The 57,671-nt window shown below is 50.3% G+C and carries 53 protein-coding genes, 3 tRNA genes and 2 pseudogenes (2 of these 58 cut by a window edge); 17 read left to right on the plus strand and 41 right to left on the minus strand.

Annotated elements, in window-relative coordinates:
• Both cybC and pmbA read right to left on the minus strand, forming a co-directional pair.
• On the minus strand, positions 1-125 hold the 5' portion of the coding sequence (gene cybC, locus J1C60_RS15880; RefSeq protein ID WP_128179138.1) for a cytochrome b562. Its footprint begins 262 nt before the window's first position; the window shows 125 of its 387 coding nt (coding positions 1-125); the start codon lies at positions 123-125; its stop codon lies off the left edge, out of view.
• 373 nt (positions 126-498) lie between these two features.
• On the minus strand, positions 499-1,839 hold the full coding sequence (pmbA, locus tag J1C60_RS15885; protein ID WP_128179139.1) for a metalloprotease PmbA: 1,341 nt from the start codon (positions 1,837-1,839) through the stop codon (positions 499-501).
• Between the two features lie 113 nt (positions 1,840-1,952).
• Between pmbA and yjgA the strand changes: the two genes are divergently transcribed.
• Positions 1,953-2,495: a ribosome biogenesis factor YjgA gene (gene yjgA / locus J1C60_RS15890; protein ID WP_128179140.1), complete on the plus strand. Its 543-nt coding sequence runs from the start codon at positions 1,953-1,955 to the stop codon at positions 2,493-2,495.
• A 67-nt stretch (positions 2,496-2,562) separates the two neighbouring features.
• On the opposite strand, the gene mpl is transcribed toward yjgA, so the two are convergent.
• Positions 2,563-3,918, minus strand: a complete 1,356-nt coding sequence (mpl, locus tag J1C60_RS15895; protein ID WP_128179141.1) for a UDP-N-acetylmuramate:L-alanyl-gamma-D-glutamyl-meso-diaminopimelate ligase — start codon at positions 3,916-3,918, stop codon at positions 2,563-2,565.
• Between the two features lie 167 nt (positions 3,919-4,085).
• Here mpl and fbp point away from each other — a divergent pair, with 167 nt between their 5' ends.
• Complete coding sequence (gene fbp / locus J1C60_RS15900; RefSeq protein WP_128179142.1) at positions 4,086-5,084, plus strand: class 1 fructose-bisphosphatase; 999 nt, start codon at positions 4,086-4,088, stop codon at positions 5,082-5,084.
• A gap of 51 nt (positions 5,085-5,135) precedes the next feature.
• On the opposite strand, the pseudogene J1C60_RS15905 reads toward fbp, so the two are convergent.
• Positions 5,136-6,693: pseudogene (locus J1C60_RS15905) on the minus strand (methyl-accepting chemotaxis protein).
• Between the two features lie 172 nt (positions 6,694-6,865).
• Between J1C60_RS15905 and J1C60_RS15910 the strand changes: the two are divergent.
• The 3 genes from J1C60_RS15910 to ppa all read left to right on the plus strand — a co-directional run bounded on the left by J1C60_RS15910 (position 6,866) and on the right by ppa (position 9,255).
• Positions 6,866-7,297 (plus strand): lysozyme inhibitor LprI family protein, encoded by a 432-nt coding sequence (locus J1C60_RS15910; RefSeq protein ID WP_128179143.1) that lies wholly within the window; start codon positions 6,866-6,868, stop codon positions 7,295-7,297.
• Between the two features lie 798 nt (positions 7,298-8,095).
• The gene (locus tag J1C60_RS15915; protein WP_128176237.1) at positions 8,096-8,545 is read left to right on the plus strand and encodes a DUF441 domain-containing protein; all 450 of its coding nucleotides are present in this window, start codon (positions 8,096-8,098) and stop codon (positions 8,543-8,545) included.
• Positions 8,546-8,724: 179 nt separating this feature from the next.
• A complete protein-coding gene (gene ppa / locus J1C60_RS15920; protein WP_052902138.1) occupies positions 8,725-9,255 on the plus strand; it encodes an inorganic diphosphatase in 531 nt (176 codons plus the stop codon).
• A 59-nt stretch (positions 9,256-9,314) separates the two neighbouring features.
• On the opposite strand, the gene J1C60_RS15925 is transcribed toward ppa, so the two are convergent.
• Genes J1C60_RS15925 through tamA form a run of 3 tightly spaced genes read right to left on the minus strand, consistent with a single transcriptional unit; the run spans position 9,315 to position 15,174 of the window.
• On the minus strand, positions 9,315-9,662 hold the full coding sequence (locus J1C60_RS15925) for a gamma-glutamylcyclotransferase family protein (RefSeq protein WP_128176235.1): 348 nt from the start codon (positions 9,660-9,662) through the stop codon (positions 9,315-9,317).
• Between the two features lie 2 nt (positions 9,663-9,664).
• Entirely contained in the window at positions 9,665-13,435 is a 3,771-nt protein-coding gene (tamB, locus tag J1C60_RS15930) for an autotransporter assembly complex protein TamB (protein ID WP_128176234.1), read from the minus strand.
• The gene (tamA, locus tag J1C60_RS15935; RefSeq protein ID WP_128176232.1) at positions 13,432-15,174 is read right to left on the minus strand and encodes an autotransporter assembly complex protein TamA; all 1,743 of its coding nucleotides are present in this window, start codon (positions 15,172-15,174) and stop codon (positions 13,432-13,434) included. Before tamA ends, tamB begins: the two co-directional genes overlap by 4 nt.
• A gap of 523 nt (positions 15,175-15,697) precedes the next feature.
• On the opposite strand from tamA, the gene paeA reads away from it, so the two are divergent.
• On the plus strand, positions 15,698-17,035 hold the full coding sequence (paeA, locus tag J1C60_RS15940) for a polyamine export protein PaeA (protein WP_128176230.1): 1,338 nt from the start codon (positions 15,698-15,700) through the stop codon (positions 17,033-17,035).
• A 241-nt stretch (positions 17,036-17,276) separates the two neighbouring features.
• Here paeA and J1C60_RS15945 read toward each other — a convergent pair whose 3' ends face one another.
• Positions 17,277-17,483 carry a DUF1107 domain-containing protein gene (locus J1C60_RS15945; protein ID WP_128176228.1) on the minus strand — a complete coding sequence of 69 codons (207 nt, stop codon included), beginning with the start codon at positions 17,481-17,483 and terminating at the stop codon, positions 17,277-17,279.
• A gap of 326 nt (positions 17,484-17,809) precedes the next feature.
• Here J1C60_RS15945 and J1C60_RS15950 point away from each other — a divergent pair, with 326 nt between their 5' ends.
• Positions 17,810-18,367 carry a YtfJ family protein gene (locus J1C60_RS15950; protein WP_128176219.1) on the plus strand — a complete coding sequence of 186 codons (558 nt, stop codon included), beginning with the start codon at positions 17,810-17,812 and terminating at the stop codon, positions 18,365-18,367.
• 192 nt (positions 18,368-18,559) lie between these two features.
• On the opposite strand, the gene cysQ is transcribed toward J1C60_RS15950, so the two are convergent.
• Positions 18,560-19,306 (minus strand): 3'(2'),5'-bisphosphate nucleotidase CysQ, encoded by a 747-nt coding sequence (cysQ, locus tag J1C60_RS15955; protein WP_128176217.1) that lies wholly within the window; start codon positions 19,304-19,306, stop codon positions 18,560-18,562.
• A 369-nt stretch (positions 19,307-19,675) separates the two neighbouring features.
• Between cysQ and J1C60_RS15960 the strand changes: the two genes are divergently transcribed.
• A complete protein-coding gene (locus tag J1C60_RS15960; protein WP_128176215.1) occupies positions 19,676-21,625 on the plus strand; it encodes a bifunctional 2',3'-cyclic-nucleotide 2'-phosphodiesterase/3'-nucleotidase in 1,950 nt (649 codons plus the stop codon).
• 71 nt (positions 21,626-21,696) lie between these two features.
• On the opposite strand, the gene fklB is transcribed toward J1C60_RS15960, so the two are convergent.
• Positions 21,697-22,317: a BamJ family beta-barrel-assembly machinery protein gene (gene fklB, locus J1C60_RS15965; RefSeq protein WP_128176213.1), complete on the minus strand. Its 621-nt coding sequence runs from the start codon at positions 22,315-22,317 to the stop codon at positions 21,697-21,699.
• Positions 22,318-22,581: 264 nt separating this feature from the next.
• Here fklB and J1C60_RS15970 point away from each other — a divergent pair, with 264 nt between their 5' ends.
• A complete protein-coding gene (locus tag J1C60_RS15970; RefSeq protein ID WP_164877273.1) occupies positions 22,582-23,262 on the plus strand; it encodes a LysM-like peptidoglycan-binding domain-containing protein in 681 nt (226 codons plus the stop codon).
• Here J1C60_RS15970 and J1C60_RS15975 read toward each other — a convergent pair.
• From J1C60_RS15975 to rpsF, 5 genes and pseudogenes are all read right to left on the minus strand, one after another.
• Positions 23,246-23,611 carry a DUF488 domain-containing protein gene (locus J1C60_RS15975; RefSeq protein WP_164877272.1) on the minus strand — a complete coding sequence of 122 codons (366 nt, stop codon included), beginning with the start codon at positions 23,609-23,611 and terminating at the stop codon, positions 23,246-23,248. The genes J1C60_RS15970 and J1C60_RS15975 overlap by 17 nt on opposite strands.
• A gap of 194 nt (positions 23,612-23,805) precedes the next feature.
• Positions 23,806-24,258 (minus strand): 50S ribosomal protein L9, encoded by a 453-nt coding sequence (rplI, locus tag J1C60_RS15980; RefSeq protein WP_128176212.1) that lies wholly within the window; start codon positions 24,256-24,258, stop codon positions 23,806-23,808.
• Between the two features lie 38 nt (positions 24,259-24,296).
• Positions 24,297-24,524 (minus strand): 30S ribosomal protein S18, encoded by a 228-nt coding sequence (rpsR, locus tag J1C60_RS15985; RefSeq protein ID WP_000135199.1) that lies wholly within the window; start codon positions 24,522-24,524, stop codon positions 24,297-24,299.
• Positions 24,525-24,531: 7 nt separating this feature from the next.
• Positions 24,532-24,845, minus strand: a pseudogene (gene priB, locus J1C60_RS15990) (primosomal replication protein N); the annotation flags it as partial.
• A 6-nt stretch (positions 24,846-24,851) separates the two neighbouring features.
• The gene (gene rpsF / locus J1C60_RS15995) at positions 24,852-25,247 is read right to left on the minus strand and encodes a 30S ribosomal protein S6 (protein WP_128176208.1); all 396 of its coding nucleotides are present in this window, start codon (positions 25,245-25,247) and stop codon (positions 24,852-24,854) included.
• Between the two features lie 407 nt (positions 25,248-25,654).
• Here rpsF and J1C60_RS16000 point away from each other — a divergent pair, with 407 nt between their 5' ends.
• Complete coding sequence (locus tag J1C60_RS16000) at positions 25,655-25,864, plus strand: hypothetical protein (RefSeq protein ID WP_128176206.1); 210 nt, start codon at positions 25,655-25,657, stop codon at positions 25,862-25,864.
• Between the two features lie 115 nt (positions 25,865-25,979).
• Here J1C60_RS16000 and J1C60_RS16005 read toward each other — a convergent pair whose 3' ends face one another.
• From J1C60_RS16005 to ulaA, 6 genes are read right to left on the minus strand one after another with little or no spacing between them, the layout of a single operon-like run.
• Complete coding sequence (locus J1C60_RS16005; RefSeq protein ID WP_128176204.1) at positions 25,980-26,666, minus strand: L-ribulose-5-phosphate 4-epimerase; 687 nt, start codon at positions 26,664-26,666, stop codon at positions 25,980-25,982.
• Positions 26,653-27,522, minus strand: a complete 870-nt coding sequence (locus J1C60_RS16010) for an L-ribulose-5-phosphate 3-epimerase (protein ID WP_128176203.1) — start codon at positions 27,520-27,522, stop codon at positions 26,653-26,655. Before J1C60_RS16010 ends, J1C60_RS16005 begins: the two co-directional genes overlap by 14 nt.
• A gap of 9 nt (positions 27,523-27,531) precedes the next feature.
• Positions 27,532-28,188: a 3-keto-L-gulonate-6-phosphate decarboxylase UlaD gene (locus J1C60_RS16015; protein WP_128176242.1), complete on the minus strand. Its 657-nt coding sequence runs from the start codon at positions 28,186-28,188 to the stop codon at positions 27,532-27,534.
• An 11-nt stretch (positions 28,189-28,199) separates the two neighbouring features.
• On the minus strand, positions 28,200-28,667 hold the full coding sequence (ulaC, locus tag J1C60_RS16020) for a PTS ascorbate transporter subunit IIA (RefSeq protein ID WP_128176201.1): 468 nt from the start codon (positions 28,665-28,667) through the stop codon (positions 28,200-28,202).
• A gap of 9 nt (positions 28,668-28,676) precedes the next feature.
• Positions 28,677-28,982 (minus strand): PTS ascorbate transporter subunit IIB, encoded by a 306-nt coding sequence (gene ulaB, locus J1C60_RS16025; RefSeq protein WP_128176200.1) that lies wholly within the window; start codon positions 28,980-28,982, stop codon positions 28,677-28,679.
• Between the two features lie 13 nt (positions 28,983-28,995).
• Positions 28,996-30,390, minus strand: a complete 1,395-nt coding sequence (ulaA, locus tag J1C60_RS16030; RefSeq protein ID WP_128176198.1) for a PTS ascorbate transporter subunit IIC — start codon at positions 30,388-30,390, stop codon at positions 28,996-28,998.
• 364 nt (positions 30,391-30,754) lie between these two features.
• Here ulaA and ulaG point away from each other — a divergent pair, with 364 nt between their 5' ends.
• Together ulaG and ulaR are read left to right on the plus strand one after the other, a co-directional pair.
• Entirely contained in the window at positions 30,755-31,819 is a 1,065-nt protein-coding gene (ulaG, locus tag J1C60_RS16035) for an L-ascorbate 6-phosphate lactonase (protein ID WP_128176196.1), read from the plus strand.
• A gap of 102 nt (positions 31,820-31,921) precedes the next feature.
• A complete protein-coding gene (ulaR, locus tag J1C60_RS16040) occupies positions 31,922-32,677 on the plus strand; it encodes an HTH-type transcriptional regulator UlaR (RefSeq protein WP_128176194.1) in 756 nt (251 codons plus the stop codon).
• 3 nt (positions 32,678-32,680) lie between these two features.
• Here ulaR and yjfP read toward each other — a convergent pair whose 3' ends face one another.
• Positions 32,681-33,430, minus strand: coding sequence for an esterase (yjfP, locus tag J1C60_RS16045; protein ID WP_128176192.1), 750 nt, complete (start codon positions 33,428-33,430; stop codon positions 32,681-32,683).
• Between the two features lie 92 nt (positions 33,431-33,522).
• On the opposite strand from yjfP, the gene bsmA reads away from it, so the two are divergent.
• A complete protein-coding gene (gene bsmA / locus J1C60_RS16050; RefSeq protein ID WP_128176191.1) occupies positions 33,523-33,846 on the plus strand; it encodes a biofilm peroxide resistance protein BsmA in 324 nt (107 codons plus the stop codon).
• On the opposite strand, the gene J1C60_RS16055 is transcribed toward bsmA, so the two are convergent.
• The 15 genes from J1C60_RS16055 to nnr form a co-directional block, all read right to left on the minus strand.
• Positions 33,823-35,451, minus strand: a complete 1,629-nt coding sequence (locus J1C60_RS16055) for an isovaleryl-CoA dehydrogenase (protein ID WP_128176189.1) — start codon at positions 35,449-35,451, stop codon at positions 33,823-33,825. The two genes, bsmA and J1C60_RS16055, sit on opposite strands and share 24 nt — an antisense overlap.
• Positions 35,452-35,593: 142 nt before the next feature.
• Positions 35,594-36,331 carry a 23S rRNA (guanosine(2251)-2'-O)-methyltransferase RlmB gene (gene rlmB / locus J1C60_RS16060; RefSeq protein WP_128176187.1) on the minus strand — a complete coding sequence of 246 codons (738 nt, stop codon included), beginning with the start codon at positions 36,329-36,331 and terminating at the stop codon, positions 35,594-35,596.
• A gap of 108 nt (positions 36,332-36,439) precedes the next feature.
• Positions 36,440-38,899 (minus strand): ribonuclease R, encoded by a 2,460-nt coding sequence (gene rnr, locus J1C60_RS16065; RefSeq protein ID WP_128176185.1) that lies wholly within the window; start codon positions 38,897-38,899, stop codon positions 36,440-36,442.
• A 19-nt stretch (positions 38,900-38,918) separates the two neighbouring features.
• Positions 38,919-39,362 carry a nitric oxide-sensing transcriptional repressor NsrR gene (gene nsrR, locus J1C60_RS16070; RefSeq protein WP_128176183.1) on the minus strand — a complete coding sequence of 148 codons (444 nt, stop codon included), beginning with the start codon at positions 39,360-39,362 and terminating at the stop codon, positions 38,919-38,921.
• Between the two features lie 585 nt (positions 39,363-39,947).
• Positions 39,948-41,246 (minus strand): adenylosuccinate synthase, encoded by a 1,299-nt coding sequence (locus J1C60_RS16075; protein ID WP_128176181.1) that lies wholly within the window; start codon positions 41,244-41,246, stop codon positions 39,948-39,950.
• Between the two features lie 190 nt (positions 41,247-41,436).
• A complete protein-coding gene (locus J1C60_RS16080; RefSeq protein ID WP_128176179.1) occupies positions 41,437-41,637 on the minus strand; it encodes a DUF2065 domain-containing protein in 201 nt (66 codons plus the stop codon).
• A 102-nt stretch (positions 41,638-41,739) separates the two neighbouring features.
• Positions 41,740-42,744 carry a protease modulator HflC gene (gene hflC / locus J1C60_RS16085; protein ID WP_128176177.1) on the minus strand — a complete coding sequence of 335 codons (1,005 nt, stop codon included), beginning with the start codon at positions 42,742-42,744 and terminating at the stop codon, positions 41,740-41,742.
• Between the two features lie 3 nt (positions 42,745-42,747).
• Positions 42,748-44,004, minus strand: coding sequence for an FtsH protease activity modulator HflK (hflK, locus tag J1C60_RS16090; protein ID WP_128176175.1), 1,257 nt, complete (start codon positions 44,002-44,004; stop codon positions 42,748-42,750).
• A 68-nt stretch (positions 44,005-44,072) separates the two neighbouring features.
• Positions 44,073-45,353, minus strand: a complete 1,281-nt coding sequence (gene hflX, locus J1C60_RS16095) for a ribosome rescue GTPase HflX (RefSeq protein ID WP_128176174.1) — start codon at positions 45,351-45,353, stop codon at positions 44,073-44,075.
• 161 nt (positions 45,354-45,514) lie between these two features.
• The gene (gene hfq, locus J1C60_RS16100; RefSeq protein ID WP_128176172.1) at positions 45,515-45,826 is read right to left on the minus strand and encodes an RNA chaperone Hfq; all 312 of its coding nucleotides are present in this window, start codon (positions 45,824-45,826) and stop codon (positions 45,515-45,517) included.
• Positions 45,827-45,928: 102 nt separating this feature from the next.
• On the minus strand, positions 45,929-46,879 hold the full coding sequence (miaA, locus tag J1C60_RS16105; protein ID WP_128176170.1) for a tRNA (adenosine(37)-N6)-dimethylallyltransferase MiaA: 951 nt from the start codon (positions 46,877-46,879) through the stop codon (positions 45,929-45,931).
• Positions 46,872-48,722, minus strand: a complete 1,851-nt coding sequence (mutL, locus tag J1C60_RS16110) for a DNA mismatch repair endonuclease MutL (RefSeq protein ID WP_128176168.1) — start codon at positions 48,720-48,722, stop codon at positions 46,872-46,874. Before mutL ends, miaA begins: the two co-directional genes overlap by 8 nt.
• A gap of 79 nt (positions 48,723-48,801) precedes the next feature.
• A complete protein-coding gene (amiB, locus tag J1C60_RS16115) occupies positions 48,802-50,478 on the minus strand; it encodes an N-acetylmuramoyl-L-alanine amidase AmiB (RefSeq protein ID WP_128176166.1) in 1,677 nt (558 codons plus the stop codon).
• Entirely contained in the window at positions 50,475-50,951 is a 477-nt protein-coding gene (gene tsaE, locus J1C60_RS16120; protein WP_128176164.1) for a tRNA (adenosine(37)-N6)-threonylcarbamoyltransferase complex ATPase subunit type 1 TsaE, read from the minus strand. Before tsaE ends, amiB begins: the two co-directional genes overlap by 4 nt.
• The gene (gene nnr, locus J1C60_RS16125) at positions 50,948-52,468 is read right to left on the minus strand and encodes a bifunctional ADP-dependent NAD(P)H-hydrate dehydratase/NAD(P)H-hydrate epimerase (protein ID WP_128176162.1); all 1,521 of its coding nucleotides are present in this window, start codon (positions 52,466-52,468) and stop codon (positions 50,948-50,950) included. The genes tsaE and nnr overlap by 4 nt, the downstream gene beginning before the upstream one ends.
• Here nnr and queG point away from each other — a divergent pair.
• Positions 52,467-53,606 carry a tRNA epoxyqueuosine(34) reductase QueG gene (gene queG, locus J1C60_RS16130; RefSeq protein WP_128176161.1) on the plus strand — a complete coding sequence of 380 codons (1,140 nt, stop codon included), beginning with the start codon at positions 52,467-52,469 and terminating at the stop codon, positions 53,604-53,606. The two genes, nnr and queG, sit on opposite strands and share 2 nt — an antisense overlap.
• A gap of 309 nt (positions 53,607-53,915) precedes the next feature.
• On the opposite strand, the gene J1C60_RS16135 is transcribed toward queG, so the two are convergent.
• From J1C60_RS16135 to orn, 4 genes are all read right to left on the minus strand, one after another.
• Positions 53,916-53,991 (minus strand) — tRNA-Gly (locus J1C60_RS16135).
• Positions 53,992-54,025: 34 nt separating this feature from the next.
• Positions 54,026-54,101, minus strand: a tRNA-Gly gene (locus tag J1C60_RS16140).
• Positions 54,102-54,135: 34 nt separating this feature from the next.
• A tRNA-Gly gene (locus tag J1C60_RS16145) sits at positions 54,136-54,211 on the minus strand.
• 205 nt (positions 54,212-54,416) lie between these two features.
• On the minus strand, positions 54,417-54,962 hold the full coding sequence (gene orn, locus J1C60_RS16150) for an oligoribonuclease (RefSeq protein ID WP_128176159.1): 546 nt from the start codon (positions 54,960-54,962) through the stop codon (positions 54,417-54,419).
• A gap of 94 nt (positions 54,963-55,056) precedes the next feature.
• Between orn and rsgA the strand changes: the two genes are divergently transcribed.
• The 3 genes from rsgA to mscM form a co-directional block, all read left to right on the plus strand.
• On the plus strand, positions 55,057-56,109 hold the full coding sequence (gene rsgA, locus J1C60_RS16155; RefSeq protein WP_128176157.1) for a small ribosomal subunit biogenesis GTPase RsgA: 1,053 nt from the start codon (positions 55,057-55,059) through the stop codon (positions 56,107-56,109).
• Positions 56,110-56,267: 158 nt separating this feature from the next.
• Positions 56,268-57,167, plus strand: a complete 900-nt coding sequence (gene asd / locus J1C60_RS16160; protein ID WP_128176155.1) for an archaetidylserine decarboxylase — start codon at positions 56,268-56,270, stop codon at positions 57,165-57,167.
• Positions 57,139-57,671 carry the beginning of a miniconductance mechanosensitive channel MscM gene (mscM, locus tag J1C60_RS16165; protein ID WP_182611454.1) on the plus strand. 2,836 nt of this gene lie beyond the right edge of the window, so the window shows 533 of its 3,369 coding nt (coding positions 1-533); its start codon is at positions 57,139-57,141; its stop codon lies beyond the right edge, outside the window. The genes asd and mscM overlap by 29 nt, the downstream gene beginning before the upstream one ends.

Consider the following 57,671-nt stretch of genomic DNA (forward strand, 5'->3'; position numbering starts at 1 on the left):
GTGTTCATGACCGTCCGATAGCCGCCGCTAAGCGCATCCATATCGTCTGACAGATCTTTCGCCAGTGCCGATGCACTGCCACATAGTAGAGAAACAGCTAACATTGCAATCACATGCTTACGCATAAGTTTCATTCCTTATTGTTATGACAAATGAGTACCCGGCATTATTTGCTTTAAAACAACCGTATCTACCCTAAATCATTCAAGTTGCAGAGGGTAGCGGCAAGCTCCGGAGTCCCCCCGTTCGCTGACTCGGATAAACGATCGGGGTGATTGAGTGCAGCGAACAAACCCGCGATTTAAAATCATAACGGGTATATTTGCTTCATACTCTACACTGCTAACGTTACAGCTTAAATCAGGATATATAAACGCTCCACTTTTCCCGTTATCACGTTGCTTGTCTGATTACAGCATCCATCGCGATAGTCGGGCTGCCGGGATCCGACACCCCGTAAAGGTTTTTTTGTACGAGTAAAAAGGAGCGCCGCCCTGTTTATTGACCTGCGATTTTCATTTCAGGCAGCAATACTGAACCACACTGAATGTTGCTACGTGTTTCAATGTCGTTGCCGACGGTAACAAGATTACGCCACATGTCCTTCAGATTGCCAGCAATCGTAATCTCACTGACCGGATACTGAATCTCACCGTTTTCGACCCAGAAACCTGCCGCTCCGCGGGAATAATCGCCGGTAATGCCGCTCACACCTTGCCCCATCAGCTCCGTCACCACTAAACCGGTTCCCATCTGCTTCAGTAAGTCCGCAAAACTGGCCCCCTGTCCGTTAATACGCCAGTTATGGATGCCACCCGCATGTCCGGTGCTCTGTAGACCCAGCTTGCGTGCTGAATAACTGGTGAGTAGCCAGCTTTGCAGTATCCCTTCTTTTACGATGTCACGTTGCTGTGTGCGCACCCCTTCACTGTCAAAAGGCGAAGATGCCAACCCTTTTAACAGATGCGGCTGTTCTTCAATCGTGAGCCACTCTGGTAGGATCTGCTTGCCAAGTGCATCAAGCAGGAAGGTCGATTTACGATAAACACTCCCGCCACTGATAGCACCAACCAGATGTCCAAACAGGCCGGTAGCCACTTCAGCAGCAAAAATAACCGGCGCTTTCATTGTCGAAAGTTTACGCGGTGAGAGGCGTGACAGCGTACGTCGGGCGCACTCTTCACCCACCCACTCTGGCGACTGAAGATCGCTCATAGCCCGGCCGATTGAGTAGGCATAATCGCGCTCCATATCACCTTTTTCTTCAGCAATAACGCAGCTGGAAAGCGAATGGCGGCTGGAACAGTACCCCTGCATCATGCCATGGCTGTTGCCGAATACTTTAATGCCAACATGGCTGTTAAAGCTGCCACCTTCAGTATTCGTGATGCGTTTATCGACATTCAGCGAGGCCTGCTCAGCGCGAGCGGCCAGTTCAATCGCTTTATCAGCATCCAGATCTGACGGGTGAAACAGATCAAGATCCGGCGCTTCAAAAGCCAGCAGTTCGCGATCGGCAACGCCTGCATAGGGATCCGGTGAGGTGAAACGGGCAATATCAATTGCCGCCTGAACCGTGCGCTTGATGGCATCAGGGCTCAAATCGGTAGAAGAGGCGCTGCCTTTACGATTCTGGTGATAGACAGTAATGCCCAATGCACCATCGCTGTTAAATTCAACATTTTCCACTTCGCCATAGCGCGTACTGACGCTGATACCCGTCGATTTACTGACGGCGACTTCCGCGCCATCGGTACTGGCTTTCGCCAGTTCGAGTGCCTGCGCGACGGCCTGTTCCAATACCTTCCGTTGTTCTGCAACCTGAGTGAGTACTTTCATCGACCTGCCATATATAATTGATGGTGAATGATTTGAGTCTATCAGACTCAGAGAACAATTTCGCAGTAGCCACGTAACCTGATAGCATTAGCCTCTTTTTTAGGAGCCTAACAATGACCAAGCAGCCCGAAGACTGGCTCGATGACGTACCCGATAACGAAGAAGAAGAAGATGACGAGATTATCTGGGTCAGCAAAAGTGAAATTAAACGCGATGCAGAAGAGTTAAAACGCCTCGGCGCCGAGATGGTAGAGCTGAGCAAGAACTCACTCGATAAAATTCCGCTGGATGACGATCTGCGAGCAGCGATTGAGCTGGCACAGAAAATCAAGAAAGAGGGCCGTCGCCGCCAGTTGCAGCTTATCGGTAAGATGCTGCGTTCGCGCGACGAAGAACCGATTCGCCAGGCGCTGGATAAACTGAAGAATCGCCATAATCAGCAGGTCGCGTTATTTCATAAACTGGAAATGATGCGCGATCGCCTGTTGGAACAAGGTGACGATGCGATCCCGGATGTACTGAATCTTTATCCGCATGCCGATCGCCAGCAGCTTCGCTCGATGATCCGCAACGCGCAAAAAGAGAAAGCCGCGAATAAACCACCGAAAGCTTCCCGCCAGATTTTTCAGTATTTACGCGAACTGGCCGAAGCCTGAAACCACGGCAGGGACAACCCGCGCTAAGGACAGCATACTAAAGAGGGGCATCGCGCCCCTCTTGCGTTTAGCGTCCTAGTCTGTCCAGCAGTTTTTGATGGATCCCACCAAAGCCACCGTTACTCATGACCAGCACAGAATCACCAGGCTGGGCGGTTTTGGCAATCATCTCAACCAGCGTGTCCACATCAGCGCTCCAGTGCGCTGGCTGGATACAGGCATCCGCAACATCTGACACCTGCCACGGAATATGGTGGGGCTGGAAGAGGAAGACTTCATCGGCACGGCCCAACGCAGGCGCAAGGTCGCTTTTGCTGATCCCCATCTTCATCGTGTTGGAGCGAGGTTCCAGAACGGCCAGAATACGCGCAGTACCACCGACTTTGCCCCGCAGCGCGGCAAGCGTCGCCAGAATCGCGGTTGGATGATGGGCAAAATCATCGTAAACCTTGATTCGATTCACTTCACCCCGTAATTCAAGACGACGTCGGGCATTAATAAAGTCGTTTAGCGCACGTCCTGCCTCTTCGGGTTTCACGCCAACATGACGTGCCGCCGCGATCGCCATCAGGCCATTATGCATATTGTGCTCGCCCACCAGCGACCATTTTACTTCTGCGACGCGTTTACCCTCAAGCAGCACTTCCCAGTGTGATGCATCTGGGGAGAGCTTTTTCGCCTGCCACTGGCCGCCGTCTCCCATCCGCTCCTGCTCGCTCCAGCATCCCATCGATATCACCTGCTTCAGGTTAGTATCGTGTTCCGGCCAGAGAATTTTACCCTGACCTGGCACGATACGTATCAGATGATGGAACTGCTTCTGAATCGCACGCAGATCGTCAAAAATATCGGCATGATCGAACTCCAGATTATTCAAAATCAGGGTTCGCGGACAATAGTGGACAAATTTTGAACGCTTATCGAAGAAAGCACAGTCATATTCATCGGCTTCAATAACGAAGAATGGGCTTTTTCCTAAATGTGCCGATACCTCAAAATTTCCCGGTACGCCCCCAATAACAAAACCCGGTTCGAGACCGCAAGCCTGCAAAATCCACGCAGCCATCCCCGCGGTTGTTGTCTTTCCGTGCGTTCCGGCAACCGCGATCACCCAGCGGTCGCGCAGTACAAAATCGTGTAGCCATTGCGGTCCGGAGAGGTAGGGAATATTGCGTTCCAGCACCGCTTCAACACAGGGGTTTCCACGTGTCATCGCATTTCCGATAATCACCAAATCGGGGGCTGGGTCAAGCTGTGAAGCGTCATAACCTTGAATTAAATCAATACCTTGTTTTTCCAGAAGCGTGCTCATCGGCGGATAAACGTTAGCGTCAGAGCCCGTTACCTCATGCCCAAGAGAACGTGCCAGCATAGCCAGTCCTCCCATGAAGGTACCGCAGATACCGAGAATATGAATGCGCATAAAAAGTCCATTACTTAAAAGTTCGGGGCACAGTTTAGCGCCGAGTCTCGCGGGAAGAAACGGATTTGGGCTATGGTCTTTACTATTCAATCAGCTAAACTGCGTACGTATATATTGGCAGTTTGTAAAAACCTTTGCTACTCAACCACAGATTCAGGGATTGTGTTATGAAAACGTTAGGCGAATTTATCGTCGAGAAACAGCAAGACTTTCCTCATGCGACTGGTGAACTGACAGCCCTTCTCTCCGCTATTAAACTCGGCGCCAAGATCATCCACCGCGATATCAATAAAGCCGGGTTGGTTGATATCCTTGGCGCCAGCGGTGTAGAGAATGTTCAGGGCGAGCAGCAAATGAAGCTCGACCTGTTTGCCAATGAAAAATTGAAAGCTGCACTGAAAGCACGCGGTATTGTGGCCGGTATCGCTTCTGAAGAAGAAGATGAGATTGTCATTTTCGAAGGTGTTGAAAATGGCAAGTATGTCGTGTTGATGGATCCGTTAGACGGTTCTTCAAACATTGACGTTAACGTCTCTGTCGGTACCATTTTCTCCATCTATCGCCGTATTACACCACCAGGTACACCAGTAACAGAGGAAGATTTCCTCCAGCCAGGTAGCCAACAAGTTGCGGCTGGCTACGTGGTTTACGGCTCTTCCACCATGCTGGTTTATACGACCGGCTATGGCGTGCATGCCTTTACCTACGATCCTTCCCTCGGTGTATTTTGCCTGAGCCAGGAGCACATGATGTTCCCGGCGAAAGGCTATACCTACTCGATTAACGAAGGGAACTATATACGCTTCCCGCAGGGTGTAAAAAAATACCTGAAGTTCTGCCAGGAAGAGGATAACAGCACCAACCGGCCTTATACGTCACGCTATATCGGTTCGCTGGTGGCTGATTTCCATCGTAACCTGCTGAAAGGCGGTATTTATCTCTATCCAAGCACTGCCAGCTATCCAAAAGGAAAATTGCGTCTGCTGTATGAATGCAATCCAATGGCGTTCCTTGCCGAGCAGGCGGGCGGTAAAGCCAGCGACGGTAAAAACCGGATTCTTGATATTCAACCGCAGTCGCTGCATGAACGCTCGCCGTTTTTTGTCGGGAATAATGAAATGGTCGATGATACGGAACGCTTTATCCGCGAATTCCCCGACGACTAATCACCCGATTCAAAATACCAGGATAAAGGCCGGGAGAGATATCCCGGCCGATTATTGTCTGCTGATTTTAAACAGTGACATGCTCTGCACCAGTTGCTGTGCCTGTTCTTCAAGTGACTGCGTAGCTACCGTTGCCTGCTCTACCAACGCGGCATTATGCTGCGCGACTTCATCCATCTGCGTTACCGCCTGATTCACCTGCTCAATTCCACGACTCTGTTCCTGGGATGCACTGGAAATCTCTTTCATCAATGCGGTTACCCGCATCACTTCGCTGGATATTTCATCCATGGTTTCACCGGCCCGGGTCGCCATCATGGTCCCTTCCCCGACCCGGCTTTGTGAATCGCTAATCAGGACGCGGATCTCTTTCGCTGCATTGGCGCTGCGCCAGATTGCGCACTTCATTGGCAACCACCGCAAATCCTCGCCCTTGCTCACCCGCGCGCGCAGCCTCCACTGAGGCATTAAGCGCTAATATATTGGTTTGAAATGCAATGCCATCAATGGCGCCCAGGATATCAGCGATGCGTGCTGAACTGCTGGAAATCTCTCGCATCTTTTCCATCACGTAACACACAACTTCAGCCCCACGATCGGCCGTTTCGGAGACGCTACGCGCCAACTGATGCGCCTGGTGCGCATTATCCGCGTTAAGCCTTACCGTTGCGGTAAGCTGTTCCATGCTGGCGGCGGTTTGCTCAAGTGAGGCTGCCGACTCTTCAGTACGCTGAGCAAGATTCTGGTTACCCGCAGAAAGCTCCCGGCTGCCGATATCAATTTGCAGACTGGCATCACGTACACGACTGACAGACTGCCGCAATGCCTGCTGCATACGCCCTAAAGCGCCATTAAGCCTTCCTGGCTCGTTATAGCCGCCTTGCGGCATCGCCTGGGTCAAATCGCCTGCAGCAATATGCTCTAAATGCCGAATAGCATTATTCAGCGGCTTAAGTAGCATGATGTTCAGAATAAACCAGGCGGATGCCGTCAGCATAAGTGTTAACAGGAAACAGATGGCTATCAGGGCTTTCATTCGCATTTCGTTTTGCGCAGCCTGCCTTAACTGCATGGCGCTAACCTGATTAGCGTAGAGGCTAAAATCATCCACGGCACGACCAAAACTGGCCGCGAGTTGAGAAATATTACCTTCGAGGATGTCATAATAATCATCCGGGCTTTGCCTGGAGAGCGCCCTCATCATCGGTGCGATTGCCCCCTCAAAATAACGTTGATAGCTGACACTAACCGCACGTGATAATTTTTTTCCCTGTGCGGTCACCGTATTCGCATCTATAAATTGTTTGAGCTGTAGCTGCGACCGAGCGGCATATTCCGCCGCACGCTTTGCATTTTCTGCGCCATCATCAATTAACCCTACCTCCATTTTTCGTACTGCCAATGCAGAAGTCGCCCGCATCCGTAGCAGGTTACTGCTGCTCAAATAAAGGTTATTTAATTCAATACCCTGTATCCGATTAATCGCCTCCAGGGATTTATTCCCTTTGTTGATCGCGATAATCCCCATAATACTGACAATCAGTAATAGCAACGTCATTAGTGCTAATAAAACCAACAATCCGGAACGTAGCGTTATTCGGTTATGCATGAAAACCCCGGGAAGCCATAGGTAAAGGGTCCTGAAACCAGGAAAACGCAGAATTTATCGGCAACGCGATGCGAAACTTTAATGAATGGCACAACATGGATTGACGAACATAAACGCATAAGCGAATCTTGTGGCCGCTAATAAACTCGTTATCGTTATCCTGAGGAAGTTCATGAAAAACACCCTGCTCGCGATTTGTTTGTTACTGCCCTTTGGTGCTATGGCTCAGAAAGCTCCGGCTGCCAGCACTCAAATTGATACTGCACTGCAAAGCTGCCTGAACAAGGAAACAACCACTAAAGACATGTCCCAGTGTTATGCCACAGCAACTCAGGCATGGGATAAAGAGATGAACACCCAGTACAATGCGTTAATAGCCAAACTGGATAGTAATCAACAGAAACTGATGCGCAATGCGCAACGCGACTGGCTTAAATATCGGGATAGCATGGCAAATGCGTCCACCACATGGCTTTCCCAGTCACAGGGTACGATTTCGTCAGTGACTGCGGCTTCACAGCAGTTAGTTGTTGTGAAAAGTCAGGCGTTGGTATTGAAGTCCCTGAAAGATGCAGGTTGCGTTGATCCCGATGGCTGTAAATAACAGTAAGTCCCAATAATTCTTCGCCTGACGTCGTCCCACCTTTTATATTTGTGGTGGGGTGATCAATGCAGACCTGGCGAGCCGGTTATATTCCGCCTCAATGCGTATTATCACGCGTTAATGGCTCGCTTATTTACAGCCGCCTGCAGATGATTTGACAGAATTGATGCTTATCCCATCCTTTATTTGTCCTGTTCAGTGATAATCAGGAGCCTGTTCAAGTAAGTGACCGGGGTGACTAAACGCAGCCAACAAACCTGCGGCTTGAAGTATGACGCGGCTATACCCTAAATAATTCGAGTTGCAGGGCGGCGGCAAGCGCAGGGATCCCCGGGAGCTTACTCAAGTAAGTGACCGGGGTGACTAAACGCAGCCAACAAACCTGCGGCTTGAAGTATGACGCGGCCATACCCTAAATAATTCGAGTTGCAGGGCGGCGGCAAGCGCAGGAATCCCCGGGAGCTTACTCAAGTAAGTGACCGGGGTGACTAAACGCAGCCAACAAACCTGCGGCTTGAAGTATGACGCGGCCATACCCTAAATAATTCGAGTTGCAGGGCGGCGGCAAGCGCAGGAATCCCCGGGAGCTTACTCAAGTAAGTGACCGGGGTGACTAAACGCAGCCAACAAACCTGCGGCTTGAAGTATGACGCGGCCATACCCTAAATAATTCGAGTTGCAGGGCGGCGGCAAGCGCAGGAATCCCCGGGAGCTTACTCAAGTAAGTGACCGGGGTGACTAAACGCAGCCAACAAGCCTGCGGCTTGAAGTATGACGGGTATCTATCAGGAGCTGTAAATGACCGCATATTCCTCATTAATTATTCTGGTTTTTCTGGGAGTGCTCAGTTTTTTCGTCCATAACACGGCGGTAACGATCTCTATCCTGATCCTCATTTTTATTAAAATAACGCCTCTCTCTCAGTTTTTCCCGGTGGTCGAAAAACAGGGCATTACCGTTGGCATTATCATTCTGACTATTGCGGTGATGGCCCCGCTGGCCAGTGGTTCATTACCTCCAAGTACACTGCTTAAATCTTTTTTTGACTGGAAATCCCTGCTGGCGATTGCGGTGGGTATTTTGGTTTCCTGGCTGGGCGGTCGTGGCGTCGCATTAATGAGCAGCCAGCCTACAATTGTTGGTGGCCTGCTGATTGGCACGATTATCGGTGTATCACTGTTTCGTGGTGTGCCGGTGGGACCTCTTATTGCAGCCGGTATCGTGTCGATGTTTATTATTAATAAATAACCGACGGGCCATCGGTTTGCCTGGCCTGTTTATCGACTATGAAGCCGGAAGGTACCTATTTCACTTAAGATCAGAGCACCACACTGGAGCATTCCGAAAGCCCAAAAAGAGGGAATACTTTCAGAGCCAGTTGGCTATAATAGCCGTCACTCGATTTAAGACAATTGAAGGAATGCGAGATGAGTTTGAACCATGTTCCTGCGGGTAAAGACCTGCCAGAAGATATCTATGTGATCATTGAGATCCCAGCAAATGCCGATCCCATCAAATATGAAGTAGATAAAGAGTCTGGCGCCCTGTTCGTTGACCGCTTTATGTCTACCGCAATGTTCTATCCATGCAACTATGGTTATATCAACCATACGCTGTCACTGGATGGCGACCCGGTTGATGTGTTGGTCCCTACGCCTTATCCGCTTCAGCCTGGTTCCGTGATCCGCTGCCGTCCGGTTGGCGTACTGAAAATGACTGATGAGTCAGGCGAAGACGCAAAACTGGTTGCAGTTCCACATACCAAGCTCTCTAAAGAGTACGATCACATTAAAGATGTGAACGACCTGCCAGAACTGCTGCGTGCGCAAATCACTCACTTCTTCGAGCAATACAAAGCGCTGGAGAAAGGTAAGTGGGTCAAAGTTGAAGGATGGGATAACGCTGAAGCTGCAAAAGCTGAGATCGTGACATCTTTCGAACGTGCGAAAAACAAATAAGCCACGTCATTCGTAGTAAAAACGCCGTCCACTGGACGGCGTTTTTTTATCTCTGAAACTTAAGTGTCACTGTCGCGCTGTAGCCAGTCGCCGCTATCAATGCGCTGTCGTCCATCGATGGAGCGTTGATAAACATAAATCCATGCTGTGCCGTAAGGCGTCTGCAGCAGTTCACGTTTATACTCTCCGCCTTTAGTTCGTAACGCATCCAATTCGGCCATCGTACTGGCATCCACACGGTACACTTCGCAGTATACCTGACCTTCACCTCTCACAATGCCGGGATAATGGCCAAGGCTATAAAGTTCATAGCCCTCGATCTGATGATCGCCCAACCATTGCGCATTAGTCATCCAGTGACTGTTACCCTGCTTGCGCCGTAGACTGCCATAGACAATTATTCGCATTGCTAAAACTCAAACTGATAAAGCAAATCCAGTGCCTGATCGAGACCTGACACCGCTTCCAAATAGAGTTTGGGCATAAGGCGATAACGCAAGGTTAAGGTCGCCAGTGAATCAAATATGCCAACACCGTATTTTACTTGTAGACCCGGCAGTACGTAACCACTGACCTGCACCTGCTGGCTGTCGCCCACGCCGGTGGTATCAAGGGCAAGATTGCTGACGCCGAACGTCTCGCCGATTTTACCCACAACCTGACCGCTTTGTGCAACACCTAAACCGACTAACGCCGAGGTTACCGCATTACTGTCGCCGTCACTACCCAAACCTTGTCCACGCAGTAAATAAGAGAGGGCCTCCTGCTGAGACATAGCCGGGTCGGAGAATACTTCGACCTTTGGCTCATCCGCCAGCCCCGTTACGCGCAGCCCGGCGGTCACGTCATCTTCGGTTGCTTCCGGGTTACGAATCGCTTCAAGGTTCAGATAAGGCTGGTCAGGTGGACCAGCGAACTGTAGTTCGCCTTTACGCACAATCAAATCCTGGCCATAAGCATGGAAACGCCCCGAAGGGATATTGATTTGACCGTTCAGCCCCAGTCCACGCTTATCCTGAGCCAGCTTCAGATCGCCATTTAGCCTCGCTTTCAAACCAAAAGCGCTAAGCCGCACGTTATCACCAATATGAATCACCAGGTTACTGTTAATCGGAATCGCCGTGGATTTAGGTGCAATCGGCTGCAGATTCTGATCTAACATCACTTCGTCAGACGACACGCCCGTGGCACTCTCAGGAACATCCTGCACCGTAATCCGCGCCCAAGGGATATCAACCCGCCCATCAAGATTAAACAGACTCGGTGTTGCAACAAACTCCAGATCCGGAGACACGTCCATTCTCACCATCGGAGGGACGGTGATACGCACGCGATCGCCCTTCGCCGCCACACGAGCGCGCCAGTTATCCAGCTCGCTCCAGTCAGCATCGCCGTTCAGATTGAGTTGCCCCTGCGAGGTTTGAATTAAACCTTCCAGCGTCGAACTCATGCCGTTAAACACCATATTGAGATTCGCCGCGGTGAGATCGACCGGCATAAAGTCCGCATCAACATCAACATTACGTAAGCCAAGCTGGCCAAATACCTGCGGCTTCTGCAGATTGCCCCCCAGCCGTAAGTTACTGTTCAATTCTCCGGTAATTTTCTCTCCCTGCATTAATACAGGATTGAACATATTGAGGGAAAGCCGGGTAATATTCACGTTTCCGGATAGGTTACGCCGCCCTTGTGGATCGGCAATCTGTATGTTGCCGTCAAGTTGGCCGTTATTGGCAATACGAATGAGCCAGTCAAGTTGTGCACGTCCATTACGCATCGCCGCGTTAAGATTCAAAGTGTCAAAGGCCACCGGTAGACGGTTACCCTGCACATCCTGCACAACCTTAACACCGTTCCCTTTCAGTGAAACTCGTCCCTGCGGTAAACCACCGTCGGCGGTCCAGCTCACATCAGCATCGCCGTTAAATACGCCGGAAAGCTGAGTTTCATCGCCCAGGAACGGTTTGATCATCGCCAGATCGAAGCGATTTAATACGACTTGCGCATGACCACTCGGCCCAACCTCAATATTTTTCGGCACACACAGCTGCGCATTGGGGTTTTGCCAACAGTGCGGTCCAATGGTGGCCATCTGCTTCGCATTAAGATAGTCGATGCTCATTGCCCGAGACAGCCGCCATTCCCCAACAGGCGTGTCGAAGCGCGTATTATTAAGAGCGCCTTTCCAACGCTGTTCTTTGCGATCAAAGCTACCACTGAGTTGAAGCTGACCGGATACCGGTTCGCCCTGCACGTTGAGCGTCAACTGATGCTGTTGTTCGTCCCCACCCGCATTCAGCGTCAGCAACTTAATATCCAACGCATCCTGTTTGAGTTGCTCAACACGCAAGGCCAGCTTGCCCTGGATCCGATCGCTGGATCGCACATCGCCATCCAGTTTCACGCGCCCAATAAGCAGTTCCTGCCAGCGTAAACCACTGGCTGACAAATCGGCCAGTAACTGGGGAGCCTGCAAGTTACCCCGCGCTTTAAGCGTTCCTTTGACAATACCACCCAGCCCAGGTAATGCGTTGTCGAGGTGCTGCGCATCAATATCTGCATCAAGATTCAGCGTCTCGCCCAGCGATCCTTTGACATTAACATTGTTACGCCCCAGCACCAGTTTGATACCCGGAGTATCCCACTGGTTATAGCTATTGCCATACAGTGTCCCCTCTGCTGATACCGCATTCTGCTTCACATTCCCCTTCAGCCGTAGTTCTGGCACTCGGACCTGCCAGCTACCTCCGTACAGGCTGCCACGCGTGGTAATTTTGCCATCTAACTTTGCAGGCCAGTCCGGATACTGCTGCGCCGTATTGATACCGGAAAGCAGCAGTTCACTATGCCAGCTGATCGCTTTGCTCCAGTCCACTACGGCGGTAAGGTCAGTATTCCCCTGGAGGGTGGCGAGGCGCAGTTTATCAAGATGGAACTGTTCAATATTACCTTTACCATCCAGTAACAGATTCGCAGGGGGGATCGCTTCCCCTTTCAGCGCGGTACGCATAGACAAGGCATAATCTGTTGCTTTGCCATGGAATTTAAAATCAATGTTATCGGCCTGATACTGCACCGGACCGGTAAGTGGCCATCGTAGCTGAGGGCTGGTTAATGATATCGCGAGTGGCAGACCAATCTCTGCCAACTCGGTTTGCGCATTGAGCTGAACCTTAACAGGACCAGAAAGGTTTAGCGCCAGCTTCAGCTGTTCACGCATGCCACCGGAGAGATTCAGTTTGATCTTTTCGCCTTTGAGCGGGTCAATATTGAGCGCGCCGTTAACGTTGAAATCGACCGGCCAGCTGTCAGCCAGCGTTGCCTGTCCTCCCGCATTTAGCTGTCCCTGAGGAGAATCGACATCCAATGTCTCCAGATGCAGCAACTGATCCTGGGTTTTGGCTTTCAACAACAGGCGATTAACCGAAATATCGGTATCCCCGCTAATCCGCAGCTGCTCTCCGAGTATTTCCTGCACATCAATATCAATCGGCAGGCGGAAATCGGGCAGGTCAGGCAACAGCGGTTTTGCAAATATGTCCTGCAGCGTCTCGCCTAACGGTTTCTCTTCAGGCTGCGGCGGTTTGCTATCGGGACTGGCAATCTCTCCTTCCGCACTTTCAGCCGCTTTCGGCAAGGCCACCAGCACGTTCTGGATGCGTGTTGGCGTTAGCGTTAATGCACGCTCCTGCCAGTGCATCCCGGTGGAAAAATCCATCAGCGAAATGCGCGTATCGTCGACTTTTACGTTGACGTTATGCAACGCGAGCCGGCTTAGCGTGATCGGATACGGCGTTGAGATATCCCCTGTAGAGGTTTCCGCCTCCGGTGATGGTTCGCTGGCTGGCAGCATTTTTTTGCTGTCGACGACAATATCAACGTCTTTCAGTGATAAATCGTCGACACAAAGCGCCGAGTTTTTCAGGCAGCCCAGTTTAACGGCCAAATGAAACTCACCCGCATTTACCGTAACGCCCGGCATTTGATAGGCGATACCTTTTAGCGTCAGGTTACGCCACCCACCCTCGACCTGCTTAATTTCCAGTCCCGGTACCCAGCGCGATGCACCATTCAATACCAGGTGCAAGCCAGTGGTGGTGCCAATCAAAAATAGCGCGCTGCCGAGCAGCAACAGAATAAAAATCAGGATACCAATAAGGACCTTTTTCCAGAGACTCATAGTTCAGGCCCCAATCCAATGTAGAACTGCAATCCATGTTCCTCTTTATCACCCACAGGGCGGGCGAGGTCGAACTTGATCGGCCCGACAGGCGATTGCCACCGCACGCCAAAACCCGCACCGGTTTTCACGTTACTCTGTTTGATATCATTCACTGCTTCCCCGGAGTCCACAAATACCGCTCCCCACCATTTCCCTGTGACGTTGTATTGATACTCCAGCGAACCCGTTGCCAATTTTGAAGCACCGGTTAACTTACCCTCTTCGTCACGCGGCGAAATATCCTTATATTTGTAACCACGAATACTGCGGTCACCACCGGCAAAAAATCGCAGGTCCGGCGGGACACTTTTAAAATCATTGGTTTCAATCCACCCCAGGTTGCCACGCACGACAAAACGGTGTTTCTCTGCCAGTGTTCGGATCCAGACGTTTTGTGCCTGCAATACCAGGAAATCAACATCCGATCCCCACGTTGTATCCGAGATATCGGCCGAATAACGCTGCGAATCCCCCCATGTCGGCATCAACCCGCCACGTGAACGCGTACGATTAACGCTAACGCCAGGGTAGATCAGCATGGTGGTTTGGGTGGGATCGTTACCTTGGGTAAAGTGGTCCAGACTCCAGCGCAGATTAATCGCTTTCTGCCAACCGCTGCTGCTATCCCAGTAGCGCGAGGCTGCCAGCGTCGTGGTGTCCGCTTTTGTATCATTGAGATCGGTACGTTTCAGCCCCCCCTGCAGCAGATAATATTGTTCTAGTGGGCTCTTTAGTAACGGAATTTTATAGCTGAAATCAAGCTGCTGTTCAGGTGCTGAAATGTTGGCACTGGTGGACAAGCTTTGACCACGTGAATTGACCCATGGCTTTTTCCAGGTGGCTTTGACTCGCGGTCCCACATCTGTTGAATAACCTACACCGGTTTCAATCGTGTTTTCAGTTCGGGGGGAAACAACGCCGTGTAACGGCAAAACTTTACTTTTGCGCCCTTTATCAAACTCAGGAGCGACAACTACGGAGTTAAACCAGCCAGTTGCCGACAGACGGCGGTTTAATTCCGCAAGATCACGTGAGCTGTAATGGTCGCCCTTTTTAAACGGCACCAGGTTTTGCAGGTAGGCTTCGCGTATTTGAGAACCTTCAAAACTGACATCGCCAAAGCGATAGCGCACGCCGCTATCATAGTCGATGTCCCAGAACGCTTCGTGGCGCTCGGCAGAGACACCGAGCTGACTTTTGGTAAAATCACCATCGAAGTAGCCATTGCGCAGGGCAAGATTAGTAAAGTTGCTCTTGAAGCTGTCATACTGACCGTGATTAAGGATAGTCCCCTTGGCGGGCTGCCCCTCACGCAGCAAATGCTGATAATCTTTATCGTCACGCGCTTCACCACGCACCACTACCGTGGTCGCGGCAATTTTAACCGGCTCACCGGCTGATACTTTGGCAATCAGTACCGGCCGGCCACCAGCAGGCGGGGCCGGACGTGACTCGAAATCGATCTCCGGGTCATAATACCCCAGCGCGCGTAACCCTTCTTTTATTGCATTCGCAACACGCGCCCGAAAACGACCATCGGCAGTAACTTCATCAGTACTGATTGTGGAAAGACGCGCCCTGACGTTTTTTTGGAGATCTCCTGATAACCCTTCAACCTGTAAGCGAACATTCGCAGCCTCAACAGCAGGCGCGGCAATTAGCAGACAATAAATGCAATAAACATGAATTCGTGGCACGCTTACTCCTGTTAATCTTGCCAGCCCTTATTCCAGATGGGGCAATCTCGTGTTCTAAACCCGTAATGCCTGGCGCTACAACGTTATTGAAGGATAGCCAATACTCCGACATCCTGAATGACCTGGGATACAAAGCCAAATTTTGTCGGTTATTGTCGACAAAGACGCGCTCCGATACAACCCGCGATAGCTATCGCGCAGCAAGAGGATTGTAACGTGGTGTCACCATTAGACAAATTTCCATGCGAAGCTAAGCGCTAGCTGACTGATGGAGGCTGCTGCTATACTGCTCGTCGAAGGTCACTTTTAGGCCTTTTCGATGATTTCTGCCCCGCTATTACCACGTTGTTTATATCGAACGGGTGCAGACATTTTTGGCACGGATAGCTTTACCTCTGGATAGGTGTGCTTATGTTACCCTTGAGATGCAATACGCACCTTCAACGGTGGATGAAAATAGTATGCGAATGTCGCTCGCTGCCCAGGCCAAAAATGACAAGTGAAATAAAACTACGGAAAATCTATGCTAGATAGCCTGCTTGTCATATTACTGCTGATTGCGATCAGCTCCTTTTTTTCTCTTTCGGAAATTTCGCTGGCGGCCGCCCGCAAAATTAAGCTCAAATTGCTGGCTGATGAAGGTAATATCAATGCACAGCGCGTGTTGAAAATGCAGGAAACACCGGGCATGTTCTTCACCGTGGTGCAGATTGGTCTGAACGCCGTCGCCATTCTTGGCGGTATCGTGGGTGACTCGGCTTTTTCCCCCGCTTTTCGCAGCCTGTTTGAGCGTTTTACCGCGCCCGAATTGGCCGAGCAACTCAGTTTCATCTGTTCTTTTACCCTGGTAACCAGCTTCTTTATTTTATTTGCCGATTTAACGCCTAAACGTATCGGTATGATCGCCCCCGAAGCCATCGCTCTGCGCATTATCAATCCCATGCGCTTCTGCCTGTTCGTGTTACGACCAATGGTATGGTTTTTCAATGGCATGGCGAATATGATTTTCCGGTTATTCAAAATCCCCATGGTCCGCAAGGACGATATCACCTCCGATGATATTTATGCGGTTGTTGAGGCTGGTGCTCTGGCAGGTGTGTTGCGTAAACAAGAGCATGAGCTGATCGAGAATGTCTTCGAACTGGAATCGCGTACCGTACCGTCATCGATGACGTCCCGCGAGAATGTCGTTTGGTTTGATTTGCATGAGGATGAAACCAAACTGAAGGAGAAAATCGCCCGCCACCCGCACTCCAAGTTTTTAGTCTGTAACGAGGATATCGATCATATCGTCGGCTATGTCGACTCCAAGGAGCTGCTACTCCGCGTGTTGGGTAACCAAAGTATGGCACTGAGCAGCGGCGTGCAAATTCGCTCCGCACTGATTGTGCCGGATACGCTGACGTTGTCTGAAGCCTTAGAGAGTTTTAAAACTGCAGGTGAAGATTTCGCGGTGATCATGAACGAATATGCACTGGTCGTAGGAATTATTACTCTAAACGACGTGATGACCACCCTTATGGGAGATTTGGTCGGCCAGGGTATGGAGGAGCAGATTGTCGCTCGTGATGAGAACTCATGGCTGGTAGAAGGCGGCACGCCAATTGATGATGTTATGCGCGTACTGGATATTGATGATTTTCCCCAGTCCGGCAACTATGAAACCATCGGCGGGTTTATGATGTATATGCTGCGCAAGATCCCGAAACGCACCGATTTCGTGAAGTTTGCGGGCTATAAATTTGAAGTGGTGGATATCGACAGTTACCGTATTGATCAGTTGCTGGTCACGCGTATTGTCGAACGTCCAGCGGTTGCGCTAAATCTACCGAAAAGCAAAGAGAAAGAAACGGAAGAATAACCTTTCTTTCCTCGTCCCACAGAAATCACAAGGGCGCAATGCATGCGCCCTATCTTAAACATCGTTCGATTCTGATAACGCAGCCAGCAAACCTGCGGCTTGAAGTATGACGGGCTTACTCTAAATAATTCGAGTTGCAGGGCGGCGGCAAGTGCAGGGATCCCCGGGAGCTTACTCTGGTAAGTGACCGGGGTGACTAAACGCAGCCAACAAACCTGCGGCTTGAAGTATGACGAGTATACTAATTGAATTCAGTTTGAAGGCGTAACACCTGTCGGTTCACTTCCGACATTACGCTCAAATGCTGCTTATCTTTAACGCGCGGGATAAGAATTTTCCCCTTATCAAACTCAAACGCACCAACATCCTTGATATACAACCTTCCTCTAAACAGGGTCTTAACGTACTTTGCGACCTGCAGCGGGTTATAACGCTGGAAGATTTTCATTCTTTTCTTCGCTCCTGAAAGTTAACGACCTAACTACGCTTCGTCGTTACCAAAATCGGTACGAACCACTGAAGCGCAAATTGCTAATACACTATAGAACAACATTTTGATTACAAGTTCCAACAATTGAATTTTTTTACTGAGCTGACATATCCTTACAGAATAGTCTGTTACCACTCTCATTTTTCACAGTATAAACATTCAATATTCGTGGTTTTGTGCGGTTTGCCGCAAAGCCGATAGTTCCCGGCGACAGGCGCATCTTCCACGCTTATTATTGCAGAAACATGACCAGCTGGTCTGATCACTACAGATACGGAGTCACTATGACAACAGCACGCCAGCTAGCCCTCATTTTGTTCCTTACCACGCCCCTAACGGCTATGGCTCATAATTTTATTGTGGGGCAGCGCGTTGCGCCTGTAGGGATTGTCGATAACGGTGAGCTCATTTATGTGCAGGGTAAGTTTAGCTATGCACCCTGGAATAGTGCGCAACTGGTGGGAAAAGTCAGGGTCATCCAACATATTGCGGGCCGTTCTTCTGCAAAAGAGCAGAATGCGGCATTGATTGAGGCGATTAAAAAAGCACAGTTCCCTGGCGATCGCTATCAAACCACAACGCTGGTCAATACTGACGATGCCATCCCGGGAACCGGGATGTTTGTTCGCAGCAGTATTGAGAATAATAAAAAACAGTATCCATGGTCACAATTTATTGTGGACAGTAATGGAACCGCAAAAAAAACCTGGCAGCTAACAGAAGGTGGCTCGGCGATTGTAATTCTGGACAAGAAGGGGGATGTGCGCTTTGCTAAAGACGGTGCACTCACGCAGGAGGAGGTTAAGCAGGCGATTGCGTTATTACACACTCTGCTGGAGTAAGGTTTTACGCTATCGATATAAGGCGGTAACGCGCCCTGGTACCAGCAATAAAACTCATACCGAACATAGGGTAAGGCCGTAAGAAAAAGTTTAGGATGCTTTACTGCTCCCCGGAACCTATCAGGTACCGGGGCATGTTTCGTGATGCCATAAATTAAATATGTACACTGAAAAGGTCACTGCCGATTCGAATTAAAAGATCGAAACGCGGAAGCCTGGATTCAGAAAAGATTCTTTTGGTGCATAATCCAGCGAGTGTCCTTGCCAGTCATGGACATGTGCTCCCGCCGCTATCGCAACTGCATGGCCAGCTCCCGTGTCCCAGATATTCGTCGGCCCAAATCGAGGATAAAGCTGCGCTTTACCTTCGGCGACCAGGCAGAACTTGAGCGATGATCCTACCGCCACTGTCTGATGCTCCCCCATCTGATTCAAATATTCTTTTAATTCTTCATCAGAATCCGCATGGGAACGGCTGACTACCACCAGTGGAGGATGCGCATTCTGCACGGTTATTTGGCTTTTATGTCCGCCCTCTTCTTTCCAGGCCTTTCCGTCTGCAGCAGAATACATAACGTCAATTACCGGTGCATAGACTACGCCAAGTACCGGCTTACCCCGTTCAATCAAGGCGATATTAACCGTAAACTCACCGTTTCGCTTAATAAACTCTTTGGTTCCATCCAGTGGGTCAACCAGCCAGTAACGCTGCCAGTGTTGGCGAATTTCCCAGCTTTGTGGCGCTTCTTCAGAGAGGATCGGCGTATTTTCGTCAAGTGCGCTAAGTCCTATAATAATCACGTTATGCGCAGCAATATCGGCAGCTGTAACCGGAGAATCATCGGATTTGTGAGAAACGTTAAGCGGAGCCTCGCCCTCATAAATTTTCATGATGGCATCGCCCGCTTCGCGAGCTAGCTGGCAAATGTGCTCTAACATGCTTCACCTCGTTGTTGAGTTAGCCTGACGCTAAGAAACCACACTCTGTAAACATGCTCAGGCTTACTATGATCATAGCAGCTTGTAACCTGATAACCGATAAGACTGGGCAATGTCCGAACGGAGTAAGCTAACATATTTATTCATTATCAATAGCATAACCGAATATACTCCGCGGTATTCACTCTTTTTGATGTACTTTTTAGTGTTTCGATTTTCCCGGTAAGTAAAAACACCGCCTGACGATTTATCCGGCTAATTTCCTATTACAGATCACAATTTTGTGAGAATAAACATAACCTTTTCATAATATTTTGAGATGTTAATAAGCACAAAAGCGATTCCTTACATCATTCACAGGAGAGAATAATGATTAAGCCTTGTATCACGCTGCTGGCAATGCTGATAGCCAGTACGGTACATGCCGCAACGGTCGATTTGCGCATCATGGAAACCACCGATCTGCATAGTAATATGATGGATTTTGATTATTACAAGGATGTCCCTACCGAAAAATATGGTCTTGTCCGTACCGCCACGCTGATTGAGGCCGCGCGTAAAGAAGCGACAAACAGCGTACTTGTTGATAACGGCGATATAATTCAAGGTAGCCCGCTCGGTGATTATATGGCGGCCAGAGGGTTAAATGGCAAAGACATTCATCCCGTATATAAGGCAATGAATACGTTGGATTATACCGTCGGCAACTTCGGGAATCATGAATTTAACTACGGGCTTGATTATCTGAAGAAGGCGATCGGCGGCGCTCGTTTCCCCTACATAAATGCCAATATTATTGACGTAAAGAGCGGTAAGCCATTGTTTACGCCCTATCTGATTAAAGCAACAGATGTTAAAGATAGTGAGGGGAAAACACATCACCTGAAAATTGGTTATATTGGCTTTGTACCACCGCAAATTATGGTGTGGGACAAGAAGAATTTGCAGGGAAAAGTCACGGTTAACGACATTACTGAAACCGCCCGGAAATGGGTACCGGAAATGCGTAAGGACGGTGCCGATGTGGTTATCGCTATTGCTCACTCGGGCCTCTCCAGCGAGCCCTACCACGCGCTGGCGGAAAACTCCGTTTACTATCTTAGCCAGGTGAAAGGCATTGATGCCATCATGTTCGGCCATGCTCATGCAGTTTTCCCCAGCGAGGATTTTGCCGCAATTAAAGGCGCTGATATCAGCGCGGGTACGCTGAACGGTATTCCCGCGGTGATGCCTGGTATGTGGGGCGATCATCTCGGTATTGTTGATCTGCAACTGGAACAGCAGAATAATAAATGGCTGGTTATCCATGCCAAAGCGGAAGCACGCCCTATTTATGATGCTGCAGCGAAAAAACCACTGGCGGCCGAGGATCCGTCGCTGGTGAAGGTGCTGGCCGACGACCATCGCGCTACGCGTGAGTTTGTCAGTAAACCGATCGGTAAATCCGCTGATGTGATGTACAGCTATTTGTCACTGGTTCAGGACGATCCGACGGTGCAAATCGTCAATAATGCCCAACGCGATTACGTTGAACACTTTATCCAGGGCGATCCCGATCTGGCGAAGCTGCCGGTGCTTTCTGCCGCAGCTCCGTTTAAGGCTGGCGGGCGTAAAAATGATCCGGCAAGTTATGTGGAAGTTGAAAAAGGACAGTTAACGTTCCGCAATGCCGCCGATCTCTATCTGTATCCCAATACGCTGGTGGTGATGAAAGTGACCGGCAAAGAGGTAAAAGAGTGGTTAGAATGCTCCGCCGGGCAATTTAATCAGATCGATAAAAACAGCCGTAAACCACAAGCGCTGATTAACTGGGATTTTCGCACTTATAATTTTGACGTTATCGATGGTGTTAATTACCAAATCGATGTGACTCAGCCTGCACGGTATGACGCAGAATGTCAGTTAATTAACGATAAAGCATCGCGTATTACACAGTTAACATTTAACGGGAAAGCGATTGATGGGAATGCCACCTTCTTAATCGCGACCAACAACTATCGCGCCTACGGCGGTAAATTCGCCGGTACCGGAGATAAGCATATTGCTTTTGCCTCACCGGATGAAAATCGCTCTGTTGTCGCCGCTTATATTAGCGCACAAACCAGGACATATGGGGAAGTGAAACCGCAGGTAGATAATAACTGGCGACTGGCAACCATTAACAGCAGTACACCACTGGATATACGTTTTGAGACATCGCCGTCGGACAAGGCTGCTGCATTTATCCAGCAATATGCCCAATATCCGCTGAATAAATCAGGAACCGACAATATCGGTTTCCAGCTTTACCGGCTCAACCTTCAGCAAAACAAAGAGTAATCATGACGAAGGGCTGGTGCGAGATACACCCCAGCCCTGATGTCGATGCTTGTTAGCGTTACCGCATCAGATTATAAAATCTCTAACAGCTCAACTTCGAACACAAGTGTACTCATTGGTGGAATAGATGCGCCAGCACCACGCTCGCCATATGCCAGCTCATGTGGGATCACCAGTTCCCATTTAGAGCCTACCGGCATCAATGTCAACGCTTCGATCCAGCCAGCAATAACGCCGCTCACCGGAAATTCAGCCGGTTCACCACGTGCCACTGAACTATCAAATACCGTGCCGTCGATCAGCTTGCCAGTATAGTGAACGCGCACACGATCCTGCCGAGATGGGATCGCTCCGTCGCCCTGATTGATAACCCGGAACTGTAAGCCTGACTCGGTGCTGCTAACACCGTCTTGCTTAAGGTTCTCTTCAAGGAACGTCTGACCTTCTACAGCCATTTCCTGCTGGCGCTCACGACGTACGGTATCAGCACGTTCATGAACTTCACGTAGTGCACGATGAACAACGTCTACAGGAACAGCTGGTGCATTCCCTTCCAGCGCATCACGCAGGCCCGCCAACAATGCTTCTGGCTGCAGCCCCTGCAATCCAGACTCCAGCAATTGCTGGCCTACCTGTAAACCAATACCGTAACTTGCTTGCGCTTCGACACTGTCAAAAGAAGGGGTTGTCATGGGTTTTCCTTTCATCATTGATAAATTAAAGGCGAAGCATAACAGCGCAAGCCCTGAGCGTAAAATCTGGTGTAATGGTGGATGACTTTTCGTTCAGAAACAGAAACAATGAGCACTCCAATTATAAATAACCATGAAAGCACTACGTCGCAGACTTGTAGGCGTCCGCCAGAGGTAACACGAGTAAAGCGGACTACACTTAAAGCCTGTTAATTTTTGCTGACCAGACACAAGCGAAAGACGTGAGTTAATGAGGTGAGTAACATGGGGAAAATTACCCCGCGGCGAAGGAAACGCCTGCCGTTTTATCATCCGGTGGTAAAAATGTGGATGACAAATCGCAACCCATTCGTACGTGACGTGCAACAAGAGGAAGCCCCTATGCCAGAGGGAATATCATCTCATATCAAGGCAATACCGGGAAAAATTTGGCATTTACCAGATAGTATTCGCTGGATGGATCCCCTTCCCTATACACACCGACGCGGTATTATTCTGGCGCTGATTGTCATACTGCTGGCATTTTTGTGGCCCTCTCCTGCACCACGAGCTCCTGTATCGCCCCCTGTTTTACAGAGCGGTGCCAATAATGTACCTCTACAGGCTGAGCTGAACAATAATCGCCCCTCACCAGGCGATACAGTGGAAACGCGTCCACAGGATAACGCCTCATCCCCCGCTCAAGGGGAATGGCGCAGTTACCAAATTGCTGCAGGTCAGACGCTGGCCCAGCTATTTCGGGATAATAACCTGCAGGTCAATGATGTCTTTGCGATGGCCCGCGTTGAGGGCGATGATAAGCCATTAAGCAATCTGCATGCCGGACAAGACGTGAAAGTGCGCCAGGATGCGCAGGGGATGGTAAACGGACTCACAATTGAAACAGATAATGGTGAAATACTGTTTACCCGTCAGGCTGACGGATCTTTTATTCGCGCGCAATAAGCTCTAACAGGAAATCACGCAGAACGACAGCCTGATTGTGATGGATATCCTTACTGGCGAAGAGCAGGGTGACGGCATCCTGCTGTCGCATCGCGTCAAGAATAGGTTGCCAGGCGTCACTATTGGCCAGCTCGGCACGATAATGGGCCACAAACGTTTCCCAGCACATGTTTTGATGGAAGCTTTTACGCAGTACAGCCGTCGGCGCAACGTCTTTCAGCCAGATTACCTGCGCCAACTGCGCTTTCGCAATCCCCCGAGGCCAAAGGCGGTCGACTAAAAAAGTCGTGTGTAAGAAAGGGGGACTGGCCTCATAGACGCGTTGCAGATTAATAGTATGGTCCATCATGACCTCTTATCCATTAGCTCGATAACAATATACGCTAAATGGTACGAGGATAGCGGCGGGGATGTGTCTCAAAGAACGTGGCGGAGTTAACGCAGAGACACAACATGAGTCACTGTTCAGGGCAGGATGAAAAAATTAAACTTTAAAAACAAAAACGCCGACACAAGGTCGGCGTTTTTGCATTACTGAAACAATTAAGCTTCAGCAACAATGCTCACGATCAGTTTCGCGAACACTTCACTGTGTACCTGGAACTCAACTTCGTGTTCACCGGTAGTGCGCAGAACGCCGTTCGGCAGGCGAACTTCGCTCTTCGCAACGTCAACGCCAGCTGCAGAAACAGCGTCAGCGATATCACGGGTACCGATGGAACCGAACAATTTACCTTCGTCGCCTGCTTTAGACGCGATGGTAACGGTGCCCAGTGCATTGATTTTCTCAGCGCGAGCATTAGATGCTGCCAGAACGTCAGCCAGTTTAGCTTCCAGCTCTGCACGGCGTGCTTCGAAGAATTCAACGTTTTTCTTGGTAGCAGGAACAGCTTTACCCTGTGGAACCAGGAAGTTACGAGCATAGCCCGCTTTAACATTGACCTGATCACCCAGGCTGCCCAGGTTTGCTACTTTATCAAGCAGAATAACTTGCATTACCTTATCCTCTTAAAGTCGTTAATGGACAGTTGCCGTTACTGATGACGATCAGTGTACGGCAGCAGGGACAGGTAACGCGCGCGCTTGATTGCACGAGCCAGCTGACGCTGGTATTTTGCGCGAGTACCGGTGATACGGCTCGGTACAATCTTACCGCTTTCAGTGATGTAGTTTTTCAGCGTTGCGATATCTTTATAATCGATCTCTTGAACGCCTTCCGCGGTGAAACGGCAGAACTTGCGACGACGGAAATAACGTGCCATTTGGCTTGTCTCCAGAATCTATAATTCAATCTGCTCGGCATGTAACACAATCTTGCTGAGGCCATTGCGCCCTTGATGGCAACTAATGAAACCTTCAACTGTGAGTTGCGTGCCGACCGTTATACTTTGAGTAATCACCTGATGTGCTGCGCCACTAATAATGATGGGCATACGGCACCAGGCCTGCCGGTTAAATCCGGCCTCTTCCTGCTGCGAGCGGTGCTCTAGCACAAACTGGCAGTGTGGAATACCTGACGGGCTCACTTTTCGAACTGGTGCCTTGCACACAGTGCCAGACAAGCGCAGTCGGTTAGCCGTCACGGTTGATTACTCTTCAGAATCCCCAGCATCTGCATCATCAGAGGTTTCATTAGCAAAATCTTCACGACGCTCGCGGCGCTCGTCTTTCGCTTTAACCATCGGAGATGCTTCGGTAACCGCGTGCTTAACGCGCATAACCATGCTACGGATAACGGCGTCGTTGAAGCGGAAGTTAGTTTCCAGCTCGTCGATCACTTCTTGCGGTGCTTCAACGTTCAGCAGAACGTAGTGAGCTTTGTGCAGTTTGTTGATCGGGTAAGCCAGCTGACGGCGGCCCCAGTCTTCCAGACGGTGAATCGTGCCTGCTGCACCAGTGATAGCACCAGTGTAACGCTCGATCATGCCCGGAACCTGTTCGCTTTGGTCAGGATGAACCATAAAAACGATTTCGTAATGACGCATCGAATTTGCTCCTTACGGATTATTCAGCCTCCTGTCGGGGTCAACCGCGGCCCATGGAAGCAAGGAACGTTGTAGGCTGTGTCTCAAAATGGTCCTGCATACGAACAACTTTGAGACACAGCCTGTAAATGCGGCTGAAAAATTGACGCGTAATCATACTGGTGCGCCCCCTGAAACTCAAGGCTCAAAGAGAATTAAATCGTCAGCACAGTGCCAACACACTGAGCATTTTGTGCTATCACAGTGAAATCATTATATTAGCGCAAAGATTATTCAAAATTACTGATGACAGTAATCAGAAATGATTACTATTTAACCTTGATTAATGGCGTAAGCTAGGTCATGTGGTAAAAGGTTCTGGCTTTATTAGCCAGATTGTTTATCAGCGTTGTATTGTGGAGACGATTATGAGAACCATCGCAATCGCCACTTTACCTGCACTCTTCCTGCTCGTTCCCGCGTTTGCCAGCACCACCGACGACGCCCGACAAACAAGAAGTAGTCTCGCCAGCAAAGCGGCACCGGATTACACCTATATAAATCGGCTTACCACGCCAACGGGCGATCATACCCAGCGCACTATTACGGCGGCGCAAAACTTATCGCAACAGTTGTAGTGGGTTAATCAATTCGGGAAGAACCTTACCTACCCGAATTGATTAACGGGGGCATGACACCAAAAATATAACGATCGTCTCTGTCCCGGTTGTTTAAACCCCATCGGCTCGGTGGTTAACATTGCCCGTAATAGGCAGCAGGCCCATGTTTACGCAGAAAATGCTTATTTAACAGGCAGCGATCGATACGCTTAAGCTGCGGATTGATATTACGTGCGATCCAAGCCATATGGGCAACCTCTTCCATCACCACTGCATTGTGTACCGCATCACCCGCATCTTTTCCCCAGGCAAAGGGGCCATGCTGATACACCACGATACCTGGTATGTGCATAGGATTGGTCTCTCCCAGCGTTTCGATAATGACATTACCGGTATTTAACTCATAATCCCCTTCCACTTCTTCTACAGACAGCGGGCGGGTACAGAGAATATCCCCGGAAAAATAGTCCGCATGCGTTGTCCCCAGTGCAGGTATGGCTAACCCCGCCTGTGCCCACGCGGTAGCATGGGTGGAATGGGTATGTACTACACCGCCAATTTGCGGATAACGCCGATATAATGCCAGATGCGTTGCCGTATCAGAGGAGGGTTTATAGCGTCCATCGACCACCTCGCCCCGGAGATCCACCGTGACCATATCATCGGCAGTCATGTGCTCATAAGCCACCCCGCTGGGCTTAATTACGATAACCCCACGTTCACGATCTACTGCACTCACGTTCCCCCAGGTAAAGGTCACCAGTCCGTAGTGCGGCAGGGCCATATTTGCCTCAAATACCTGTTGTTTAAGCTGCTGCATGATTCCCTCCTACCTCCAGACCCGCGATAGCCATACGCTGCAGGACCCATTCGCGTGCAGCCTTTACCTCTGCAAGCGGATCTGCCGATGTTTCACTCCACATTTCAATCAGATATGGTCCGCTATATCCTCCTTGTTTCAAGGTCCGAAAGCAGGCTTCAAACTCAACGATCCCCGTGCCGAAAGGCACATCTTTAAAAACGCCAGGACGAGTATCTTTTACATGTACCGCAACAATATGCCCACGACCTGCCTGCAGCTCCATCTGCACATCATTCTCCCATGCAGACAGGTTGCCAATATCCGGATAGAGCTGGAACCAGGGGTTGTTCAGAAAATGGGCATAACCCATCGCTTTGCTGATTGAGTTCATCAACGGGTAATCCATAATTTCCATTGCCAGCATAACCTGTGCGCGACTGGCCATTTCAACAGCCTGCTGCAAGCCCTGACGGAAGCGACGGCGCGTTTTGTCATTCGCTTGTTGATAGTAAACATCATACCCCGCCAATTGGATAACCCGGATCCCCACGTCCTGTGCGAGCGCTATCGCCTTACGCATAATATCCAATCCGCGTTCACGTACTTCATCATCCTCACTGCCGAGGGGATATCGCCGATGAGCACTCAGACACATGGAGGGAACACGGACTCCAGTGTCGGCCACTGCAGCCACCAAAGCCATACGCTGCTCCCGGCTCCAATCCAGCCGGGACAACCGGGCATCCGTTTCATCAATGGACATCTCAACAAAATCAAAGTTAAGTTTGGCAGCAAGTGTCAGGCGCTCCCGCCAGCACTCCCCTGGAGGGAGTGCTTTTTCATAAATACCCAGTGGAACCTGCTTATTTATCATGCCAATTCCTTAGCCCCAGATCTGAGCAATGCTGCGTTTGAACTGTCGAGCGGCTTCAGCCGGGTTTTCGGCATCACGAATACTGCGCCCGGCAATGAAAACGTGAATCGGAATAGCTTTAAATAATGGCAGGTCCTCCAACACCAACCCACCGGTTACCGTCACTTTAAATCCCATTTCCGTCAGGCGCTTAATGGCGTTAATATCTTCCTCACGCCAGGTTACGCCCGCCGCTTGTGCATCGCGGCTCCGGTGGTAGACAACCTGACCGATCCCCGCAGTACGCCATGCCTCAGCTTGCTCCCACGTCCAGAATCCGGTGAGCTCAATCTGTACATCACCATCGAATTCCCGAGCTACATCCAGTGCCCCTTTAGCGGTATTAATATCTGCGCAACAAATAACCGTGACCCAGTCTGCGTGAGCCTCAAAGCACATACGTGAAAGAATTTTTCCGGCATCGGCAATTTTGGCATCGGCCAGAACGATTTTGTGAGGATAGAGCGCTTTCAGGTCACGTACAGCACGAACGCCTTCCCCCACGCAGAGAATGGTACCAACTTCAATAATATCGACCTCTTCAGCGATCTGCCTGGTCGTCAGGTAAGCATCGGCAAGGGTTTGATTATCCAGTGCAACCTGTAACATCGGTAATGAACACGCCATCATGATATTCCTTATGCTGCCGCGCCCGTTGCGCGGTCAATTAAATCCAGAACTTCCTGCTCTGAACGGCAGGCGCGTAGACGGTCAAAGTTAGCGTCATCCTCAAACAGATTAACGATCTGCATAATGCCCACTTGCTGGTGCGTATCTGCATCTACGGCTGCAAGCGTGATCAAAATATCGACCGGATCGTTGTCTTCGTGATGGAAAACTAACGGCGTTTTCAGCGTCACCAGCGCAAAGCCCGTTCTCTTTACACCTTCTTCTGGCCGTCCATGCGGCATTGCCAGGCCCGGCGCGATGACAAAATAGGGGCCAAATTGCGCAACGCCATCAAGAATCGCCTGGTAATAACGCGGTTCAACCACATCGGCTTCCACTAGCAGATCGACGCCTATTTTCACCGCATCTTGCCAGTTCAATGCATCTACCTGCAGCCGTACAGAGTGGTTCTGTGCCAGAGAATCACGTAATTTCACGATCGCTCCTTACGCCATATCCTGCGGAAAGTGTTCGCCAATTACCGCCATGAGCTTCGGGCCAAAATCATCAGCCGAAAGCATATTGCGCACACCGACTACATATTTATTGCCCGAAACGGTGATTTCACTGGCAACGTGAGTTGAGGCGATGATGATATCTGCCCCGCTTAACTCACTTTTATATTCCCCTACCGCGCAACTGTTCACAGTATGGCTAACTCCCTGCTGGGTAAGGAATTGATCCACCTTCATTTTCATAATCATTGAACTACCCTGTCCACAGCCACATACAGCAAGAATGCGTACGGTCATAATTTCTACTCCTTTAGTTAACTGATGTTTCGCCACACGGTTGCACATCTTCTTCCTTACGTAAGGTTCGTCCCGCAAAGAACATGTAAACCAGCGCGATCACGACAACGACACCCATAAACCCTATTCCCAGCGTCAACCCCTGCATCAACGGAGGCGCGAGAATCGACCAATCGGCCATCCCCATCCAGGCATTGAGGCCCGTCAGATGTACTGCCCAGACGCAACCGAAAATTTCAATCATGCCCATTACCAGGCAAATTTTGAGTGCGGCACGCCAGCCGCCAAAATGGTTAGCGAAGACACCAATGGTGGCATTGGAGAAAAACATCGGGATAAAACCAGGGATGATCATGATGGCAGAGCCGCAGGCGATCAGAATACCGACGGCGATCAGTTGACCAATGGTCCCCCACATAAAGCCCCAGACCACCGCATTCGGTGCGAAACTGTAAATTGCCGCGCAGTCGATAGCCAACACCGCCCCGGGAATCAGGCGTTGAGATATGCCGTTAAACGCCTCCGACAATTCGGCGACAAACATGCGAACGCCCTGTACGATAATAAAAATCGCCACCGCGAACTGAAAACCGGTTTGTAGGATATAAATCGTCCAGTGCGTTTTACCGGCCATTGCCTGAACGGTATCCAACCCGAATGAACAGAGGATAATGCCAAAGAAAAGAGTCATGACGATCGCAGTCGACACGATGTTGTCATGAAAGATATTTAACCAGCCTGGTAGTTTAAGGTCTTCAACGCTTTCTTCTTTTTTCCCGAGCCGGGGCGCAATTTTACAAGCGAGCCAGGAGGCGAACTGCTGTTGATGCCCAATGGAAAAGCCGCAATTATCGGTAACCGCCTGCGTCGGCTTATACATCATGTTGGACGTGATGCCCCAGTAAAGTGATACCAATACCGCGGTACAGATAATGGTGGTCCACATCGGGTAATGGAGGATGTAAAAAAAGACGGCGATCAGTCCGGCTTGTTGAAACATGATGTGCCCCGTCAGCATGATGGTACGAATGCCCGTCAGACGCCGCATAAGCACATAGACAATATTTAATGCCAGCGCGAGTAATACCGCGTAACCCACCCAGCTGTATGCCTCTCCCATTGTTTCAATGGTCGCCATCATTGACGCATAGGTGTCGGATATTGCCCCATTAATGCCATACACCTCCGACATTTTCTCCACCACGGGCTTAAAGGTATTGGTCAAAATACCCGCACCAGCCTGTAATAACATAAAACCAATAATCGTTTTGATCGTACCTTTTATAATGATGCTGGCACTTTTACGCAGCAGCAGGTAACCCAAACACGTCACAATCCCCAGTAACAATGGGGCATTGGTCATAACTTGATTAAAAAAAATAGTAAAGACGTAATAAAGTGTCTCCATAACGCTCTCCGTAGGGCTGTCGCTCCCTGATTGGCTCACAAACAGACGAGGGGAAATTTCACACTCACACTATGTTTTCAAAATAAATCATAACAAGATTAATTATGATTATTTGTGAAGTATGCCTCAATTTATTTCCCTCCGTCAGATAAATGTTCTCCCCATGCCTGAAAATTAACAAAAACAAATCAAAATCAATTATTTAAAATTATTTTAAATTTTACTTACCCGCAGCAGCGGTCAACGCTAACGCCTTAGCCTCATTTAAAAAAAGGAAAAATGTTTTTACATGATGATTTTTTGATGACAGTATAAATCAATAGTAATCACATAATGATTTAATACGACTAAATGGAGATATTTAATGAGTAAAGTTACCTCTATTACCCGCGAATCGTGGATTCTGAGCACTTTCCCTGAATGGGGAAGCTGGCTTAATGAAGAGATTGAACAAGAAAAGGTGGCAGCAGATACTTTCACTATGTGGTGGCTGGGTTGTACCGGGATCTGGTTAAAGTCTGAGGGCGGTGCCAATCTTTGTGTCGATTTCTGGTGCGGTACTGGCAAACAAAGCCACAGTAACCCGCTGATGAAAACAGGGCATCAAATGCAACGTATGGCGGGTGTAGAGAAACTTCAGCCGAATTTACGCACTACACCGTTCGTACTCGATCCTTTTGCCATCCGTCATATTGATGCCGTTTTAGCCACCCACGATCATAATGATCACATTGACGTTAACGTTGCCGCTGCCGTAATGCAGAATTGCACGAATGACGTGCCATTTATTGGCCCTCAAAGCTGCGTTGATATCTGGGTTGGCTGGGGGGTACCACGCGAGCGTTGCATCGTAGTGAAACCCGGTGATGTGGTGAAAATCAGAGATATCGAAATCCATGCGCTGGATGCTTTCGACCGTACCGCACTAATTACGCTGCCTGAAGGGCAAAAAGCCGCGGGTAAACTGCCAGACGATATGGACAGCCGCGCAGTAAATTATCTGTTTAAAACACCAGGCGGCAATCTTTATCACAGCGGTGATTCCCATTACTCTAATTACTATGCAAAACACGGTAACGATCATCGGATCGATGTTGCGCTGGGTTCCTATGGTGAGAACCCCCGCGGTATTACCGATAAAATGACCAGCGCCGATATTTTACGCATGGCTGAATCGCTGAACACCAAAGTGGTAATCCCTTTCCATCACGATATCTGGTCCAATTTTCAGGCCGATCCGCAGGAGATCCGCGTCCTGTGGGAAATGAAAAAAGACAGGTTGGCCTATGATTTTAAACCCTTTATCTGGCAGGTTGGGGGGAAATTTACCTGGCCGACAGATAAGGACCGGTTCGAATATCACTATCCTCGCGGATTTGAGGACTGTTTTACCCGCGAACCCGATTTACCTTTCAAATCTTTTCTGTGAAAGCCAGCCGGGCACTCGCCCGGCTTTGATCGCTATCCACCATAGTTATTTCAAACATTTTCAAATATCATCTTTCTCTATCATCTTGCACCGGAAATACGCATGACAGAAGCACAGCGCCATCAGATTCTGCTCGAACTCCTGCAACAATCGGGATTTATTACCGTCGAACAAGCAATCGCTCACTTGGGTATCTCTCCGGCTACTGCCCGGCGGGATATTAATAAACTCGATGAAAACGGGAAACTGAAAAAAATCCGTAATGGTGCCGAAGCGATAACACAGCAGCGTCTGCGCTGGACGCCAATGAATATTCATTTGGCGCAACACCACGATGAAAAGAGCCGCATCGCCGCCGCCGCTTCGCAGCTCGTCAGTCCAGGCCAAAGTGTGGTGATTAATTGTGGTTCAACGGCTTTCTTACTTGGCCAGCAGGTTTGCGGAAAACCCGTACAGATTATTACTAACTATCTACCTCTGGCGAATTATCTTATCGATCAAGATCATGAAAGCGTAGTGATCATGGGAGGTCAGTATAATAAAAGTCACGCAATCACTCTCGGCGCTCAGGAAAATGAAACCTCGCTGTACGCAGGGCACTGGATGTTTACCAGCGGAAAAGGGCTCACGCCTGAAGGACTGTATAAGACGGATATGCTAACCGCGATGGCAGAACAGAAAATGATGAGCGTTGTAGGTAAGCTCGTAGTACTGGTCGACAGCAGTAAAATTGGGCAACGTGCCGGAATGCTGTTCAGCCGTGCTGAGCAGATCGATATACTGATTACCGGCAAACAGGCCGCTCCACATGTCATAAAGGAACTTCAGGATCGGGGGGTGGAAGTCATGTTAGTTTAGGTGCTAAAGGTGGCACGCAAAAAAATCACTTGTCGCCTCTATCGCTAACGGCGTAATTCGATGTTTAACTCCGGACTCCCACAGACAAGTAAGTTGTCCGTCCAGCTTGTTAGCTATCAACGCCTGTTGCAAACGCCGCGTTTCAGTGGCAGGAACGACATCATCGTCTTCACCATGCCACAGCAGCAGCGGTCGATCGCCAAGTTGCTCAAGACGGTGGCTAATATCATACGGTGCCAGTGGAGCCATCAGCTTGTCAAATTCCACCTTACTGACTTCGCCGTTCATCACCAACGGTGGGAATAACGTTTGTGCCAGCGTCATGAAATAACCCGATCCCATTAAGCAGGCCACACTACGAACTTGTGGGTAACGCGCCATAATCCCCAACGCCGTCATTCCCCCCATTGATGCGCCACCCACGCCCACTTTCCCATCCGCAATAAGGCAGTGCGCTATCAGCGCGTGATAGAGGCCGGCGAACTCATCAATACTGGTTTTTACAATAGGCCATAACCGACGTAAGCGAGCCCCCGTATCGCCGCCAAAACGCGCACCATGATCGTCCGCATCCGGCATAATAACTCGCATACCTGACTGCGCCAGCGCCACGGCAAAATAGCTGTAAACCAATTTTGACGAAGTAAATCCATGGTAAAAAATGACCGTGGGCAGCGGTTTATTTCGCTGGCCTGATGGCGTGGCGTGCAGGCATTCAATACCGTTAAAAAATTCCGTCGCGATCTCAATCATTGTGACTCCATACTCAGTCAGGAGAATTCTTACATAAAAAAGACACTATAATCGCGTAAATTACCTTCACCCCTTTACCGCGGGATACCCTTATGCGTACGCTTCTCATCTCAGGTTTAATGCTACTCCTTAGCGGCTGTTCTATCATGCATACCACACCACGGCCTGCTCCTGCGCCTACACAACAAGCACAAGAGATCGTTCGCGCGCAAAGTACCTCTTTACCCAGACTAGGTAATATCAGTGCTACAGAGCGCGGATCGCCCGATGATGTCCAGCGAGTCATCGCGGCAAGAGCGACAGCAATGGGTGCCAGTTACTATATGATTGTCGCTCTCAGTGAATCAGTCGCACCGGGAATGTGGTATGCAAGCGCGATCCTGTATGGCCCTTCAACCGCCACTGGCGCGCAGTAACAGACGCTCCGAGACATCCCAACTCAGCGTTGGGACACCTCGTGAATCAAGCTGATGGCGGCACCAGGCATCCGCTAACGGCGGTTCAAGCGACGTCAATACCTGCACGGCTGTCGCCAGCCTGACCAGCATTTCAGCAATCTCTCGCGCCTGCCCTTCCAGTGGCTGGCGCAAGCGGAGTTTAAGCTGGCGCCACCGGCTATCAAAATGACGATTTTGCCCCTTCACGGCATCAAATTCACGGTGAAGCATTTCAGGTACAGCAGATTGTCGATTCAGTACACGAATCACATCCAGACACATTACGTTGCCAGAGCCTTCCCAAATGCTGTTAACCGGCATTTCACGAAAAAGTCGGGGCAATTCGCTCTCTTCGCAATAACCTATCCCACCCAGCACTTCCATCGATTCCGCAACAAAAGGTGTCCCTGCCTTGCACAGCGTATACTTCGCGGCAGGTGTGAACAGTCGGCTAAAAGTACGCTCATATTCATCATGAGGCTGTGACCAGGCACGGGCAAGGCGCATCAAAAAAGCAGTCTGCCCCTCAAGTTGCAGTGCCTGCATGGCTAAAACATGGCGCATTAAGGGCTGATCAACCAGATTTTTCCCCATAACTTGCCGCTGATGAGCATGGTAAAGCGCAACTGAAAATGCACGTCGCATCAATCCGTGACTGCCTAGCGCGCAGTCAAAACGGGTAATACCCCCCATTTTAAGGATCTGTCTGACACCGTCCCCCTCATCGCCAAGCAGCCATCCTGATGCATCCAAAAATTCAACCTCTCCGCTGGCATTCGAACGGTTGCCGAGTTTCTCTTTTAGTCGTTCGATATGGACGGCATTACGCGTACCATCCGGTAATAGGCGGGGAAGAAAGAAGCAAGAAAGACCGCCTTTTGTTTGTGCCAGAATGACATGTGCATCACTTTGCGGCACAGAGAAAAACCACTTATGGCCGGTTATGCGGTAGATCTCACCATTACCGCGAGACGACAGAGGTTCCGCATACGTGGTGTTACTTAATATATCCGTTCCCCCTTGCTTTTCCGTCATGCCCATACCAATTAGCAGCCCCTGTTTACGATCGCCCGGCTGTAAATGCGCATCGTAGCGATCGGACAACAGTGCAGGAAGCCAGTTTTGCCATACCGTTGGCAGCGCTTGCTGCAGCAATGGAATAGCGCCGAATGTCATGGTGATAGGGCATAGCGTGCCCGCCTCAACTTGCGCATGAAGGATAAAGCGCGCTGCGCGCGCGATAAATGCGCCAGGTAACGCCTCTTTTTGCCAGCAGAGATTATGTACCCGATTTGCACACAACCCCTGCATTAACAGATGCCAGGCGGGATGAAAGCGCACATCATCAAGCCGTTCGCCGCAGGGATCGTAACGTAGCAACTCAGGCGGATGAGCATTGGCCAATCGCCCCAGTTCCAATGATTCTGCGCTGCCAAGTTGCTGACCAACCGACGCCAACAACGCGTTATCCCACTCAACGCCCTCACGCCCCAATGCTTCGCGCAGTGGGGTGTCAGAAAGAAATAAATTACTGTTACTTAGTGGACGTGGTTGATTAAAAACGGTGTGCGTTTTCCAGTGCATATGAACATCCCTCGTCATCGACACATGTTGTGAAGAACCTGCACGCTTAATTCTTGCAGGCTTTCTTTGAGTATGGGATGAAGCAGAGAATCTGTCCGGACAGGACAAAATTTTCGGGGCACAGGTCACGCCCCGGAGAAGATTACTTGCTGCTGCGTTGGCGTACCGCTTCAAACAGACAAATGCCAGTTGCGACCGAAACGTTCAGTGAAGAGACACTGCCGGCCATCGGAATACTGATCAATTCATCACAATGCTCGCGGGTCAGACGACGCATACCTTCGCCTTCCGCGCCCATAACCAGGGCCATTGGGCCAGTCATTTTACTCTGGAATACATTATGATCGGCCTCACCTGCGGTTCCAACGATCCATACGTTAGCTTCCTGGAGCAGACGCATAGTTCGCGCCAGATTGGTGACACGGATCAAGGGAATATTTTCTGCTGCCCCGCTAGCCACTTTCTTAGCCGTCGCATTCAACTGTGCAGAACGATCCTTCGGCACAATAACCGCATGTACACCCGCTGCATCCGCGCTACGCAAGCAGGCACCAAGGTTATGCGGATCGGTAACACCATCAAGGATCAGTAAAAATGGCTGCTCCAGGCTAGCAAGAAGATCGGGCAGATCATTTTCCTGATATTGCCGACCTGGCTTAACGTGCGCCACGATCCCCTGATGCACTGCACCTTCCACTTTGCTATCCAACCACTGACGGTTCGCCAGTTGAACGACAATGCCCTGCGCTTCCAGCGCTTTAATTAAAGGCTGCAGCCGACGATCATCACGCCCTTTGAGGATAAATACTTCCTGAAAGCGCTGCGGATCGGTGTCAAGCAGCGCCTGGACGGCGTGGATACCAAAAACAATTTCACTCATCGATCGGTTACTCACCAAGTTATTTTAAAACATCGGGCGAAGGTTATGCCGCCCTGTACGGCACGTGTACAGACCATACCGCACGTTACAGTTGATTAGCTACGCCAGTTATTCCTTCGGGCTAGCCGGCTTTTTCGCGGCACGCTTCGCTTTGGTTGCGGCGGCGATTTTACGGGTTTTCTCCGAAGGCGTTTTGGCTTTTTTCTCTTTTTTTGCCACTGGAGCCGCTTTGTTTTTTACGCCGCTCTCTTTTGCCGCCTTGAACGTACTATCCGGTTCGAAGTTTACCCCTTTGCGCTGCTCACGGCGGCGATGACCACTATTTTTCGGCGTTCTCTTCGCACGTTCGCGATCGGTTTTCCCGGCACCACGCGGTTTACGCTGACTTGAGATCAATGCAAAATCAATTTTTCTCTCATCCATGTGTACCGCTTCAACCCGTACTTCTACCGTATCGCCAAGGCGATACGTATGGCCGCCGGATTCACCAATCAATCGCTGTCCTACTGCGTCAAACCGATAGTAGTCATTGTCGAGAGTTGAAACGTGAACCAGGCCATCGATAAACAGATCGTTAAGACGCACAAAGAATCCGAAGCCGGTTACGCTGGAAATAACACCGGTAAAGGTTTCCCCCACCTGGTCCTGCATAAAATCACACTTCAGCCAGTCTGCAACGTCTCGGGTGGCTTCATCCGCACGACGTTCTGCCATTGAACAGTGTTGCCCAAGCTGTAGCATCTGGTTGAGATCATAGTGGTAACCACCGGTCGCCGATCCATTGCCCTCTAGCGTGCCCTGCTCCTGCGCCAATAAGTATTTGATGGCACGATGCAGCAGTAAATCAGGGTAACGACGGATCGGTGAGGTAAAGTGCGCATACGAAGCCAGCGCCAGACCAAAATGTCCCCGGTTTTCCGGATCGTAAACCGCTTGTTTCATGGAACGCAACAGCATAGTTTGCAGCATCTCATGGTCCGGGCGATCGGCAATTTGTTCCAGTAATGCAGAATAATCAATGGGTTGTGGCTTAGCGCCGCCCGGCAGAGTCAGGCCTAACTCGTTTAATACCGAGCGGAAACTGGTGATACTGTCATCGCTTGGACGATCATGATCGCGAAACAATGCGGGCTCATTGTGTTTTTCAACGAAACGCGCTGAGGCGATATTCGCCAGAATCATGCACTCTTCAATGAGCTTATGTGCCTCATTACGCACCGTTTGCTCTACACGCTCAATACGGCGATCGGCGTTAAAGATAAACTTCGCTTCCTCTGTTTCAAAGGAGATCCCACCACGCTGTGAACGCGCCTGTTCCAACACCTGATACATATTATGCAGTTCATGCAGATGCTTAACTAGCGGCTGGTACTGTTCGCGCAGTTCCGGATTTCCCTGCAGGATACTCCAGACTTTATTGTAGGTCAGACGCGCATGGGAGTTCATCACCGCTTCATAGTGCTTATAGCCCGTCAGTTTACCTTGGGCGGAAATGGTCATCTCACACACCATACACAGGCGATCCACCTGCGGGTTAAGTGAGCAAAGTCCGTTGGACAATACTTCAGGAAGCATCGGGATAACTTGTGAAGGGAAATAAACCGATGTTCCACGGTTAACCGCTTCGTTATCTAAAGCCGTCCCCGGACGCACATAATAGCTAACATCGGCGATAGCAACCCATAAGCGCCAGCCCCCACCGCGTTTCTTCTCACAATACACCGCATCGTCAAAGTCGCGCGCATCTTCACCATCAATGGTCACAAGTGGCAGTTGACGCAGGTCGATACGCCCTTTTTTCGCCGCCTCGGGCACATCTTCCTTCAGTTTCGCAACCTGTCTTTCCACCTCTGGCGGCCAGACATGCGGGATTTCATGGGTACGCAGCGCCATATCCACGGCTAAGCCAGTCCCCATATTATCACCCAGCACTTCGACAATTTTGCCAATCGCTTTCGTACGGCGCGTCGGGCGCTGGACCAGTTCAACCACTACCACTGACCCCATACGTGCACCCATCAGGGCTTCCGGCGGGATCAAAATATCAAAACTAAGGCGACTGTCATCGGGTACAACAAAGCCAGCACCAGCATCGGTAAAATAACGTCCCACTATCTGACTGTTACGTGGCTCAAGTACACGGACAACACGTGCTTCACGACGACCTTTACGATCGGCGCCCATCGCCTGGGCGAGGATCACATCGCCATGCATACACATTTTCATCTGCTCAGCAGAGAGATAAAGATCGTCTTTTTGTCCCTCAATACGCAGAAAGCCATAACCATCGCGGTGACCAATCACTTTTCCACGCAGCAGATCGAGGCGTTCAGGCAGCGCGTAGCACTGGCGACGAGTAAAGACTAATTGACCATCACGTTCCATAGCACGTAAGCGGCGACGCAGGGCTTCAAGTTGTTCTTCACCCGCAATACCCAGCTCGATTGCCAGCTCTTCGCGACTGGCCGGTTTTTCACGTTTGTCTAAATGTCCAAGGATAAATTCACGGCTGGGAATAGGGTTTTCGTATTTTTCAGCTTCTCGTTCCTGAAAAGGATCTTGTGACATATCGGTTCCTCCGTTGTCATCAATTGCGGATTGAAGGACGTTCAACCAACAATAATTTGTAGAGCGGGTGGTTATCTTCCACCAGATCAGCGAGGGTATATTTATCCAGCTCTCGCAAAAAACTCTGCACCGCATCATACAGTGCCTGTTTCAGTCGACAGGCGGAAGTAATGTGGCAGAACTCGCTGTTACAGTTAACCAACTGCAGCGGTTCCATTTCACGAACCACGGCACCAATGACGATCGTTTCTGCGGGCTTTCCTAAACGAATGCCACCATTTTTACCGCGAACCGCAGAGATATAACCCGAGCGACTCAGTTGATTTATAATTTTGACCATATGATGACGAGATACGCCGTACGTCTCTGTCACTTCAGAAATACTGGTCATTTGACCTGTAGGGAGCGACGCAAGATAGATTAACGCCCGCAGGCCATAGTCTGTAAAACTCGTTAGCTGCACAGTTACCTCAGTGAATCAATGGCATGACATCATCCGTTTACCCTGGATAATTGTAGTTGCATCACAGCAACACATGCGCGAAAAACCGATTTAGCGATTTAAACAACGCAGAAACGGGCTTATAACGTAAGCCATAAACTCATTATCCAGATAAGCTGCCATCAGAGCGGGTCAAATAAACACTCTCCGTTAACATATATTTAGCTTCAAGAATGACGGTTATAGGTGATGATAAACCAGCCCGACAACTTCAGGGCGAATTATTTAAGCATACGTCAATCGCGGAAAGAAAAAGGCAGGGATAAACAGTGAAAAACGCTATGACAAATCTCTACATCCTACAGAGCGGATGTTGCCGGGTGGCGGCAAACCCAGCCATCCCCGGGAAGCTTATTCAGGTAAGTGACCAAATACGGCCAACAAACCTGCAACGAGAAGTATGACGGCAAACATACTCTAAATAATTCACGTTGCAGGGCGGCGACATCTCCGAAAGCTTAATCAGGAAAGCGACCTGAATGACCGGAAACAATCAACAAACCTGCAACGCGACGTATGGCGGGCTCGGCCCGACCTAAGTTAAAACTACGCGTCAAACGGATCGCGCAGAATCATCGTCTCGCTGCGATCCGGGCCGGTAGATATAATATCGATCGGAACGCCAGTCACGTCTTCAACACGCTTGATGTAATCGCGCGCAGCCTGCGGTAGACCTTCCAGCGTCTTCACACCAAAGGTGCTTTCACTCCAGCCCGGCATTGATTCATAAATCGGTTCAATACCTTCCCAACCTTCTGCTGCCATCGGCGTAGTCGTCATTTCGCGACCATCTGGCATACGGTAGGCCACACAAATTTTCACCTCTTCCAGACCATCTAACACGTCCAGTTTGGTCATACAGAAACCGGAAAGTGAGTTGATCTGCACCGCACGGCGTACGGCTACTGCATCCAGCCAGCCGGTACGACGGCGACGTCCAGTGGTTGCGCCAAATTCGTTACCTTTAGCGCACAAAAACTCACCGGTTTCATCAAATAGTTCGGTAGGGAAAGGACCTGCACCCACGCGTGTTGAGTAGGCTTTAACAATACCGAGCACATAATCAACATAGCGAGGACCGATACCTGAGCCCGTTGCAACACCACCTGCTGTTGTATTTGAAGAGGTCACATAGGGATAAGTACCGTGATCGATATCAAGCAGCGTACCCTGTGCTCCTTCAAACATGATCAGGTCGCCACGCTTACGCGCCCCGTCCAGCAGCTCAGAAACATCAACGACCATGCCGGTTAGGATGTCAGCAATCGCCATCACATCATTCAGCACGGTATCATAGTCAACCGCTTCTTCTTTGTAGTAGTTCACCAGTTGGAAGTTGTGATAATCCATCACTTCTTTTAATTTGGCAGCAAAGGTTTCTTTGTTAAAGAGATCGCCAACGCGCAGACCACGACGGGCAACTTTATCTTCGTAAGCAGGACCAATACCACGTCCGGTGGTGCCGATGGCTTTTGCACCACGCGCTTTTTCGCGTGCGACATCCAACGCAACATGATATTGCAAAATCAGCGGGCAGGCTTCGGAAAGTAACAGGCGTTCACGTACCGGGATACCGCGTTCTTCCAGGCCTTTCATCTCTTTCATCAGCGCAGCCGGAGACAGCACAACACCGTTACCGATAATGCTAGTGACATTATCACGCAGGATGCCAGATGGAATTAAGTGGAGGACGGTTTTCTCACCGTTGATGACAAGCGTATGGCCGGCATTGTGCCCTCCCTGATAGCGCACAACGTATTTTGCGCGTTCAGTTAAAAGGTCAACAATTTTACCTTTACCTTCGTCACCCCATTGGGTGCCCAGTACGACGACGTTCTTACCCATTTCTCAAAATCACCGATTGCTTAAAAAAGGATTCTACCATCGTAATTTCCCTCTTTCAGCACTTTTAGCAGTCGTTTGCGCAGTTTTTTTGCTGCCAATTCATCCAGTGAATGGTTGTGCCCCACAGAAAAACGAATAGCACCTCAGGTTCAAAGTCAGACTATCCTGCGACTGAAAACAATCTTAGCGACTATGCCGCGCCATGCATGCTGAGCATGGTATATATCACTACGCCTGCAACGACCAAACCACCGCCAAAACGACGCAGCAGGTGGTCAGGTAATTGCGTCATGGTATAAATCATTCGGCGCCAAATACGGGGCCACAGCATTGGGCCGAGGCCTTCCAGCACAAGAACCAGCGCAAGCGCCATCCAAATTGTTGAGTTCATTAGGGTTACCAATAAAAAACGGGCCGGATATTGTCCGGCCCGCCGAGTGCTCAGTCAGCGATGTCAATGACAACTGATCATGAGCCTGGTCCGTAAAACGGATTAACGCGTCACGGTATTAGGTGATTTCATATAGCGGAAGAAATCGCTGTCCGGACTCAGCACCATCACGTCCCGGTTTGCTTCAAAGCTATTGTCATAGGCGCGCAGGCTACGGATAAACGAATAGAAATCCGGATCCTGACTGAACGCATCAGCAAATAGCTTAGCCGCTTCGGCATCACCTTCACCACGCGTGATCAATGCCTGACGTTGTGCTTCTGCCAGCGTACGCGTTACTTCATAATCTGACGTCGCACGCAATTTTTCCGCCTCTTCCTGACCCTGAGAACGCTGGCTACGCGCGACCGCCTCACGCTCAGCGCGCATACGGTTGTAAATTGCACCCGACACTTCGGTTGGCAGGTTGATCTGCTTAATACGCACATCCACTACCTGTATACCTAAGGCTGCCATGCTATTCGGGTTGATCGGTGGCTCTTTACTGTTTGTTTCACGCTCTACGCGTGCAGCTGCAGAAGCGATGGCATCATCCGCTGCCGGCGTAGCCACTTCATCATCGTTGCCAGCGCTACCTGTGTTCAATGCTTCACGCACATCTGTGGTTAAACGTCCGCGTGAATCAGTCACGATATCTTTGACATCAAGACGCCCCATTTCAGAACGTAAACGGTCACTGAATTTACGTTTCAGCAAAACTTCTGCCTGAGAAACATCACCACCACCGGTCGCCAGGTAATAACGACTAAAATCACTGATACGCCATTTGATGTAGGAATCGACGATCAGATCTTTCTTCTCTTTGGTGACGAAGCGATCAGCCTGGTTATCCATGGTCTGGATGCGCGCATCCAACATTTTAACGGATTCCAGGAATGGAATTTTAAAGTGCAGGCCTGGTGCAAATACCAACGGTTTGTTTTCATCATCGCGCAGAACTTTACCAAAGCGCAGCACGATACCGCGCTGGCCTTCCTGCACCACAAACAGTGACGCGTAAAGCACCACCAGCACAACAATCAATAATACGATTAATGGCTTACGCATCGCTTACTCTCTCCCTTCGCGCTGTGTATCGTTGCGTTGAGCGTTAGCACGACGCTGATCCATGATGTTGTCTGGACTGAACGACGAACTGCTACTGGCATTGCTGCTACTTTCCGACGCCGGTGGCAGGCGCAACAGGCTGTTACTACTGCTGTCCTGAGTATTATTTTTAGAGGACGCTCCGCTTTGCCCACTACGCATCAGCTGGTCAAGCGGCAACACCATCAGGTTGTTACCTTTATCATTTACCAATACCTTGCGGGTATGACTCAACACGCGCTCCATCGTCTCAATATAGAGACGTTCGCGGGTGATCTGTGGTGCTGCTTTGTACTCCGGCAAGATCTTCGCAAAACGAGCAACTTCACCCTGAGCTTCCAACACGGTACGCGCTTTGTACGCACGCGCCTCCTCAAGAATACGCTGTGCCTGCCCGTTAGCACGCGGCTGAACTTCGTTCGCATACGCTTCAGCTTCACGCACATACTGCTCGCGGTTTTCACGTGCGGCAATAGCATCATCAAACGCGGCTTTCACCTCTTCCGGCGGACGAGCTGCCTGGAAGTTGACGTCAAGTAACGTAATACCCATATCGTATGGACGAACGGTTTCTTCCAGCTCACGCTGCGTATCGCTACGCACTACGGTACGGCCTTCCGTCAGGATACGATCCATGGTTGAACGACCAATAACTCCGCGCAATGCGCTGTCGGTCGCCTGTCGCAAACTGTCATCGGCGCTGGTCACCGCAAAGAGATAACGTTCAGGGTTAGTCACGCGGTACTGCACGTTCATCTCAACACGTACGACGTTTTCATCCGAAGTCAGCATCACACCGGATGCCGCCAACTCGCGGACTGCCTCTACGTTCACCGCCCGGACCTGATCGATAAAGGTCGGTTTCCAGTTCAACCCCGGCTCAACCAAGTGACTAAATTTACCAAAGCGCATGACAACACCACGCTCAGCTTCTTTGATGGTGTAGAAGCCGCTGGCTGCCCAAATCACCACGGCAGCGACAACAACAATACCAATCAGCTTGCCACCGTTGCCGGAGGTACGCTGACCACCATTGTTGTCATTATTTTTACCACCGCCCAGTCCACCAAGCTTCTTGCTTAGCTTACGGAAGATATCATCGAGATCAGGAGGCCCCTTATCGCGCCCTCCCTTATTTCCCCCAGAGTTGCCGCCTTGATTGTTGCTGCTTCCCCACGGGTCGCGGTCCTGTCCGTTATTCCCGGGCTGATTCCACGCCATGTTTATACTCCATTAATTGTGTGTGCGGTGGTATCCCAAACCGGGATACGCGTTTCAGGCAAAATCAGTTAAACGATGTAATCAACTAATGCAGGTTCCTGTTTACACAGGCGCCGCCAGTCAATCACCGGCATGCGTACGTGTAAACCTACGCTGCCATCATCTTCATTCCACTCTTTTTCTATCGCCTGAAGCTGATAAAAACGGCTACGTAGCCGCCCTGCTTCTGGCGGCAGACGTAAGTCATACTGCGCGATCTCTCCCGAAAGTCGCTCCGTCAACGCCTGAAACAGTAAAGGAACGCCTTCACCGCTTTGGGCCGATAACCAAACTCGAATCGGTAAATTTTCATCGTTACGATCGATACGCGGTTCAAATCCTTCCAGCATGTCGATCTTATTCATCACCAACAGCGTTGGGATTTCGTTCGCGTCAATCTCATCCAGCACAATATCCACGGCTTCTATGTTCTCATCCACGCGAACATCAGCAGCATCAATGACATGAAGCAACAACGCAGCCTGCCGCGTTTCCTGCAAAGTCGCTTTAAATGCCGCAACCAGGTCATGTGGCAAGTGACGAATGAAACCAACGGTGTCTGCCAGTACCACTTCCCCAACGTCTGACACATCAATACGACGTAGCGTGGGATCCAACGTGGCAAAAAGTTGATCTGCCGCATACACCTCAGCAGCAGTAATACAGTTGAATAACGTGGATTTACCGGCATTGGTGTAGCCCACGAGCGATACCGTTGGCACATCGGCCTTAGCTCGCGCTTGTCTGCCCTGGTCTCGCTGTTTTTCTACACGTTCAAGGCGAGAAAGAATTTGGCTGATACGATTTCGCAACAATCGGCGGTCAGTCTCAAGCTGGGTTTCGCCTGGCCCACGCAACCCAATCCCGCCTTTTTGGCGTTCAAGGTGTGTCCAGCCGCGTACCAGGCGCGTAGCCAGATGACGTAACTGCGCCAACTCAACCTGTAGCTTACCCTCATGGGTACGCGCACGTTGAGCAAAAATATCCAAAATCAGCCCGGTGCGATCAATGACCCTACACTCACATAAACGCTCAAGATTACGCTCCTGGGCGGGCGTTAAGGCATGGTCGAAAAGTACCACCGATGCACCACTGGACTTCACCGCATCAGCGATTTCTACAGCCTTTCCTTCACCGACAAAATATTTAGGATGTGGTGCTTTGCGACTGCCCGTTACGACACGTAACGCTTCGACACCCGCGGAAGAAACCAGGTTTTCAAACTCCTGCAGATCTTCCATATCTTTGTCTTGCGAGAAATAGATGTGAACCAGAACGGCCTGCTCACCGGCATCATAGCGGTCAAACAACTTTAAACCTCTCAGAACCCTGTTATACCCGTCATACTTCACACTGCAGATTTACGATCTGCGCCGGAATTAGAGTAAAACCAAGTTCTCAAAAAAGAATGACCAGGACGGGGGCCTCAAAATAAAATGAACTCCCCGTCATGGAGGTGCGATAAAGACGCTTACTCAGCGCTATCACCGTCTTGTTGTGGCTGCGAAGACGCTGCCGGATTACTGCCGCCATGATGATAATTGCTGCTTCCACCGCTTGCATTGTTGCTATGGTGGGAGACCGGGCGGGATGGAACTACGGTTGAGATCGCATGCTTATATACCATCTGACTGACCGTGTTCTTCAATAAAATTACAAACTGATCAAAAGACTCAATCTGGCCCTGCAGTTTGATACCATTCACCAAATAAATCGAAACCGGAACACGTTCACGACGCAGCGCGTTCAAGAACGGATCTTGCAATGATTGCCCCTTAGCCATTCTATCTTTTCCTTATATGCTTGTTGTATGTTGCTTAAGAACCCTGTGGCTCTGAAATACTGCGTAAAAATTTGCGCACGTTAACGTGCCAATTGTACACAATCACCCATGCTTCGCACTAAGAACCTGTAATACAGTATTACGGGCTAATTCAGGCTGTTCACTATCCAGCCAGTGAACGCTTTGCCAGCCGCGTAACCAGGTTATTTGCCGTTTTGCCAGCTGACGAGTTGCGCAAATTCCCCGATAAACCATGTCGTCGTAATCGATCTCACCGTTAAGATATGACCACATTTGGCGATATCCAACACAACGAATGGAAGGCAAATCCGTATGCAAATCATCTCGTGCAAAGAGTGCCCGAGCCTCCGCTTCAAAACCTGACGCCAACATCTGCTTAAAACGCAGTTCAATACGCTGGTGCAACAATTCGCGATTTGCGGGGGCTATCGCAAACTGGAACACATCGTAAGGCAAAGCTTCGCCAGATGTTTTAGTCAGCTCTGTTAAAGTTTTACCCGAAATAAAAAAAACTTCCAGTGCTCGCGAAAGCCTCTGGGGATCATTCGGGTGAATACGACTGCCAGCAATGGGATCTATTTCACATAATTGACGGTGCAAAGCTTCCCAGCCCCGATCACTCGCCATTTGCTCAATACGCTGACGTACCTCTGGATCGGCCGAGGGCAGCGGCGACAATCCATCCAGTAACGCCTTGTAGTAGAGCATCGTTCCACCAACAAGCAACGGAATACGCCCCATCCGGGTAATATCCGCCATTTCAACCAGAGCATCGCGACGAAATTCAGCAGCCGAATAAGCCTGCGAAGGGTCACGAATATCCAGTAAACGATGAGGTGCCAACGCCAGTTCTTCCGCTGAAGGTTTGGCAGTGCCAATATCCATTCCGCGATAAATCAGCGCAGAGTCCACGCTGATCAGCTCAATCGGCAAATGCTTACGTAGCTCAATCGCTAACGCTGTTTTACCGGAAGCCGTTGGCCCCATCAAAAAAATTGCCTTAGGCCGGCTAGCCGTTGTTCTATCACTCATGCTTCAGGGCGTTCATCGCCGTATCAATATCGATCTGTTGCAATAATCCAGAAGGTGGCGACTTAATTAGCGACGGGCAGAGACGTTCAACTTCGGCCAATAACGCTATCGCCTGTGAGTGATTCCAGTGCGGATGTTCTGTCACTGCATGACGAGCCAGCCACTGTGCAACCAATGCCGGCGAAGCATCCTGCTGCCGGGCGAGATAGCCTAACAGTTCTGGAATCAAGTTTTGTAAATTTTGTTGGCGTAATGGTAAAGGAACACCGCGTAACGTCACATGATGCGCATCAGCCTGCAGATCAATCCCCATCAGAGCCAGTAAAGTCGCGCTGCGTCCAACAGTGTCTCGCTCTGATTTATCCATTTTTAAGCGAATAGGGATCAGCAATGGCTGAGATTTTAAACCCTCATTTCCCGGCTCCAGTTGAGCCTGCTTAAGCCAGCGCTCGGCAACCAGCAACGAAATCAACGCCAGACCGCTATCGCGCTCGACCACAGCAAAATGCGCATTTACAACGGTCAGCATCCGCCCGAAACTCTGTGCATGACCGCGTAAAGGCAGAGTGCTTTCGGCGGATACCGCCACTGGCACGCCTTGCGGCTCGCGTACATGCGGCGTATCAGGCGTTTGCAAAAGCTGCTGATAAACTGCACCTTCACGCTTTTGCCAGGCTGGTGTTGATGCGGGTGGCCTGCTTGCTGAACGCCCCCCCGTGACAGCCGACGTCTCAGGAAGCACTGGGGCTGGGGTTGCAAAATGATTGCCGCCCGCGGCCTGACGATTTTCGGGGGGCCGCCGTACAGGAGGTGCCTCAGGTTCTAACTCAGGAAGCGTCTCCGCCCCCGTATTCTGTAACGCACTGAGTACACCCTGATAGATAAAATCATGCACCAACCGCGATTGATGAAAACGCACTTCATGCTTAGCCGGGTGAACATTGACATCAACCTGATGCGGATCGATCTCCAGGTAAAGCACATACGCAGGCTGATGATCGTCTCCCAGCTTATCCTGGTAGGCCTGCCGAATTGCATGATTGATCAGCCGATCGCGCATCATGCGCCCATTGACATAGCAATATTGCAGTTCAGTTAGCTGACGGGAGCCTGCAGGATCGGCGACCCAACCGCGCAGATTGAGATCCCCATGTTGCCATTCGATCGCTAACGCATGGGTAATAAAAGCGCTACCGCATATCGTGCCGAGACGCCGCTCTTGCTGGCCCTTTTCGCTAACACCACGATACTGACGCACTAATTTACCGTTGTGGGTGAGTGAAACAGAAATATCAAAACGCGCCAACGCGATACGTCGGACCACTTCATCAATATGGGTAAATTCGGTCTTTTCCGTACGCATAAACTTACGACGAGCTGGCGTGTTATAAAACAAATCGAGCACTTCGAGTGTAGTGCCGGTAGGATGCGCCGCCGGTTTTACCGTTACCGCCATCTCACGCCCTTCAGCATAAGCAGCCCAGGCTTCGTTTTGCGTTTCCGTACGTGAGGTTAAGGTAAGGCGAGATACTGAACTGATACTGGCCAGCGCTTCGCCGCGAAAACCCAGGCTAACAATGGCCTCCAGGTCATCCAGCGAGGAAATTTTACTGGTGGCATGACGTGCCAGCGCCATCGCAAGTTCATCCTTACCGATGCCACAACCGTTATCACGGATGCGAATCAGTTTTGCGCCACCTTTTTCTATATCAATATCAATACGCGTCGCACCCGCATCCAGGCTATTTTCCACTAACTCCTTGACCACCGATGCCGGTCGCTCAACCACCTCACCTGCGGCGATTTGGTTAGCCAGTTGAGGAGGTAAAACCTGAATGGGCATAGGTAATCCTTGCATGAGTAAATGGACTGTGCCGCCACAAACATGATGGGCTCAGGATGTCAGCTTTTGCGCACTATAATTATGATGCAGGAATAGTTAACGTCTGTCCTAACATCACATTGGCGCTTTTCATATTATTCGCCTGCATAATGGCTTTGGAGCTAACGCCATAATGAGCCGCAATTTCCGTTAGCGAATCACCGCGCACCACTTTATGCGTCTGTTTTCGGCGAGCAATGGTGGTTGTTCCATTCCCACTGCCTGCAGGCACTTTCAAACGCTGCCCCACCCAAACGCTCTCTTTTTTCAAATTATTAAGTGAGCGCATGGCCGCCATGCTCATACCATATTTTGCGGCAATACCCGATAGCGTCTCGCCACGCTGAACGACATGCCGCTTTGTTGGCCCGGAATAATCCGGTGAAGAGGACGTTTGATTCGCTTCAACATTAACCGCCGCTGCGGATTCCAGCGGTCGGTTTTCCTCCTTTGGGGCAGATTGTAGCGGGTGTGACAGGAAGTAGCTGCGAAGTCCTCTATAAATGGACTCCGCAATCTTATCCTGGTACGCGCTACTGCCGAGCAGTCGCTCCTCCGAAGGGTTACTGATAAAGCCGGTTTCAACCAGCAAGGATGGAATATCCGGCGAGCGTAAAACCCCCAAACTGGCATGCTCCGGACGACGTTTGTGCAGTGAACCAACACGCTGCAATTGTGAAATCACTTTTGTCGCAACGTCATAGCCAACGCGTTGCGAATGACCAAACTGCAGGTCCAGCACAGCCTGGCTCAAATAGGGATCGGCCTGGCTATTTGCGAGCAGATCGCCGGCACCACCAAGCAACTCTGATTGCTTCTCATGCTGCTCCAGCCAGTTAGCCATTTCACTGTTAGCGCGACGGTTTGACAACACCCAGACCGACGCGCCTTTGGCGCTGCGGTTAGGTGCAGCATCAGCATGAATGGAAACCAACACATTGGCATTTTGTTTACGCGCTACATCAGAACGTCCCATCACGGAGATAAAATAATCACCGTCGCGCGTTAATACACCTTTAAACATCGGATCGGCATTGAGCAACGCCTTCAGCTTGCGGGCAATGCCGATAGTGACATTTTTTTCTTTCAAGCCGCCAGCACCAATCGCACCGGGATCCTGACCGCCATGACCAGCATCAATAGCCACCACCACCGTATCATTACTGGCGACGGGGCGGCCTGGTACAACCCGCGTATTACCGCTGCTTACCGCCGTCACGGGGTTCGCATTAAACGGGTTGCTACGTTCGGGCTGCACGGGAGGCGTCGTCGGGCGCGAGCGTGGAGTTGACGCAACCGGGGGAGATTGTGGAGTGCGTTTTACCGTCTGGCTACCGCTGATGGTAAACACCACGTTGTAGTCGTTACCATTGCGTTGCGTGACTGCACGCGTCTTACCCGCTTGGGTCAATTCGAAGACCAGCCGAATACTCTGGCTATCTTTTGGCGTACTACTGCGAATACGTTTAACGATATTGTTCCCACTAAAAGTCAGCGGTAACCCCTGAACCACACCACTTTGCCGGATATCCAGCACCACACGATCTGGATTATGCAACGGAAAAAAACCGTATACCGGCTGACCATTAAATCTCAGCGTCACCGTTGCTTTGCTGTCACCGTTAGAAACTTTGATATCAGACAGATTCGCCGCAAAAGAGGAAACCGTGGTCAAACAAAATGCCAATATCAGACCAAATGTAATACGAAATATCATGAGCGATCCTTGTTCGCGGTGAACAACTGCAACATACGTTCTCCCGTTGCGGAAAGTGCAACGATCTCAGCCTCGCGCGCCAGCGCACTGTATCGCAAATGCAAAGAGATATCCGGTGGCGGTAACACACCGTCTCCCTGCTGTGGCCACTCGATCAAACAGATTGTGTCACCCGAGAAATAGTCACGAATCCCCATAAATTCAAGTTCTTCAGGATCGGCCAGACGATAAAGGTCAAAATGATAAATTCGCCGCCCGGTAAGTTCATAAGGCTCGACCAGGGTATAGGTCGGACTTTTCACGTTGCCCTGGTGCCCCAATGCCTGAATAAACCCACGGCTAAACGTAGTTTTTCCGGCGCCTAAATCACCATAAAGATGGACGATCGCCGCGCTTTCGCAGGCGCGGGCCAGTTGGGCCCCCAATGCAAGGGTCGCTGCCTCATCGGGCAATGTGATAACACGGGTATTCATGCTTTATTTTTTGCAATCTCAGGATTGATAAACAGATACAGCTCGGAAAACAGATCGGTCGCCAACATTCCGCGTGTTCCGTAACGACGGGCAATAACATCCGCCGTCGCGCCATGCACCACACAGCCAGCACAGGCTGCATCATACAACGGGAGTTTTTGCCCTAACAACGCGCCGATGATGCCCGAAAGCACATCGCCCATGCCGCCAGAGGCCATTCCCGCATTCCCCACGTCAGCAAAAGCAACCTGCTGCTGGCTGGCAATAATCGTTCCCGCCCCTTTCAGCACCACTACGCCACCATAGCGCTTTAACAAGCGTTGCGCAGCGTGTAAGCGATCACTTTCAATTTCAGCCGTTTTCACATTCAGTAACGTAGCCGCTTCACCTGGATGTGGGGTAATTATCCGATTCTGACGCTTCTCTGGATTTATTGCCAGCAGGTTAAGCGCATCCGCGTCCCAAAGCATCGGTTTATGCGAGTTTTCAACTTTTTTCAGCGCCTTCTTACCCCATTCTCCTTGCCCCAGCCCAGGGCCAATCACAATGACATCAGCCCACGCCAGCCCCTCATCTATCGCTTTCATCGTTAATTCATGCACCATCAACTCGGGACGCGCCGTTAATAACGGTGCAACGTTATCTTTGTGAGTAAGCACTCGCACTAATCCTGCACCAGCGCGTAGAGCGGCTTCTCCGGTCATTCTGATTGCACCAGCAGTACCGTGATCGCCGCCAATAATCAGTAAACGCCCATGCTCACCTTTATGCGACGTTGGGCGTCGAGGTTTTAACCACTGGTTTAAGGATTGCGAATCGTAACGCATCATCGGTGCTGCTTGCCCACAGAGCCATGGCTCCAGTCCCAACGCGTGATAATGAAGCTGCCCAACATAATCGCGTGCCTTGCCGGTCAACAAACCGGGTTTAATAGCAATGAAAGTTAACGTCTGTTCAGCAACGATAGCTTCACCGCTAACGCTGCCGTTACTTGCCTGCAGCCCGGAAGGAATATCGACAGAAAATATTGGCGCTGTATGCTGATTCGCCTTAACGATAAGCGCATCATAAGGTGCTTTCGGCGGAGACTTCAGGCCGGTTCCCAGCAGCGCATCGACGATCACATCGACGTTTTCCGGCCATGCAGCATCAGGGGCATGGATCACGCCTCCCGCCGCCAGCCAGCTTTCGCGAGCAGTCTGCGCTTCCTCCGGTGAGGGACGTTTACCCTCACAGGCCAGCAGCGTCACCTCAATGCCCGCAGCTTTCGCCAGTCGCGCCACGACAAAGCCATCACCGCCGTTGTTGCCATGACCGCACAGTACCAGCCAGTGACGCGCGGTTGGCCAGCGCCGCGTAATCTGTTCAAATGCCGCTCCTCCAGCACGCTGCATTAATTCAAACAGGGTGATTCCCAGGCTGTCGGCCCCCTCCGCCTCAAGCTGACCCAGCATCTCTGCAGGCCAGACAGAATGTGGTAAACTGCGGGCGTTCTCTTTTTCGTTGTGGTCAGTCATGTCATACCCTCTCGATCTCCATCAGCTTGCCCAGGATATTAAATCGTGGGGGCTGTCGCTCGGTTTTCAGCAGGTTGGTATTTGTGATACCGATTTGACGGCGGAAGAGCCCCGTCTGCAAGCATGGCTGGACAAACAGTACCATGGTGAAATGGACTGGATGGCGCGTCATGGAATGATGCGTGCGCGCCCTCATGAACTGCTACCCGGCACGCTGCGCGTAATTAGCGTGCGCATGAATTATCTTCCTGCCAAAGCCGCTTTCGCCAGCACACTTAAAAATCCGCGGTTAGGCTATGTTAGTCGCTATGCACTGGGTCGTGATTATCATAAAGTATTACGCAATCGTCTGAAGAAACTTGGCGATATGATCCGGGAGCACTGTGCCGATAGCCATTATCGCCCATTTGTCGATTCTGCGCCGCTACTCGAACGTCCACTGGCGGCTAAAGCAGGCTTAGGCTGGACCGGCAAGCACTCTTTGATTCTTAACCGCGAAGCAGGTTCCTGGTTTTTTCTCGGCGAACTGCTGATCGATATTCCTCTGCCGGTCGATCGGCCTCAGGAAGAAAACTGCGGACGCTGCGTGGCCTGCATGACAACCTGCCCCACTGGCGCCATTGTCGAACCGTATGTGATTGATGCACGTCGCTGTATTTCCTACCTGACGATTGAGCTGGAAGGCGCTATCCCCGAGGAGTTCCGGCCGTTAATCGGTAACCGCATTTATGGTTGCGATGATTGCCAGCTAATTTGTCCATGGAATCGCTATGGCCAGTTAACCGACGAGGATGATTTTAGCCCACGTGCGGTTCTGCATGCCCCACCACTGACAACCCTGTTTGCCTGGGACGAAAAGACCTTTTTACGCGTAACGGAAGGCTCGGCGATCAGGCGCATTGGTCATTTACGCTGGTTGCGAAACGTTGCCGTTGCCATGGGCAATGCACCTTACGATCCTGATATCATTGCGGCGCTGCAGCAGCGTCAAGGGGAAAATAGCCTGCTTGATGAGCACATACATTGGGCCGTAAAACAGCAATTATCACGGCGTACGGAACACGCTGTAGATGTTCAATTATCGCAGCAGAAACGACTGGTAAGGGTGATTGAAAAAGGGTTGCCACGCGATGCATAGCGGTATCCCCCGATCTTTGCCGGTAAAAAAACGTTTTCCACACGCTGTGAATAAAATTAAAAAACCCTTGTCATTCAATTGTCACAGAAAGCTCAAGTGATCAGGATAACAATTTGAAATAAAATAATATCTAAATAATTCAATGGATTATGTTTTTTATATCACGGCATGATAATGGGATTGAAGAAAGGGCTCAGTCCGAAAGCTGTGGATAACTCTGTTAAGAACATTTTTGCAAACGCAGGATACAGCGAAGCGCAGGCGACTTATCGCTGTGGATAAAGGCATCTGAAATTTGAAGAAAAGATTTGGAGCGGGAAACGAGACTCGAACTCGCGACCCCGACCTTGGCAAGGTCGTGCTCTACCAACTGAGCTATTCCCGCTTAGGAGTTTGATGCTGTTAATCGTGATGCAATCTGGAGCGGGAAACGAGACTCGAACTCGCGACCCCGACCTTGGCAAGGTCGTGCTCTACCAACTGAGCTATTCCCGCTTAGGAGCTTGGTACTGATAATCGTAGTGCAATTTGGAGCGGGAAACGAGACTCGAACTCGCGACCCCGACCTTGGCAAGGTCGTGCTCTACCAACTGAGCTATTCCCGCTCTGCGTACCCATTTAAAATCTTCATCGGTACGGGGTGCGCATTATACGAGAAATCCTTTTTGCCGCAAGACTCTGAAAGCAAAATTTTTCTATTTTGGTTCAAGTGCTGCTTAAATCGGCAAAGTGATGTTTTAATATACGCACCCGATTAGGCTGGCTTACATTCGAACCGTGCCCACTCACCTCTAACATGAAATATGGCAATTACAACTGAATAAAGTGTTCACGGTAATAAGCAAGTTCAGCTACGGATTCGCGAATATCATCCAGCGCCTGATGCGTGCCTTGCTTTTTGAAGCCGGGCAAAATGTCCGGCTTCCAGCGACGTGCCAACTCTTTCAGTGTACTGACGTCAAGATAGCGATAGTGAAAATAGGCTTCCAGCTCCGGCATATATTTAAACAAAAACCGGCGATCCTGACCGACGCTGTTACCACAAATTGGTGAACTGTTAGCAGGCACCCACTGACTGAGGAATTCAATAGTGGCGCGCTCCGCCGCGCGATCGTCGTACTGACTGGCTTTCACGCGTTCAACCAAGCCACTACCAGTATGTGTCCGCACGTTCCAGTCATCCATCAGCGCTAACTGCGCATCAGTCTGATGTACCGCCAGCACAGGCCCCTCTGCCAGGATATTGAGATTTGCATCGGTAACTAAGGTCGCTATTTCGATAATACGATCGCGTTCCGGATTAAGCCCGGTCATTTCCAGATCGATCCAAATCAGGTTGTTTTCATTTCCGCTCATGGTTTTTCCCGTAGTTACCCAACTCGACAAATAAGCGTGTATCATAGACGTTTTGCCCTGTCAGGGCGAACAGCCGTAAGCCGTGTGAGGAAGAGTGAGCAAAAACAAACTGTCCAAAGGCCAGCAACGCCGCGTTAGCGCCAACCACGATCGCCGTCTGAAAACTCGGGCGGGTAAACCAGAACCGGACGATAGCCTGTTTGGCGAAGCCCGTGATGGTATCGCGATCAGTCGTTTTGGCATGCACGTCGACGTCGAAGATGCTGATGGTACGGTGCATCGTTGCAACATTCGTCGCACGATTCGGTCGCTGGTCACTGGCGATCGCGTTGTCTGGCGCCCCGGTAAAGAAGGCAGTGCGATGGTCAAAGGCATTGTTGAAGCGGTGCATGAACGCACATCCGTGCTAACGCGCCCCGACTTCTATGATGGTGTAAAGCCAATCGCAGCAAATATCGATCAAATTGTGATTGTCTCGGCAATATTGCCGGAGCTGTCACTGAATATCATCGATCGTTATCTTATCGCCAGTGAGACGCTGGAGGTTGAACCACTGTTGGTACTCAATAAAACCGACCTCCTTGATGAAGAAGGCCGCGCTTTTGTTGATGAGCAAATGGATATCTACCGTCATATCGGCTACCGCGTGCTGATGGTTTCCAGCCACGAAAAACAGGGGCTGGAAGAGCTGGAACAGGCATTAACTGGCCGAATCAGTATTTTTGCGGGCCAGTCTGGCGTAGGTAAATCAAGTCTGCTGAACGCCCTCCTCGGCTTGGATCCGGGCCAGGATGAAATTCTGACGAATGATGTTTCCGACGTTTCAGGCCTGGGGCAGCATACTACAACTGCCGCGCGTCTTTATCACTTCCCACAGGGGGGAGATGTGATTGACTCACCTGGCGTTCGCGAATTCGGCCTGTGGCATTTAGAACCGGAACAAATCACCCAAGGATTTGTCGAATTCCGTGAATTTTTAGGCGATTGCAAATTCCGCGACTGCAAACATGACACCGATCCCGGTTGTGCCATTCGTGAAGCCGTCGAGCGGGGCCAGATCGATGAATCCCGTTTTTATAACTATCATCGAATTCTGGAGAGTATGTCGCAGGTTAAGACGCGGAAAAACTTCGCTAACGAAGAATAACGTTACCGCTATGCCAACGAGGTTATTCAGATAGGTGATTTGTCCGTGGTACATGCAGCCAACGCAGCTTATCACCTGAAAAATAATGGCATACAAGCCGTAGTACACTTCCCGTAAAAGTTAATATTAATATTGTGTAATTAAGCCAGGAGGCTAACGTGTTGGACCGTATAAAACTCGGCCTGAATTATTTGCTGCCAAAAAAGTGGCTGACTGAATTAGCCGGCTGGGGCGCAAGTAAACGTGCAGGATGGTTGACCAAAGCTGTCATCGATCTGTTTGTACGCTACTACAAAGTTGATATGTCTGAAGCGCAAAAGCCGGATACTGCCACCTATCGGACATTTAATGACTTTTTCGTCCGTCCCCTGCGTGACGACGCACGTCCGATTGACGCAGACCCTAACCTATTGGTGTTGCCCGCTGATGGTGCCATCAGCCAGCTTGGTCGTATTGATGGTGACAGTATTTTTCAGGCAAAAGGCCATTTTTATTCACTGGAATCGCTATTGGCAGGAAACTATCAGTTGGCCGATAAATTCCGTGATGGTGAGTTTGCGACCACTTACCTCGCTCCTCGCGACTATCATCGCGTGCATATGCCCTGTAACGGTATCCTGCGTGAGATGATTTACGTTCCCGGCGATCTGTTCTCGGTAAACCCGTTGACTGCGCAAAACGTACCCAACCTGTTTGCCCGTAACGAACGCGTCATTTGTTACTTCGATACCGAATTTGGACCTATGGTGCAAATTTTAGTAGGTGCAACTATCGTTGGAAGTATCGAAACGGCCTGGTCCGGCACTGTTACTCCACCGCGTCAGGGCGTAATTAAACGCTGGACATGGCCCGGCGCAGAAGAAGAAGGCGCGGTAGTTCTGTTGAAAGGGCAGGAAATGGGACGTTTTAAACTCGGCTCGACCGTGATCAACCTGTTTGCTCCCGGGAAAGTTCAGTTGGTAGAAAGCCTGGCGGCGGGAAGTAAAACGCAGTTGGGACAACCTTTAGCGATCGCATTGCAGAAAACCGATGCGGATACCGTCTTACAACATCAATAGCAGGTTTCCTTACGTGCGCCTGATTCTCTCTGTTTTGCTGGCTTGCTGCCTGAGTGTCTCTTTCGTTTACGCTGCCAGCGTGCCTGATGCTGCCCAAATTAAGCAGGAGCTTGAGGAGGCAAAGGCGGGAAAAAATACGCCTAACCAGGCAGAGGTGATACAGTCCTTTGAAGCGGCGATAAACTGGCTTGATGAACAGCAAAGCTCGCTTGAGCTCACTCAGCAGTATCAGCAAGTTATCGACGGATTTCCGAAAATTTCACGCGAGCTAAGGCAGCAGATTGCTAGCGTGACCGATAACGAAAAAACCGTACGCAGTAGTATGAGCGGTGCTGAACTCGATCAGGAAATCCTGCAGGTCAGTAGCCAATTACTGGAAGAGGGACGTCAGGCGCAGCAGGAGCAAGATCGTGCACGGGAAATCAGCGACTCGCTTTCACAGCTACCACAGCAACAAACTGAAGCACGGCGAGCACTGAGTGATAATGAACGCCGCCTTCAGTC

Source organism: [Pantoea] beijingensis (assembly GCF_022647505.1).
GTDB classification, from domain to species: domain Bacteria; phylum Pseudomonadota; class Gammaproteobacteria; order Enterobacterales; family Enterobacteriaceae; genus Erwinia; species Erwinia beijingensis.

What these genes read in the sequence shown, in the direction of transcription:
- ulaR (WP_128176194.1), top strand. Translation starts at nt 31,922, where the DNA reads ATGACAGAAGCACAGCGCCATCAGATTCTGCTCGAACTCCTGCAACAA.
- J1C60_RS16000 (WP_128176206.1), top strand. Translation starts at nt 25,655, where the DNA reads ATGAGAACCATCGCAATCGCCACTTTACCTGCACTCTTCCTGCTCGTT.
- J1C60_RS15960 (WP_128176215.1), top strand. Translation starts at nt 19,676, where the DNA reads ATGATTAAGCCTTGTATCACGCTGCTGGCAATGCTGATAGCCAGTACG.
- rpsF (WP_128176208.1), bottom strand. Translation starts at nt 25,247, where the DNA reads ATGCGTCATTACGAAATCGTTTTTATGGTTCATCCTGACCAAAGCGAA.
- fbp (WP_128179142.1), top strand. Translation starts at nt 4,086, where the DNA reads ATGAAAACGTTAGGCGAATTTATCGTCGAGAAACAGCAAGACTTTCCT.
- J1C60_RS16075 (WP_128176181.1), bottom strand. Translation starts at nt 41,246, where the DNA reads ATGGGTAAGAACGTCGTCGTACTGGGCACCCAATGGGGTGACGAAGGT.
- hfq (WP_128176172.1), bottom strand. Translation starts at nt 45,826, where the DNA reads ATGGCTAAGGGGCAATCATTGCAAGATCCGTTCTTGAACGCGCTGCGT.
- mutL (WP_128176168.1), bottom strand. Translation starts at nt 48,722, where the DNA reads ATGCCCATTCAGGTTTTACCTCCTCAACTGGCTAACCAAATCGCCGCA.
- ulaG (WP_128176196.1), top strand. Translation starts at nt 30,755, where the DNA reads ATGAGTAAAGTTACCTCTATTACCCGCGAATCGTGGATTCTGAGCACT.
- pmbA (WP_128179139.1), bottom strand. Translation starts at nt 1,839, where the DNA reads ATGAAAGTACTCACTCAGGTTGCAGAACAACGGAAGGTATTGGAACAG.
- rpsR (WP_000135199.1), bottom strand. Translation starts at nt 24,524, where the DNA reads ATGGCACGTTATTTCCGTCGTCGCAAGTTCTGCCGTTTCACCGCGGAA.
- rlmB (WP_128176187.1), bottom strand. Translation starts at nt 36,331, where the DNA reads ATGAGTGAAATTGTTTTTGGTATCCACGCCGTCCAGGCGCTGCTTGAC.
- tamB (WP_128176234.1), bottom strand. Translation starts at nt 13,435, where the DNA reads ATGAGTCTCTGGAAAAAGGTCCTTATTGGTATCCTGATTTTTATTCTG.
- yjfP (WP_128176192.1), bottom strand. Translation starts at nt 33,430, where the DNA reads ATGATTGAGATCGCGACGGAATTTTTTAACGGTATTGAATGCCTGCAC.
- rplI (WP_128176212.1), bottom strand. Translation starts at nt 24,258, where the DNA reads ATGCAAGTTATTCTGCTTGATAAAGTAGCAAACCTGGGCAGCCTGGGT.
- miaA (WP_128176170.1), bottom strand. Translation starts at nt 46,879, where the DNA reads ATGAGTGATAGAACAACGGCTAGCCGGCCTAAGGCAATTTTTTTGATG.
- J1C60_RS15915 (WP_128176237.1), top strand. Translation starts at nt 8,096, where the DNA reads ATGACCGCATATTCCTCATTAATTATTCTGGTTTTTCTGGGAGTGCTC.
- J1C60_RS15945 (WP_128176228.1), bottom strand. Translation starts at nt 17,483, where the DNA reads ATGAAAATCTTCCAGCGTTATAACCCGCTGCAGGTCGCAAAGTACGTT.
- J1C60_RS15910 (WP_128179143.1), top strand. Translation starts at nt 6,866, where the DNA reads ATGAAAAACACCCTGCTCGCGATTTGTTTGTTACTGCCCTTTGGTGCT.
- rnr (WP_128176185.1), bottom strand. Translation starts at nt 38,899, where the DNA reads ATGTCACAAGATCCTTTTCAGGAACGAGAAGCTGAAAAATACGAAAAC.
- J1C60_RS16005 (WP_128176204.1), bottom strand. Translation starts at nt 26,666, where the DNA reads ATGCAGCAGCTTAAACAACAGGTATTTGAGGCAAATATGGCCCTGCCG.
- bsmA (WP_128176191.1), top strand. Translation starts at nt 33,523, where the DNA reads ATGCGTACGCTTCTCATCTCAGGTTTAATGCTACTCCTTAGCGGCTGT.
- J1C60_RS16010 (WP_128176203.1), bottom strand. Translation starts at nt 27,522, where the DNA reads ATGATAAATAAGCAGGTTCCACTGGGTATTTATGAAAAAGCACTCCCT.
- paeA (WP_128176230.1), top strand. Translation starts at nt 15,698, where the DNA reads ATGCTAGATAGCCTGCTTGTCATATTACTGCTGATTGCGATCAGCTCC.
- amiB (WP_128176166.1), bottom strand. Translation starts at nt 50,478, where the DNA reads ATGATATTTCGTATTACATTTGGTCTGATATTGGCATTTTGTTTGACC.
- queG (WP_128176161.1), top strand. Translation starts at nt 52,467, where the DNA reads ATGTCATACCCTCTCGATCTCCATCAGCTTGCCCAGGATATTAAATCG.
- nnr (WP_128176162.1), bottom strand. Translation starts at nt 52,468, where the DNA reads ATGACTGACCACAACGAAAAAGAGAACGCCCGCAGTTTACCACATTCT.
- orn (WP_128176159.1), bottom strand. Translation starts at nt 54,962, where the DNA reads ATGAGCGGAAATGAAAACAACCTGATTTGGATCGATCTGGAAATGACC.
- J1C60_RS16015 (WP_128176242.1), bottom strand. Translation starts at nt 28,188, where the DNA reads ATGGCGTGTTCATTACCGATGTTACAGGTTGCACTGGATAATCAAACC.
- J1C60_RS16055 (WP_128176189.1), bottom strand. Translation starts at nt 35,451, where the DNA reads ATGCACTGGAAAACGCACACCGTTTTTAATCAACCACGTCCACTAAGT.
- ppa (WP_052902138.1), top strand. Translation starts at nt 8,725, where the DNA reads ATGAGTTTGAACCATGTTCCTGCGGGTAAAGACCTGCCAGAAGATATC.
- yjgA (WP_128179140.1), top strand. Translation starts at nt 1,953, where the DNA reads ATGACCAAGCAGCCCGAAGACTGGCTCGATGACGTACCCGATAACGAA.
- cysQ (WP_128176217.1), bottom strand. Translation starts at nt 19,306, where the DNA reads ATGTTAGAGCACATTTGCCAGCTAGCTCGCGAAGCGGGCGATGCCATC.
- fklB (WP_128176213.1), bottom strand. Translation starts at nt 22,317, where the DNA reads ATGACAACCCCTTCTTTTGACAGTGTCGAAGCGCAAGCAAGTTACGGT.
- ulaA (WP_128176198.1), bottom strand. Translation starts at nt 30,390, where the DNA reads ATGGAGACACTTTATTACGTCTTTACTATTTTTTTTAATCAAGTTATG.
- ulaB (WP_128176200.1), bottom strand. Translation starts at nt 28,982, where the DNA reads ATGACCGTACGCATTCTTGCTGTATGTGGCTGTGGACAGGGTAGTTCA.
- tsaE (WP_128176164.1), bottom strand. Translation starts at nt 50,951, where the DNA reads ATGAATACCCGTGTTATCACATTGCCCGATGAGGCAGCGACCCTTGCA.
- hflK (WP_128176175.1), bottom strand. Translation starts at nt 44,004, where the DNA reads ATGGCGTGGAATCAGCCCGGGAATAACGGACAGGACCGCGACCCGTGG.
- mpl (WP_128179141.1), bottom strand. Translation starts at nt 3,918, where the DNA reads ATGCGCATTCATATTCTCGGTATCTGCGGTACCTTCATGGGAGGACTG.
- J1C60_RS15970 (WP_164877273.1), top strand. Translation starts at nt 22,582, where the DNA reads ATGGGGAAAATTACCCCGCGGCGAAGGAAACGCCTGCCGTTTTATCAT.
- J1C60_RS15950 (WP_128176219.1), top strand. Translation starts at nt 17,810, where the DNA reads ATGACAACAGCACGCCAGCTAGCCCTCATTTTGTTCCTTACCACGCCC.
- hflC (WP_128176177.1), bottom strand. Translation starts at nt 42,744, where the DNA reads ATGCGTAAGCCATTAATCGTATTATTGATTGTTGTGCTGGTGGTGCTT.
- J1C60_RS15975 (WP_164877272.1), bottom strand. Translation starts at nt 23,611, where the DNA reads ATGATGGACCATACTATTAATCTGCAACGCGTCTATGAGGCCAGTCCC.
- J1C60_RS16080 (WP_128176179.1), bottom strand. Translation starts at nt 41,637, where the DNA reads ATGAACTCAACAATTTGGATGGCGCTTGCGCTGGTTCTTGTGCTGGAA.
- J1C60_RS15925 (WP_128176235.1), bottom strand. Translation starts at nt 9,662, where the DNA reads ATGCGAATAATTGTCTATGGCAGTCTACGGCGCAAGCAGGGTAACAGT.